This window comes from Clostridium sp. YIM B02555, assembly GCF_022320955.1.
Lineage (GTDB): Bacteria > Bacillota > Clostridia > Clostridiales > Clostridiaceae > Clostridium > Clostridium saccharoperbutylacetonicum.
The window spans coordinates 230,686-288,356 of the sequence record NZ_JAKJJY010000003.1 but is presented as its reverse complement, the minus strand read 5'-3'; the positions used below and the strand labels follow the sequence as shown (position 1 = coordinate 288,356).

General features: G+C 28.5%; 52 protein-coding genes (1 of these 52 running past the window's edge). 7 read left to right on the top strand and 45 right to left on the bottom strand.

Going from position 1 to position 57,671, the window contains the following annotated elements; translation table 11 throughout:
- Positions 1–66 precede the first annotated feature (66 nt).
- The gene (locus tag L3B98_RS06940; protein WP_015392918.1) at positions 67–921 is read right to left on the bottom strand and encodes a D-alanyl-D-alanine carboxypeptidase family protein; all 855 of its coding nucleotides are present in this window, start codon (positions 919–921) and stop codon (positions 67–69) included.
- 141 nt (positions 922–1,062) lie between these two features.
- On the opposite strand from L3B98_RS06940, the gene L3B98_RS06935 reads away from it, so the two are divergent.
- Both L3B98_RS06935 and ytfJ read left to right on the top strand, forming a co-directional pair.
- Complete coding sequence (locus tag L3B98_RS06935) at positions 1,063–1,590, top strand: DUF2953 domain-containing protein (RefSeq protein ID WP_015392917.1); 528 nt, start codon at positions 1,063–1,065, stop codon at positions 1,588–1,590.
- A 23-nt stretch (positions 1,591–1,613) separates the two neighbouring features.
- A complete protein-coding gene (ytfJ, locus tag L3B98_RS06930; RefSeq protein WP_015392916.1) occupies positions 1,614–2,096 on the top strand; it encodes a GerW family sporulation protein in 483 nt (160 codons plus the stop codon).
- A 129-nt stretch (positions 2,097–2,225) separates the two neighbouring features.
- Here ytfJ and scpB read toward each other — a convergent pair whose 3' ends face one another.
- The 19 genes from scpB to L3B98_RS06840 form a co-directional block, all read right to left on the bottom strand.
- Positions 2,226–2,831: an SMC-Scp complex subunit ScpB gene (gene scpB, locus L3B98_RS06925; RefSeq protein WP_015392915.1), complete on the bottom strand. Its 606-nt coding sequence runs from the start codon at positions 2,829–2,831 to the stop codon at positions 2,226–2,228.
- Complete coding sequence (locus L3B98_RS06920; RefSeq protein ID WP_077362943.1) at positions 2,824–3,570, bottom strand: segregation/condensation protein A; 747 nt, start codon at positions 3,568–3,570, stop codon at positions 2,824–2,826. Before L3B98_RS06920 ends, scpB begins: the two co-directional genes overlap by 8 nt.
- 280 nt (positions 3,571–3,850) lie before the next feature.
- Positions 3,851–5,041, bottom strand: coding sequence for a D-alanyl-D-alanine carboxypeptidase family protein (locus tag L3B98_RS06915; protein WP_015392913.1), 1,191 nt, complete (start codon positions 5,039–5,041; stop codon positions 3,851–3,853).
- A gap of 131 nt (positions 5,042–5,172) precedes the next feature.
- Positions 5,173–6,375, bottom strand: a complete 1,203-nt coding sequence (locus L3B98_RS06910) for a hypothetical protein (RefSeq protein WP_238916072.1) — start codon at positions 6,373–6,375, stop codon at positions 5,173–5,175.
- On the bottom strand, positions 6,362–6,853 hold the full coding sequence (locus L3B98_RS06905; RefSeq protein ID WP_015392911.1) for a sigma-70 family RNA polymerase sigma factor: 492 nt from the start codon (positions 6,851–6,853) through the stop codon (positions 6,362–6,364). Before L3B98_RS06905 ends, L3B98_RS06910 begins: the two co-directional genes overlap by 14 nt.
- Positions 6,854–6,974: 121 nt before the next feature.
- Positions 6,975–8,132: a copper amine oxidase N-terminal domain-containing protein gene (locus L3B98_RS06900; RefSeq protein WP_238916071.1), complete on the bottom strand. Its 1,158-nt coding sequence runs from the start codon at positions 8,130–8,132 to the stop codon at positions 6,975–6,977.
- A 175-nt stretch (positions 8,133–8,307) separates the two neighbouring features.
- The gene (locus L3B98_RS06895; RefSeq protein WP_238916070.1) at positions 8,308–8,547 is read right to left on the bottom strand and encodes a hypothetical protein; all 240 of its coding nucleotides are present in this window, start codon (positions 8,545–8,547) and stop codon (positions 8,308–8,310) included.
- Positions 8,548–8,733: 186 nt separating this feature from the next.
- Positions 8,734–8,856: a hypothetical protein gene (locus L3B98_RS28860; protein WP_017810620.1), complete on the bottom strand. Its 123-nt coding sequence runs from the start codon at positions 8,854–8,856 to the stop codon at positions 8,734–8,736.
- A 55-nt stretch (positions 8,857–8,911) separates the two neighbouring features.
- A complete protein-coding gene (locus L3B98_RS06890; protein WP_238916069.1) occupies positions 8,912–9,931 on the bottom strand; it encodes a LysM peptidoglycan-binding domain-containing protein in 1,020 nt (339 codons plus the stop codon).
- Positions 9,932–9,937: 6 nt separating this feature from the next.
- Complete coding sequence (locus L3B98_RS06885) at positions 9,938–10,723, bottom strand: RING finger protein (protein WP_238916068.1); 786 nt, start codon at positions 10,721–10,723, stop codon at positions 9,938–9,940.
- A gap of 31 nt (positions 10,724–10,754) precedes the next feature.
- Positions 10,755–11,561, bottom strand: coding sequence for an RING finger protein (locus tag L3B98_RS06880; RefSeq protein ID WP_238916067.1), 807 nt, complete (start codon positions 11,559–11,561; stop codon positions 10,755–10,757).
- Between the two features lie 18 nt (positions 11,562–11,579).
- Complete coding sequence (locus L3B98_RS06875) at positions 11,580–12,404, bottom strand: trypsin-like peptidase domain-containing protein (protein ID WP_077362931.1); 825 nt, start codon at positions 12,402–12,404, stop codon at positions 11,580–11,582.
- 18 nt (positions 12,405–12,422) lie between these two features.
- Positions 12,423–14,168, bottom strand: coding sequence for an FHA domain-containing protein (locus L3B98_RS06870; RefSeq protein ID WP_077362929.1), 1,746 nt, complete (start codon positions 14,166–14,168; stop codon positions 12,423–12,425).
- On the bottom strand, positions 14,168–15,343 hold the full coding sequence (locus L3B98_RS06865) for a ThiF family adenylyltransferase (protein WP_077362927.1): 1,176 nt from the start codon (positions 15,341–15,343) through the stop codon (positions 14,168–14,170). Before L3B98_RS06865 ends, L3B98_RS06870 begins: the two co-directional genes overlap by 1 nt.
- Positions 15,344–15,345: 2 nt before the next feature.
- A complete protein-coding gene (locus L3B98_RS06860; protein ID WP_015392902.1) occupies positions 15,346–15,618 on the bottom strand; it encodes an EsaB/YukD family protein in 273 nt (90 codons plus the stop codon).
- 313 nt (positions 15,619–15,931) lie between these two features.
- On the bottom strand, positions 15,932–17,236 hold the full coding sequence (locus L3B98_RS06855; RefSeq protein WP_238916066.1) for a TolC family protein: 1,305 nt from the start codon (positions 17,234–17,236) through the stop codon (positions 15,932–15,934).
- Positions 17,237–17,387: 151 nt separating this feature from the next.
- Entirely contained in the window at positions 17,388–18,605 is a 1,218-nt protein-coding gene (locus L3B98_RS06850) for an ABC transporter permease (RefSeq protein ID WP_238916065.1), read from the bottom strand.
- On the bottom strand, positions 18,580–19,803 hold the full coding sequence (locus tag L3B98_RS06845; RefSeq protein WP_238916064.1) for an ABC transporter permease: 1,224 nt from the start codon (positions 19,801–19,803) through the stop codon (positions 18,580–18,582). The genes L3B98_RS06850 and L3B98_RS06845 overlap by 26 nt, the downstream gene beginning before the upstream one ends.
- Positions 19,784–20,833, bottom strand: a complete 1,050-nt coding sequence (locus L3B98_RS06840) for an efflux RND transporter periplasmic adaptor subunit (RefSeq protein ID WP_238916063.1) — start codon at positions 20,831–20,833, stop codon at positions 19,784–19,786. Before L3B98_RS06840 ends, L3B98_RS06845 begins: the two co-directional genes overlap by 20 nt.
- Before the next feature lie 264 nt (positions 20,834–21,097).
- Here L3B98_RS06840 and L3B98_RS06835 point away from each other — a divergent pair, with 264 nt between their 5' ends.
- Complete coding sequence (locus tag L3B98_RS06835) at positions 21,098–21,649, top strand: TetR/AcrR family transcriptional regulator (RefSeq protein ID WP_238916062.1); 552 nt, start codon at positions 21,098–21,100, stop codon at positions 21,647–21,649.
- Positions 21,650–21,820: 171 nt separating this feature from the next.
- Here the strand turns inward: L3B98_RS06835 and L3B98_RS06830 are convergent, their stop codons facing one another.
- The 3 genes from L3B98_RS06830 to L3B98_RS06820 form a co-directional block, all read right to left on the bottom strand.
- Positions 21,821–23,818 carry a methyl-accepting chemotaxis protein gene (locus L3B98_RS06830; protein WP_238916061.1) on the bottom strand — a complete coding sequence of 666 codons (1,998 nt, stop codon included), beginning with the start codon at positions 23,816–23,818 and terminating at the stop codon, positions 21,821–21,823.
- Positions 23,819–24,097: 279 nt separating this feature from the next.
- Positions 24,098–26,281, bottom strand: coding sequence for a DNA topoisomerase III (locus tag L3B98_RS06825; RefSeq protein ID WP_238916060.1), 2,184 nt, complete (start codon positions 26,279–26,281; stop codon positions 24,098–24,100).
- A gap of 176 nt (positions 26,282–26,457) precedes the next feature.
- Positions 26,458–26,901, bottom strand: coding sequence for a DUF5673 domain-containing protein (locus L3B98_RS06820; protein WP_238916059.1), 444 nt, complete (start codon positions 26,899–26,901; stop codon positions 26,458–26,460).
- A gap of 167 nt (positions 26,902–27,068) precedes the next feature.
- Here L3B98_RS06820 and L3B98_RS06815 point away from each other — a divergent pair, with 167 nt between their 5' ends.
- Positions 27,069–27,224, top strand: a complete 156-nt coding sequence (locus tag L3B98_RS06815; protein WP_173696395.1) for a hypothetical protein — start codon at positions 27,069–27,071, stop codon at positions 27,222–27,224.
- 142 nt (positions 27,225–27,366) lie between these two features.
- Here L3B98_RS06815 and L3B98_RS06810 read toward each other — a convergent pair whose 3' ends face one another.
- On the bottom strand, positions 27,367–27,615 hold the full coding sequence (locus L3B98_RS06810) for a hypothetical protein (protein ID WP_238916058.1): 249 nt from the start codon (positions 27,613–27,615) through the stop codon (positions 27,367–27,369).
- A gap of 432 nt (positions 27,616–28,047) precedes the next feature.
- The gene (gene glyA, locus L3B98_RS06805) at positions 28,048–29,283 is read right to left on the bottom strand and encodes a serine hydroxymethyltransferase (protein ID WP_238916057.1); all 1,236 of its coding nucleotides are present in this window, start codon (positions 29,281–29,283) and stop codon (positions 28,048–28,050) included.
- Positions 29,284–29,535: 252 nt separating this feature from the next.
- Here glyA and L3B98_RS06800 point away from each other — a divergent pair, with 252 nt between their 5' ends.
- Positions 29,536–30,315: a threonine/serine exporter family protein gene (locus L3B98_RS06800; protein ID WP_238916056.1), complete on the top strand. Its 780-nt coding sequence runs from the start codon at positions 29,536–29,538 to the stop codon at positions 30,313–30,315.
- 25 nt (positions 30,316–30,340) lie between these two features.
- Positions 30,341–30,796, top strand: a complete 456-nt coding sequence (locus L3B98_RS06795; protein ID WP_015392889.1) for a threonine/serine exporter family protein — start codon at positions 30,341–30,343, stop codon at positions 30,794–30,796.
- A gap of 47 nt (positions 30,797–30,843) precedes the next feature.
- Here L3B98_RS06795 and L3B98_RS06790 read toward each other — a convergent pair whose 3' ends face one another.
- On the bottom strand, positions 30,844–31,503 hold the full coding sequence (locus tag L3B98_RS06790) for a DUF6483 family protein (protein ID WP_238916055.1): 660 nt from the start codon (positions 31,501–31,503) through the stop codon (positions 30,844–30,846).
- Between the two features lie 319 nt (positions 31,504–31,822).
- Here L3B98_RS06790 and L3B98_RS06785 point away from each other — a divergent pair, with 319 nt between their 5' ends.
- Positions 31,823–32,314: a DUF4489 domain-containing protein gene (locus L3B98_RS06785; protein ID WP_015392887.1), complete on the top strand. Its 492-nt coding sequence runs from the start codon at positions 31,823–31,825 to the stop codon at positions 32,312–32,314.
- Between the two features lie 83 nt (positions 32,315–32,397).
- Here the strand turns inward: L3B98_RS06785 and gshAB are convergent, their stop codons facing one another.
- The 19 genes from gshAB to L3B98_RS06690 all read right to left on the bottom strand — a co-directional run.
- Positions 32,398–34,710, bottom strand: coding sequence for a bifunctional glutamate--cysteine ligase GshA/glutathione synthetase GshB (gshAB, locus tag L3B98_RS06780; protein ID WP_238916054.1), 2,313 nt, complete (start codon positions 34,708–34,710; stop codon positions 32,398–32,400).
- 135 nt (positions 34,711–34,845) lie between these two features.
- Entirely contained in the window at positions 34,846–36,159 is a 1,314-nt protein-coding gene (locus tag L3B98_RS06775; RefSeq protein ID WP_238916053.1) for an MATE family efflux transporter, read from the bottom strand.
- Positions 36,160–36,186: 27 nt separating this feature from the next.
- On the bottom strand, positions 36,187–36,519 hold the full coding sequence (locus L3B98_RS06770; protein WP_015392884.1) for a metalloregulator ArsR/SmtB family transcription factor: 333 nt from the start codon (positions 36,517–36,519) through the stop codon (positions 36,187–36,189).
- A gap of 365 nt (positions 36,520–36,884) precedes the next feature.
- Positions 36,885–38,348, bottom strand: coding sequence for an oligosaccharide flippase family protein (locus L3B98_RS06765; RefSeq protein WP_238916052.1), 1,464 nt, complete (start codon positions 38,346–38,348; stop codon positions 36,885–36,887).
- 564 nt (positions 38,349–38,912) lie between these two features.
- Entirely contained in the window at positions 38,913–39,803 is an 891-nt protein-coding gene (locus L3B98_RS06760) for a hypothetical protein (protein ID WP_238916051.1), read from the bottom strand.
- Between the two features lie 598 nt (positions 39,804–40,401).
- Complete coding sequence (locus L3B98_RS06755; RefSeq protein ID WP_238916050.1) at positions 40,402–41,604, bottom strand: hypothetical protein; 1,203 nt, start codon at positions 41,602–41,604, stop codon at positions 40,402–40,404.
- 202 nt (positions 41,605–41,806) lie between these two features.
- A complete protein-coding gene (locus L3B98_RS06750) occupies positions 41,807–43,309 on the bottom strand; it encodes a histidine kinase dimerization/phospho-acceptor domain-containing protein (RefSeq protein WP_238916049.1) in 1,503 nt (500 codons plus the stop codon).
- 2 nt (positions 43,310–43,311) lie between these two features.
- Positions 43,312–43,992, bottom strand: a complete 681-nt coding sequence (locus L3B98_RS06745) for a response regulator transcription factor (protein ID WP_238916048.1) — start codon at positions 43,990–43,992, stop codon at positions 43,312–43,314.
- A 201-nt stretch (positions 43,993–44,193) separates the two neighbouring features.
- Positions 44,194–44,664, bottom strand: a complete 471-nt coding sequence (locus tag L3B98_RS06740; RefSeq protein WP_238916047.1) for a hypothetical protein — start codon at positions 44,662–44,664, stop codon at positions 44,194–44,196.
- Positions 44,665–44,669: 5 nt separating this feature from the next.
- The gene (locus tag L3B98_RS06735) at positions 44,670–45,974 is read right to left on the bottom strand and encodes a metallopeptidase TldD-related protein (RefSeq protein WP_238916046.1); all 1,305 of its coding nucleotides are present in this window, start codon (positions 45,972–45,974) and stop codon (positions 44,670–44,672) included.
- Positions 45,974–47,389, bottom strand: a complete 1,416-nt coding sequence (locus tag L3B98_RS06730) for a TldD/PmbA family protein (RefSeq protein ID WP_238916045.1) — start codon at positions 47,387–47,389, stop codon at positions 45,974–45,976. Before L3B98_RS06730 ends, L3B98_RS06735 begins: the two co-directional genes overlap by 1 nt.
- Positions 47,390–47,606: 217 nt before the next feature.
- Positions 47,607–48,323 (bottom strand): SDR family oxidoreductase, encoded by a 717-nt coding sequence (locus L3B98_RS06725; RefSeq protein WP_238916044.1) that lies wholly within the window; start codon positions 48,321–48,323, stop codon positions 47,607–47,609.
- Positions 48,324–48,544: 221 nt separating this feature from the next.
- Positions 48,545–48,982 carry a hypothetical protein gene (locus L3B98_RS06720; protein WP_238916043.1) on the bottom strand — a complete coding sequence of 146 codons (438 nt, stop codon included), beginning with the start codon at positions 48,980–48,982 and terminating at the stop codon, positions 48,545–48,547.
- Between the two features lie 94 nt (positions 48,983–49,076).
- A complete protein-coding gene (locus L3B98_RS06715; protein ID WP_238916042.1) occupies positions 49,077–50,732 on the bottom strand; it encodes a hypothetical protein in 1,656 nt (551 codons plus the stop codon).
- Between the two features lie 122 nt (positions 50,733–50,854).
- Positions 50,855–53,107: a glycosyltransferase family 39 protein gene (locus tag L3B98_RS06710; RefSeq protein WP_238916041.1), complete on the bottom strand. Its 2,253-nt coding sequence runs from the start codon at positions 53,105–53,107 to the stop codon at positions 50,855–50,857.
- A gap of 15 nt (positions 53,108–53,122) precedes the next feature.
- On the bottom strand, positions 53,123–54,109 hold the full coding sequence (locus L3B98_RS06705; RefSeq protein ID WP_238916040.1) for a glycosyltransferase family 2 protein: 987 nt from the start codon (positions 54,107–54,109) through the stop codon (positions 53,123–53,125).
- A 306-nt stretch (positions 54,110–54,415) separates the two neighbouring features.
- Positions 54,416–55,579: an ABC transporter substrate-binding protein gene (locus L3B98_RS06700; RefSeq protein ID WP_238916039.1), complete on the bottom strand. Its 1,164-nt coding sequence runs from the start codon at positions 55,577–55,579 to the stop codon at positions 54,416–54,418.
- Between the two features lie 225 nt (positions 55,580–55,804).
- Positions 55,805–56,776 carry a type II CAAX endopeptidase family protein gene (locus tag L3B98_RS06695; RefSeq protein WP_238916038.1) on the bottom strand — a complete coding sequence of 324 codons (972 nt, stop codon included), beginning with the start codon at positions 56,774–56,776 and terminating at the stop codon, positions 55,805–55,807.
- Between the two features lie 265 nt (positions 56,777–57,041).
- Positions 57,042–57,671, bottom strand: the 3' portion of a protein-coding gene (locus tag L3B98_RS06690; RefSeq protein ID WP_238916037.1) for a polysaccharide deacetylase family protein. Its footprint extends 108 nt past the window's final position; only the last 630 of its 738 coding nucleotides appear in the window; its start codon lies beyond the right edge, outside the window; the stop codon is at positions 57,042–57,044.

Sequence of the window (57,671 nt, the reverse complement as noted above, 5' to 3'; positions counted from 1 at the left end):
ATAATAAGAGTAAAAGAACTATCATAGAATAAGACTATCTTTTACTCTTAAATTTATAATATATAATTATACTAATTCTTTAACAGTATTACTTCCAAAGGCTACTTTTTCTAACACATGATTGTAGATTTTATCTGTAACTTTCCATCTATCAGGGCAATTTAACACAACTATAATAATATCTTTTCCATTGTTATTAACTGATGATACTAAGCATTTCCCAGCTTGACCTGTATACCCTGTCTTAACTCCATTAGCCCCTGGAATCATCCAAAGAATTTTGTTTATATTATTATAATCTCTTGTAAAATTATATTTTTCTTTAGAAATTTGTTTAGTACCTACTATTTCTCTAAACAAATCATAATCCATTCCCTTTGATGTAAGCATCGCCAAATCATAAGCAGTAGAATAATGATTACTACTGTCCAATCCATGTGGAGATTCGAAGTGCGAATCTAATATTCCTATTCCCCTTGCATAATGGTTCATTATTTCTGAAAATCCCTCAATGGAACCTCCCAATTCTTCAGCAATAGCAATAGCCGCATCATTGCCTGATTTAAACATAAGACCAAATATTAGTTCTTTTAATACAATTTCCTCTCCAGCCTTATAACCAACTCTTGATCCTCTAATACTTGCTGCTTTCTTGCTTATAGTAACTTTTTTATCCAAATTTCCTTGTTCAATAGCAATAAGTGACGTAAGAATTTTTGTTGTGCTTGCCATTGGAACTAACTCATATGCATTTTGTTCAAATAAAATAGTGCCAGTTTCTTTATCTAAAGCTATTGCTGACCTTGCATTTACCTTAAAATTAGTACCAGTTATGTTTTCTGCATATACATTTAGGCTTAATGACTGAATAAAAATAAGGCTGAATAATATAATAGCAATACTCTTAATACCTTTCTGCATATTTATCACCTTCTAAATTTACTCTTTGAGTTTAGTTTACCTTGAAAAAAATTTTTTAAACCTAATTTAAATATTTTTTAGGGTTTATTTTTGGATATTGTAGTCAATAATTATATAATAGTATGAGTTTGGAGGAATTTTATGAACTTATTTCTTATTGTACTAGTTATATTATTTATATTATTTTTACCTATTCCTATTAAATTTAGTATTTACTATTCTTCGGATGATTATTATATAAAATTCTACAATATTACTTTAACTTCAAAAAAAAAAGATAAATTTAAAGAAAATATTAACTTAGATAAAAAAGAAGAGGACCTTTTCAAAATATTTTATAAATATCTTGATTTAAAATCTTTTATATTTGATTTATATCATTCAAAGTTCAAACCATATTTAAGAATAAAATTAATTTTAGATTATTCTTTTAACGATGCAGCTAAAACAGCTATTTCTTATGGAGTACTATGTCAAATACCATCACTAGTATTCATTCTCTCAAGTATACCTTTTAAAATAAGAAAATTTAATTTTAAAATCAACCCAATTTTTGAGGATAAATTTTTACTAAAATTTGAAACTTCAAGTATAATTTTCTTATCTCTTGCCAACATTATATACATAACAATATTATTGTTAAAATATATAACTAGCCAAGGGAGGTGACCCCTTAATTTAGGGGATTTATTATGTCAAATGAACAACATGTCGAAAACTTAATGAAAAGTACTATGGAAAATCTTAAAGATATGATTGATGTTAATACCGTAATTGGTAAAGCCATTGAAACAAAAGATGGAACTTATATTGTTCCAGTATCAAGATTGAGTTTTGGCTTTGCATCTGGTGGTAGTGAATTTTCCAATGAAAAGCAAAACCTTAGCAGCACAGTATTTCCTTTTGGTGGCGGATCTGGTGCAGGAGTTTCAGTTAAACCTGTTGCATTTTTAGTTGTAAAGCCAGATGGAGTAAGAATGCTTCCTGTAGATCAAGATACAACTTATGACAGAATTGTAGATACCGTTCCTCAAATACTAGATATAATAAAAAGTCTTGTAAAAGATATGTGTAAAAAGAATAAAAATGATAATAATGGTAATACTACAAATGTTGATAGTAATGTTAAGCATGATACCAATGAATGTTATTGCGATGACAGCAGTAATATTTAGGCATACAAAATATGCCTCGAGTCACTCCTAATTTTTTAATTCAAAAGAGAAATAGTTATTTGATTTACTCAAATTTTCTATTTCTCTTTCAATTTATAAAAATCTGGTTTTATTTATTAATAATATTGTTTAGACTTGTTCCTTTGTTTCTTCTATATCTTCCTCAGAATCGTCTTGTCCAAACAAATCTAGAGAAGGAAGTTCCTTTAAGTCTTTTAATTCAAATTGTCTTAAAAATTCATCTGTTGTTCCATACAATATTGGCCTACCTGGCACTTCTAGCCTTCCAACTTCTTTTATAAGATCTTTTTCCATGAGTCTTTGTAATGCACTTTCAGACTTAACTCCTCTGATTTCATCGATATCAATCCTTGTTATTGGCTGCTTATATGCTATTATAGCCAAACTTTCTATTGAAGCCTGAGATAATGATTGTCTCTTATTTTTCTTTAGAAGTTTTTGTATAAAATCTGCATTTTCAGATTTTGTAACTAATTGGTAACTTCCTTTTATACAAATTAATTTTATTCCTCTACTTTTATTTACTTCATATTCCTCTATCATTTCTTGAATAATAATTTCTATAAGTTTAGATTTTTCTTCAAGGTGATTAACCAAATCCTGAAGACTTAACGGTTCTCCACTTGCGAAAAGTAACGCTTCTATAGCTGATTTTAAAGCATTCTTTTTTAAATCATCTAAAAATGGAATTTGAATACCTTTTTCTTTACTCACTATCCATTCTCCTCTCAACTAAAATATTCATAAAATTATCACTTTGATAAACTTTAACCATTCTTTGCTTAATCATTTCAAGCAAAGCTAAAAAAGTTACAACACATTCTAATTTACATTCACACTCTCTTGTAAGCTCATCAAAATTGCTTATTTTTTCATTCATTAATCTTGCCTTAATAAACTCAAGTTTATCTTCTATTTTGTATTTATCTACGTATATCTTTTTTTGAATTACATTATTTTTATTTTGCTTATTGTTATAAATCTCTAACAAATTATTATAAATATTATATAATTCAATAAGGCTTGTATCTTTTAACAAATCAACTCGTACAATATTATCTTTTCGCTCTTCAATTATTTCAGGTTTCTTACCATATACATCTCCGGCACTTACATATCTTTCTCTAAAGAATGCAGAAACTCCTTTGATTTTCTTATATTCAATAAGTTTTTCTAATAATTTCTTTTCGTCATCCTCTTCATCTTCATCTTCTTTTTTGGCTTTAGGTAATAGATATTTTGACTTTATTTCAATTAATGTAGCTGCTACTACAATAAATTCAGAAGTTATTTCTAAATCCATTTCCTTCATCTCATTAAGATAATTTAAATATTGATTTGTTATTTCATATATTTTAACATTGTATATATCCATTTGATTTTTTCTAATTAAATGTAATAATAAATCAAAAGGGCCTTCAAAATCATTTATTTTAATTTTTGGAAGTTCCATTATACTTCTTTACCTCCATAATAAATTTAGTAAATATAATAAATTGTATAATTTTAAACACTCTAATATATAATAACAATTAATATGCTTCAAGACAAGAAAGATTAAAAATCCCTTAAAAACAATAAATATGAACTGTCTTAAACTAAACCATTATACAATACATTAAGAAAAAATTAAATTCTTTACTCAAATATTATATACTTTTATTAAAGACAGTCCATAAAACATTATCCATATTAAATTCTATTTTACTGAAAGAGAATATTATACGCTTAACTTAAACACCTTTTTCAAAAAGATTCTTGATGTTGTATTTAATATTATCAAATATATTACCTTTCTTAATATCCCTATCACAATATACTTCTATTTCTCCAACTTTATCATTACCTAAATATACTTCATATTTCCCAACTATATCTCCGACTTTATATTCTTTCTTTAATTCATCGATAACGATTTTCTTTTCAAGTTCTTTACTTTCCCCCTTAGGTAATATAACAGTTAAATCATTTTTAGCTTTTGCCATAAAATATTTATCAGTTTGTTCATCCATAAAAATTTTATCTACATCTTCATCTTTTGAAATAAGCTTTTTACCTTCATATTTTGAGAATCCATGATTAAGTAATACTCCGGCATCACGATTTCTAATTTTATATGTAGGTGCTCCCATAATTACTGATAACATCCTTACACCATTTCTTGTTGCTGTTGCACTGATACAGTATTTTGCTTCATCTGTAAAACCTGTCTTTAATCCATCACAGCCTTCAAAAAATCTTACTAGTTTATTATGATTAACAAGTTCAATAGGTGATTTTCTTCCTTCAGATATTGTCTCCATATAAGTTCCTGTATATTTTAAGACTTTTGGATGTTTCAATAATTCCTTAGACATTATAGCAATGTCCTTTGCAGTTGATAAATGCCCATCTGCTGGAAGACCATTACAGTTTTTAAAAGTTGTGTTTTTCATTCCAAGCTCTTGAGCTCTTGTATTCATCATATTGACAAAATCCGCTTCTGTACCTCCTAGATATTCTGCAAGCGCAACTGCTGCATCATTTCCTGATGCAATTGCTACACCTTTTAATAATTCCTCTACAGTTCTAATTTCTCCAGTATCCAAAAGCATTGTACTTCCACCCATTTTTTTAGCATTTTCACTACAAGTTACTTTATCCTCTATAGTTATTTTGCCACTATCTACAGCCTCCATGGTTAACAGCATAGTCATAATTTTTGTTACAGAAGCTGGTGCAAATTTTTCATCTGCATTTTTTTCATAAATTATTTTTCCGCTCATAGGCTCCATTAATAAAGCTGATCTTGCTTCAATATTCGTTCCTTCAGCCTTACTATTATCTTCTGGTTGTGCTGCATAAACTAGCTGCATTGGTATTAATAAAATGGTAAGAATAGATATCAATATGCAAGATAAAAATCTTTCAATTTTATTTTTCATTTCCCTGCCTCCTTTCAAAGATTAGTGTTACCATAATAAGAAATAATATTACAAGCAACCCTAAATTCCTCAAAATAAAGACAGGAAATTTACTCTACATTTAATTCAAAATTCCAATTTTGTATTTGATACTACTTATTTAAACTACTTTTTACCATATTTTCTATTTCATTTTCATTAATGTCATTGGTTGAAGAAATTGAATAGGATATGCCCTCCTTTTTCCAAGTAGCTAAATTATATAGTTTATCTTTATTGCCATTTAAATTTACGTCTATTCCATTAATTTTAGTAGTCTTCTTAATTGTATATTCATTATAATCTCCACTGATATTTTCACTGCCCTTACCAGCTCTAAAAGTAATAAAATCTTGTCCATTGCTATATCCCACTTGTATTGTAGTATCTGCAATAACACTAATATTATCTTTATTAAATCCTTTAGGTAATGTATCAATTGGTTTTATTTGAAGCTTTGCTGCTGCTTCAGCCTCTTCTATTGTCTTATATTCTTTTGAAGAAAAGGTAGAAATCATAAACTTAGGAGCAGAATCTGATTCATCATCACTTTCTCTCTTCATATTTTTTTCCTTATTTTCATTGTCAGCTGCTTCCTTTGAACTATCTTCCAAACTTTCATTATTAGCTTCTTTACCATTTTCATTAGTTTGTGGGGCTGAGCTCGTAACTACTGGCTCATTAGCCTTTTCTGTTGGAGCAGCTTCATTAGTTTGTGGCTCTTTATTTGTATTTGGTGCTATACTAGAATTAACTTGTGAGACATTTGGATTTTTATCTTTCTTCTCTATTGGTACTTGATTTTCTTTTTTATCTAAATTATTATTATTGCTATTTTCATTTTTAACTGTAGTACCTTTTTTATCATCAGCATTTCTGCTAATATCAGTCTTTAAATTTTCATGTTTTCCAGAACCAGCATTATCACTTGTACTATCCAAACCACTATCATATGTATGATTTTTATTATCATCTGTATCACGTACTTTACTATTATTTATAGTTTTATTCTCTTCATTGTTACTAGAAATTTTATTTTCCTCATTATTACTAATCTCTTGATTTTGTTTTATATTGCTAGTTTCAGGTTTAAATAATTCAGGATGGCTTTTAACAACACTTAGACATATTACTACTGTAAAACAAGCTGCTGCCAGCTGCATGTTCCTTTTAAACTTTATAGGTTTTACAACTGTTGGTATTATACCTTTGGCTTCTATATTATTATTGAGGACATTATTGAGTATTCTTTGTTTCATATCTTCGCTCATAACGATTTTATCTAATTCTTGTTTATACTTCTTACTCAAAATCATACTCCTCCTTTAACTCACTTCTTAAAATATTTCTTCCTCTGCTTAGCAATGAACGTACTGTTGCCTCTTTTTTGTCTATTATAGTTGCAATTTCCACTGTTGTATAATCTTCATAATAATATAAATAAATAATTTCTCTATATTTTAGTGGAAGCTGCATAACCTTATTGAGTACATTACTATCTTTGTACTCATCATAATATGGCATCTCCGTTAACTCTACATGCTTTTTAAACCATGCAGATTTTAATTTATTTTTGCAGATATTTCTTGCAACACAAATAAGCCAATTCTTCTTGTATTCATCGCTTTCGAGCTTTTCTATATTTTTAAGTAGCTGTACAAATACCTCTTGTACCACATCTTCTGCATCATAAATATTCTTCATGTATGAATATGCAAGTCTCAGCAGCATATTTCCATAATGATCTAAATCTTGTGAGATAATTTCATCCGTACGCAATGAAACCACATTCATTATAAAACTCATCCTTCCATCTTGTCGCACAAGAAACTATTAAAAATTAATCTAGGCCCAAATTAATTTTAATTAGTATTCTTGTCCACCCCTAAATTGTATTTATAAACCTTAACCAATACTAAAAAGTACTCTTTATTACATTAATAATATCATCTTTTTTCATTCCTTTGTTAACCAAAATAGAATATGACATCTCATTAACTTTCCAAGTTGCAAGTTTTACACTCTCATCATTTCCACTTAATTTAATATCTTTATTATTTACCTTAACTATATCATTGTTCTTATACTCAGTATAATCTCCACTGATATTTTCAATTCCTTGTCCCATTCTAAACAAAATTTCGTTATCACCATTACTATAGCAAATTTGGAAGGTTTGTTTTGAAATAGTACTAATATATTTCACATTATATTTTTCAGGTATTGTTTTTGGTGTTAAAATTTTAAACTTTAAAACTTTTTGAGCATCTTCTATAGTTTTAAATTCCTCTATTGGATTTGCTATCCCATCTATCGCTAATTTTTGAATCTGTTTTCCAAAATCCCATTTTCCGTCTTTATCCACTTTATATCCATCTGGTGTAGTAGTATTAACTGCCATTTCTCCATTATCATATACATAATACCAATTACTATTTGTTTTTATCCATCCCTTTTTAGTTGTTCCATCATTATTCATATAATACCATTTATTATTTATTAATTTCCAGCCTATAACGATATTTCCGTTATCAACATAAATATTTTGTCCATCTTTTGTAGTACACCAAAAGCTTCCTATCGCCTTTTCATCTCTAAGTAATGAATTATATACTTTGATTGAAACATATACTTCATTATCAATTATTATAGGTGATGCTCCTGTCCCAATTGCTTTACCACAAACCACATCTTTTCCTTTTCCAATCAAGTTTGAATAGTAATAAGTATCCTCTCCAATGGTAATGGATGCATTTATTCTATCTTTATCTAATAATACAACGTTATTATCTTTATCAATATTAACATTAAAACCTAAAGCTTCAGCAGTAACTTTTAGAGGCACTAAAACTTTACCATCCTTAATAACAACGCTTAGTTTTCCTAGGTCTATATTTTTACCTTCTATAATAATGTCATTAGCTTTATTCATGCCTTCATTAGTTGAAATCAAGATTGGATCACTCATAATATGCATTGTATCACTATCTAATTGATTATCAGCTGCAAATACCGGAATTGCTCCTCCAATAATTGTACTAACACATAATAAACTAATCATCGCTTTTTTCATAAATTTATCTCTCCTTCTAAGTTATATAACCTTTTTCTTTATTTTTCTATTTATAATACAATTGAGCTCAGAAAAGTGTTGCAATAAATTCTAAAAAATAATTAATCATTATACTAAATTAAACTGATTATTTTATTGAACAAAAAAAGAACTCTATTTCTAGAGTTCAATTTTTTTACATCATTAAATCTATTTCTTTTACATCGTTATCGCTTGATTCAGGTTTGGATGCAGGTTTAGATATACCTGCCTTTTCATATTCTCCATCTGCAACAAAATGTATCTTTTGCAAAATCTCTTTTGCTTCTGGATCATCCTGAAGCGCTTGTTGTAAATCTTCAAATGTAAAACTTTCTCTTGTTTCAATAAGTTTCCCTAATACCTCACGTTGTCTTTTACTAAACATTTTATACATGTTTAATACTTTCCTAATATTTATTTCTTCCATTAACGCCTACCCCTTTCATATATATAATTATACATAAAATGCTAAATTCCTTCTAATCATTACAAATTAATATATAATTAACTATTAAATTCTACGTTCTCACAGCTATTAAATTTAAACAACTCAGCTTTTCCTAATATTTTTAATTTAATCTTACTCTTCTAAAAATACAAAAATCCCTAATATAATTTTTTTAACATCTTTTTTCCAACTAACTTTTGCAATACCACCCCCTAAATGATCATCAATTATATCTGAATGCCTAGAATGTTTCAAGTCTTTTGGTATTCCATCAGTTGCCTCAAAAAATTCTCTTCAATAACGAATTCTCCTAACTTAATGGTAAATACAATTTTTCTCCAACATAAATTTTATCTTCATTTGTTATTCCGTTTATTTTTAATACCAAAGCTTTATTTTTATCATAATCAAGATTATGCTTTTTACAGATTTCATTTAATGTATCTCCAGCTTGTATTGTATAAGGCTTTAATTTTAAAATATCTTTATCTACTTCGTCTGTTTTTTTATTTTCCTTTGGTGTATTTTCAGCTTGTTGTAATTTTTCTATTAATTCCTTGCTTTCTTGTAGCTTTTTTGTTAATTCATCTTTTTCAGTTGTTAGCTGATTATTAGCTATAAGCAGTTCATTTTGTTTTTCTTCATAATTAATTTTTTCAGTGCCTTCAAATGTTGTAAATACCAATACACTAGCTAATATAAAAAAAGTTATTAAAGAAAATAAACTCAATTTTCCTTTACTCTTATTTGACTTATCAATCTTTATTTCAAGCTTTTTACCAATATCATCAAAGATATAAAAGCCATTTGTTTTTTCAACTTTATCATTTTTCCATTGAAAAAAACCTCTTGTTCCTGCTATTGGATCAACCACATACGCAATTTGCCAAGGAAGATTAAAAAAATTCTCTTGAATAAAGATATCATAATTCGATAAAAATATTCCGTAACTAGGGTGAGTATGCTGCCAGCCTAAGATTTTTTTATCTGGATATAAATTTTCATGCTCATTATGAATATAATTCCAAGTTTCATGTGTAAATGTTAAGGTTGAAGCAGTAGCATCAGTATACTTTGCTTCAATGAAATCTGAAATTATAACATTTTTTTTATTATTGACTTCTGCATAATTACCTATTAAAATTCCACCACGTTCATGTGTTGTATCTGCTTTTGAAAATTTTTCAATTTCATTATATACATCTTGTTTAATATAAATTTTTACATCATTAACATCCGTTTCTCCAATCGTGATAAAATTATCAGGCAACTTAATCGTTTCATTAGAATCATTAACCTTTTCCTCTTCTACAATTTCAATTTCTTTCATTTAGATTCACCCCCTAAACATAATTTTGATAAATACATTGACAATTAAAAAAATCATTAATGCTAATCCACTAGTTCCGCCTTTATTCATCAAATAATTTTCCCTTTCACAAACATCAATATAATCTGCTTTTTTGATATGTTTTTCAATATGACATTTGTATATATAATTAGCAAAAAAACCTGATAGTAAAAAAGGTACAACAAAAATGAAAAGTTCAAATGATGAATATACTAAAGGATCTTTATTTCTATTAAATCCAGCTGGTAATAACATAAGCATAATTATGTTTAGAAGCATTGAATATAAAAAAAATGCTATATAATATAAAATTTGAGTTATATACATTTTTCTATATGCATACCAGTAGGCTCCAAAAAATGCACTTGCCCAATTCCAACTCATTTTACTTTTTCTATTATTCAATTCTTCAAACTTTGGTAAAAAATACTCCTGATTCTTTCCAATAAGTGTATATATCTCTTCATCTATATTTCTGCCGCTATTTAAATTATTTGAGATATTATCATATTGCTGCTGATCTTTATAATTCATATTACCTATAGCAGTATTAATACCTTTTCCATCTTCATAAATTTCTCCACATTTTTCAGCTAAAGTATCATTAGCTTCCGTAATGATTCCTGTACAGCCAAAAGTTGTACATCCTTGATTTTGTGTCCAGCATTCTTTATGATGAGGCATTTCACATTCACTACAACTAATAACCTCATCATTTTCTTTAAATTCATCCTTGCAATATGGACATATTTTCCCTATATAATTCAACATTATTCCCTCCCATTTATTAATAAAACCAACACTACAAACCTGCAATCACATTAAGCATAATTACTATAATTACTGTAATTACTATAGTTGCCAATACAGCCCAAGTACTAGTTCCTCCTTCTTTGAATAGATAATCTTGCTTCATATAATTATCCATAGCGTTTGCTATTTCAAGATGTTTTTCAACATGACGTTTATACAAGTAATTTCCAAACATCCCAGATAAAATGAAAAAGGTCAATCTTGAGATTCCTGAGAAACCAGGTATTAGTCCAAAAATAAGACTCGATATATAATAAATTATAGAAATCTTATACATTTTTCTATATGGATACCAATACATACCAAAAAATGCACTAGCCCAGTTCCAACTCAATTTTTTATTAAAATAATCAAGGTTATCAAATTTCGTTACATAGTAAATTTGTTTTTCTCCAATAAATTTACGCATATCTTCTTTTTCATCTACTTTATTCTGTGAGCCGTAATTTATGTTAAATGAATTTTGTTGTGTTGTATTACTCGAAGTCTGCTGATTTCCATAAGAATATCCAAACTGCGATGAATCTTCAAATCCATTGTCTAAAAGATTTCCTCCACAGTAGCTACAAAATCTTTGTCCATCAATATATGCTGTTCCACATCTCTTACAAACTGCTTCTCCGCTATAGTTATCAACTCCCATAATAGTTCCTGTACAGCCAAAGGTTGTGCACCCTTGATTTTCAACCCAGCACTCCTTGTGATGGGGCATTTCACAGATACTGCAAAGGACAATTTCATCATCTTCTTTAAACTCACCTTTACAGTAAGGGCATATTTTCCCTGTAAAATCCATCTTCATCTCCCCCTGTTTTTATTCATAAATATCTATTTCAAAATCATATTTACTTTTTTGCTTTTTCTTAATTTGTAATTTTATTATTACCAGCGTTGCTATAACTAGTAATATAGCCAGAACCATAATAATAATCTTTAGCTTTTCATTTTCTGCTAAGACTTTTTTATAATTAGTTTCTATATCATTTTGTTTTAAATTATTATCTTCTTCTTGATCATTATTAGCATTGCTGCTTTCAGGTACAGTATTATTAACAAAGTTATTAATAGTTGAAGTTCCTATTGCAAAGCCAATTCCTTCTGCATCTAATAATTTCATAGTATTTATTCCAATAACTTCTCCATTTTCATTAATAAGAGGTCCACCACTATTCCCTGAATTTATTGAAGCATCGATTTGAATATATTCATGATTCTTTACTTTCCTATTCTTCGCTGAAACTATTCCCTTAGTCATCGTATATGGAATATCTTCAGGTGCTCCAATTGCATATACCTCTTTGCCTATTGCAATATTATCTTCAGAAACAAGTTTAAGAGGTGTTAAAGCTTCCTCCACTTGAATTAAAGCTAAATCAATATTTTTATCAATTTTCGAAACCTTACCAACACAACTTTTCCCGTTGTATAACTTTACTGTAACTGTGTTGAACCCGTTAACCACATGTGCATTAGTAATGATTGTATTTTTATCAATTGCAAAGCCGCTTCCCATTCCCTTATCTGTATAAATTACTGTAACTGAATTATAAAGATTTTCGGGGACAAAATTCATAGCAGCAACAGGTCTGCTCATTAAAAGTATACAAATAAAAACTATAACTACATTTTTAATTCTCACGCCATTCTCCTTTTAAAATTATTTTGTATTGAACACAAGAACTGAATTTCCAATTGAAATTGCATCTCCTTTTTTTAATACATGCCTTGTTATCCTCATACCATTTACAATGGTTCCTGATGGTGAACCTTTATCTATAATTACATATTTATTTCCTTCTTGAACTATATCGCAATGTTTTGGAGCAACTAATTTGTCTTTAAATAAAGCAATAGTATTTTTCCCACTATTTCCAATGCTTGTTATTCCTTGAAATACAAGATATTCTTTTCCTTCAAACTCGCCACGCACTACCTTTAACCATGCAGTTTTCGCAAATTGCTCTAACATACCTATGCCAAGACCAATCAACGCTCCCATGATTGTAATGCCTATACCTCTTGCTACTATTCCTCCATCAAATTCACCAATATTAAAACCTTCTGCTATGAAATTGAATAGAAAACCACCAATAAATCCACCAATAATCCCACCTAATAAGCAATTAATTATTCTTATTTTTTCAGCTCTAATCAACCCAACTGATACTCCAACTCCTGTTCCTAAAACAGCCCATCCAATAGCTCTAGCAAAGCCTCCATAAATCTCTGAAGCATTTCTATTATCATGCAATAGTAAAGTATATGATAATTGTCCTAAAAAGCCACCTACTAATCCAATAAGAAGAGAAACTACAAGTCCTATAAATCCATATTTAAGAGCCTTTTTCTTTGATCCATAATATAATCCTTCACCAGCTCCCATGAAAGCACCAATTGTCCCTCCAATAATTGAAGAAAATAAGCAAGAATCAATTATAACAGCTGTTCCTCTTATTGAATAATATTGTTCTCTGGTAATTTTCCCTAAAGCAAAATCTCTTGCAAGGCCATGGATAGTATATCCCTTGAATGCAAGTATTTTTTCATAACTAATAGGAGCAAGTTCTGATAATATCCATCCAATTATTCCACCGATTAATCCATATAAAATTCCTTTAAAAAATATCGTTTTAAAATTAATTCTTTTCTCTTTAGTAACTACAGGCTGACTATTTTGCAGTCTGGCTGCTGCTGGAACAAATTCAATCCCTTCAAGTTCTTCTTCTGTAATATCAAAGTCATTTTCTTGTGCTTCTTCTAATAGTGTTGTAGCTATTTCTAATCCATTTTCAATTATTTCACTATCTTCATTATTTTCAATTATTACCTTTTCTTCTGCTTGCAATGATTCTACGACATTAAAACTTTCTTCTTCCTCTATTGCTTCATCATCACTTAGTATATCTATATCAAAATTTGAAGCTTGAGTTTCAGAAATTTCTTCACCTGTCCATAAATCTATATTTCCAACTGGAAACAAATGCTTATTTTCGATTGCCCATTTTGCTGCATCTGCAGAAAGTGGACTAAATGAATTCCATGATTTATATTGAATCATATCCCCAATATTTATCACAATATCTGATAAGGCTTCACCAGCTCCCCATATGTCACCAATACAAATTTGTCCATCTTTAAAATTAGGATGCCATATAGGAGTTTCAATAGTACAAATAGGCTTATATCTTGGATATTCTGAATGTAAAGTAATCATGATAACATGCTTGTTTAAAGTTTCAATTTTTCCTTCTCCATTTAAATAAATCCCATTTATATAATATGTAACCTTATATTTTTCAGCTGGTTCAATTCCAATAGGCTCAACAATTATATTTTTATGTCCATCAAAATTCTTTTTTATTTCTTCATAATCTGCTGTAATTCTTCTTAACCTTGCATTCATTAAAATAGACCTCCTAGAACTTCATTTTTATCACTTGTTAATTCATAATGAATATAGTTTAATCTACTTCTTGCACTAATAATATGAAACAACGGAATTCCTATATCAAATAACTTTTTATCTAAAAATTCTTCATTTCCAGAAATAGAATGGATCGTCTCAAATCTCATGGTCTTTCCGCACTTTTCACAAATAATATCTCTATTTTTCAGCTTATTTACCACATTAAATATTTCTTTTGAATTTCCACAAACACAAGCTGCAGTAGTTGCAATATCTCTATCGAATTCCAAAATTGCTTCCTCACCTAAATCTTCCTTTGCCTGCTTTAACATTTCACTAATGGAAGTATTTCTTGCAGACCAAGGCATTTCCTTAATAACTTCAAAGGTATCATGGCTCATACAGTCATCTTTTCTTTGATATTCAACTACAAAGGAATCATGAGTCAAGCCATTAAAAACATAACCTTTTCCTGCAAGTGTTGGTAAGTTTCTATCATTATGTAACAACTTAAGCATTTCTTGAACTTGAATTCCAGCTATAACAGAAGAGGAAGTTGGAGTTGTTGGAATTTTGCCCTCAAGCATTTGTTCATGTGTAAGCAAGGCACAAGATTTTCTCTTATTAATTAACTTCCAATCAGTTTCTGTCATAGTACATTCATAACATGGACCTGGTGGAACAAAAACTCTAGCAAATCCATTTAGCACTTCAATTGCTCCATCAATCCAGGGTTTATTTACCTTATAACAAGCTTGGTTAATTGAAAGGCGTGCTTCTCTATTATCAAGACCTCCCAAAATAATATCCATTTTTCTAAATACTCCAAGCCCTATGTCTGTAACTACATTAACTTTTAATGGAATAGCCGTAACATCTGGATTTATCTCCATAGCTTTTTCCACTGCTGCATCTGCTTTATATTTATCTATATCACTCATACGATATAAGATTGACCGTGTTAAATTAGTTTGTTCAATCTTATCCATATCAACTATTAATATTTTTCCAATCCCTAGCAAAGCTAAGTTTTTAATAAGTTCATTTCCAATTGCTCCTGCACCAACGACCATTATAGTTGAATTATGTAAAAGTTCTTGATTCCACCAAGGTATAAGTTCAAATCGTGAATACCTATTTTCATTAATATCTAAATTTAATATATCTTCCATAGTTATGCACCTGCAGTTATTTCTGGTTGTAATCTTAAAACATCACCATCTTTTATATTGGCATCTGTAAGTGTCTGAGTTTCTAAGAGCTGCCTTCCTGAAACCTTATGAATAAATTTATAACTAATTGGATTTCCATCAGGCCCTATTGAAGGAAGTTTGATTTTCTCTACAAGTTTAACCATTATAATTCCTATTTTAATATCGTCAGGTAATCCTACCTTTCTCTCCTTATTTCCTGTTGTGTCAACAATTACTACATTAATTTTTCCCATAATTTAATCATATCCTCTCAAAAGTTTTTAATAACTCATTCATATTTAAAAGAGATAATATTCTTTTTAGAATAATTATCTCTTTTAAAATAATCTTATTATTATCATATTTTCTATTATTCATTATATAATCAAAATGCTCTTTTGAATATTATACTAAAGTATACCTTGTAATTAAATTGTAATTCTTCTAGTTATAATATACTATGGTTATTACCACCATAACTCAATTAAATATCTTAAGAAAAATCAAACCAAACTATAAAGTTAGGATTTATAGTTTGGTTTGATTTTATTTATCACCTATATTATTTTACTTAGTATTTAAGATCCAAGGTTTTTGAATAGATTCCTTCAAAATATTATAAGTATTAATCAATTGTCTTAATGAAGTATCTAAATCTTTACTTTTTAATACTGCAGCTTTGTAGTTATTTTCAGTCATCATACCTATATCTACTTGCGATTTTGCATACGTAAGCTTAGTATTTGCTGAATTTATTTGTTCTTTTACTGTATTTATTTTATTTTCTAAATCAAGCAAGGTTGAATAACATTCTTTTAATACATTCTTAAGATTCTTTCTGGAATCATCTAATTTAACCTTAGATTCTTCCAAGTTATATTGGCCATCTAAATAGGAACCATATGCATCTAATTTTTTCAAGAATATCTGCTGATTTTGCATATAACCAATAAGTGCTAAAGCATATCCATTAGAATCAAAGGTAGGTGCTCCTGTAGTTTTATCTACTCCTGCGAATTTAGTTTTATCAGGTATTGAAGGAATGTCATTTTCCAAAATATTTTTTATACCATCATCTTTTAATTCCTTTAGATAATCTTTTGAAATCTTAATCATTTCATCATTATATTTTAAGTAAGTATCAATTTTATCATCGAAGTATCCTTCTTCTGAACCTTCAATTCTAAATACATCATATTCAATATTTTCATCTAATGTATAATTTGATAAATTTAAATTTGTTAAAACACCTAGATAATCAACACCATTTTTTAATGAGTCCTCTTTTGCTTTTATATCATCATTTAAAGCTTTTATTTCAATTTCTTTGTCATTTAATTGATTATCTGTAGCCATACCAACTCTTACCTTTGTTCTTACATCAGCTAATTCTTTATTTTTGATTTCCAAATTATCTTTTGCCTTATTTAAATCTATTTGCTTCAAAATAATTGCATTATATTTTCCTGTAATATCATTGGCTATTTGATCTACTAAAAAATCTTTTGATTGCTTAGTCTGCTTTTCTTGAAGCTCAAGCTTATCATAGGGAAAATCATATTTTTTTTGTCCAATACTTTCATAAAAGTCATTTGTTTTATCTTGTAGATCCATCTTGCTTCTATACATACTTATTTCTTTGGACTTTAAAGCTAATTTATCACTATTATCAATAGCAGATTTAATAATAGTATCTAATGTAATAATTGGTTTGCCATCAACAACTTGTCCATAATTTTGAGTTGTTATTGTTTGCTTAACTATAGCTTCAGATGATTTTAATGTTTCTTCCGCAAAAGCTGGAACTATATTTCCGCTTATCACAATTAATCCAACTCCAATAGCAGCGGCCTTTTTATAAATTTTTTTCATTATATTCTCCTCACAATCTTATTCTATTTTTCCACTATATAAGTGCTAATTAAGGTTTTATATCTTACACCAAGAAATCCTGAAAGGATTCTTGACTAATGACAATTGATAATTGAACATTGATAATAGGAATATATATATTTAATACAATTTAACTAATCTCTTCCTCAAAGCCTTCTTCCTCTTCCGCTTCTTTTAGTTCAATAATTCTATCATTTTTACTATTAAATTTATATTTATATAATGCAATCCTTCCAGAGTATAATCCAATACCTATAGGAAACCATATTAACGCATAAAAAATTCCATTTTTAATATATGGTAATATAACATCCCAGCCTATTCCTTTTAAGTTTAGACACTTAAGCTGTAATCCTACATTCATAAATGGCCACAAATATTTAATAATTCTAACTAGGCCTTCAGGCATCATATATTCAGGAAAGGCAATACCACTTGTCAAAAATGTTACTATATTAATCATTGAAAAGAATTGAACAAAATAAATAATATTATTGATAAAAGCAGCAAAGAAAAATCCCATTGCTGTAATATTAATCAAAAATATAAACATTAATGCAGCATATTCTAAAATATCTCCTCTAAGAGGTAATCCAAAATATTTATCTAAAATACATAAGCCAATAAAACTTGATATTATACTCACGCAAATCATCATTAAAATTCTTGCACAAATAAGAATAATATTTTTTAAGCCATCCTTAGACTTTATGTTAATTAAATTTAACTTCCTTCTATTTTTTATTAATTCAGGAACTAAAAAAGTCATTAAAAAAGTACCCTGTATAAGGTATGGTATAAGTGGATATATTAAATATTTCATATAACTAAGCTGAGTGTCATAAAGTACACGTTCAACATAAGAAAAACTTGTTATAGTCTTTTTTGCAGTATCTGGAAGCATATTTTTACCTTCAAAAACTCTCATTTGAATTCCAGCATTAACTGTTCCTATAACGCTACTACCATAAGCATATATATTATTTCCAACAACCATATTTGTTTCATCTATCAATAATGCAATGCTTGGAGATTTCATACTCACAACATCTTTATTAAAATTTTTAGGAATAACTATTCCTCCACTAACCTTTTTTTCCTTAATTGCTTTTTCAAGGTCAACTTGTGAATCAGCATAATAAGTAATGTTTAGCCCAGGACTATTATTAAGCTGCTGTATCACTGTTCTTGATAAAGATGAGTTGTCCAAGTTTACTATTCCAAATGGAATATTTTCTACATAAATTTCACTAAAAATAAAGCATACAAAAACAACCGTTATAATATGAATTAAACTAAGTGAAATAATATTCTTTTTATCTCTACCTATGAGCCTTAGCAATCTCATACTTACGCCTCCTCTTCACAATCTTCTTGGCGATTTTATATTTTAAAAGATTCCTTTTTATTAAAACTTTTTTAATTGCTAATATAATTAACATAACAATCCATGTTATAACTAAGTACTTAATAAGATCATATACTTCTGGAAGAATATCATTAAAGTTTAATCCCAAAAGTGATAAATCTCTCATAGAACCTCCATAATATAAAAATGGAATAAATTTAGCTAATTTTTTAAATATATCAGGCATAGCCATTAATGGAAAAGTATAGCCTGTAATTAGAGTTGTACCTGAAATTATCAAACCAGAATTTTTAACGGCAGATAACTTATCTTTTAATATCAATTTAAATAAAACGCCTAAATTTATAGTGACAATGCTAAATAATATAGTTAATGTTATTCCTCCAACTATAGAGCCTTTATAAGGTATTTCAAAATATTTGATTTGTATAATTAAGGAGAATAATATAGAAATTGCCCCTATAATTCCAAAACCAATGCTTTTTGATAATAACGAAATCGGATTTTCTTTTTCTTTCACTATTAAAACTCCAAGAATTATTATTCCAATTTGAGCTATTCCTATTAACATTCCTTGAAGTATAAAGTTTGCTGTACTTCGCGTTGGATTGCCCAAGAATATAGGATTTGATTGCATTGGAATAACATTATTTTTAGCTACCGCTGGCATTATTCCTGTTTTACCTTCTCCTACCTTTATTAAATAGCTTGCTTTAATTGTACCAAGAATTTCTGCTGCTCTAGTTTTTGCAGAACTAACAGCTGACATTTGAGCCCCATCATATATAATCATTATTTTAGGTGCTTTTCCATCAATCAAATCCTTAGAAAATTCTTTTGGTATTATTATTCCAACAACTACATTTCCTCTTTCAATTAAATTTTTTACATCATCATCACTTTGACTATAATTTGTCACATTAAAGATTTCATTTGTATTTACTTGCTTTACAAAACTTTCACTTAATGTTGAATTATCATGATCAACTATTATAGTTGGAATATTCCTCACTGAATGAGCACTATATGTATATCCTAGAATATAACTCGAAATTGATGGGATTATTAAAAGCATTAATACAGATAAAATAATTTCTTTATGTTTTGAAAATATATTTTTAAGTTTAACTGCTAACTCCTTCATAGCTACTATCACATCACTTTCCAAAATCAACAAAAGCTGTCATTCCTGCACGAAGTGGCTTATCCATATCTTCAAGTTCTACCTTTACACCGTAAGATAATATATCAAATTCTCCATTATCATTAGTTGCTCTCTTAACAGCAAAATCTGCATTTTTATTAATTTTTACAACTTTTCCTTTAAACTCTTCATCCTTATATGCAGGAATCTTAACTGATACTTCTTGATTTAAATTTACTTTAGACAAATCTGTTTCTTTGACATTGCACAATATAGATGGTTCATTAGTTTTTGTAACTACTGCAAGCTGCATTCCCGTTGATACTAGTTCTCCTGCTTCAACATTTAATTGAGTAATAACGCCATCTTCTGGTGCTACAACTGTAGCATTATTAATATTTACATTTACTTCCTTTAATGCTCCCTCTGCTTGCTTTATTTGACCTTCTACAGCTTGTACAGAGCCATTAGACTGTTCAACTAATGCTTGCGCAGCTTTTATATCTTCTGGTCTAGCTCCTTTTTGAGCTATATTATATTTATCACTAGCTAATTTCAATTGAGTTTCAGCATTATCTAAATCTGATTTAGGTATAGATTTTTCATCATATAGAACCTTTAATCTATCATATGTTACTTTAGCAAGATCATAGCCTGCTTTAGCTTGATCGATTTCTTCAGGCCGTGCACCGTTTTGAGCTAATTCAAGCTTTGCACTAGCAGCATCTCTAGCTGCCTTTGCTGCATTTAGTTGACCATTTGCTGCCTCTATTTGCGCTTCAACTTGAGTTTGCTTAGCTCCAAGGGTATCACTGTTTATAATAAATAGAACATCTCCCTTTTTTACAGTTTCTCCTTCTTTGACTTTTACTTCCTTAATTTCACCTGGAATTTGTGTATTTATATTTATATCTGCCATATCTACATTAGATTGTATTGTTAGATTCTCTTTACTTTCCTTTACTAACTTGTCTCCTGTAAGAGTTGACTTTGAAGTGCATCCAGTAAATCCACTAATTAAAATTACTAAAACTATAAATACTACTGCGTTTCTTATTTTCATAACATCCTCCTCTAATACTCATGTTAGCTTTTTAGGATAACTAACTTAAATATTTTTCTTCCATAAATTAAAATTAATCTAAATTAATAAGTTTTTATTCTATATAAAGATGCTTATTGACATAATGCCAATTATTTACTACCATCTATATATAGACACTAGTCTATTATAAGAACTTATGTGCAGTCCTTCAATAATCAATTTTGGCACATAAGACTGTTAATAGACAAATATATCAAAATTGTCTATTAAAGGAGAATCATAATGAAAGATAGACGTATAAGAAAAACACAACAAGCTATTCAATGTGCTTTTGCTAAATTATTATCTGAAAAAGACATCAAAGATATTACTATAAAAGAATTATGTGATAAGGCTGACATTAACAAAAGTACCTTCTATTTGCATTACAAAGATATTTATGATTGTGCTGATGCATTTTTGAACAATATTGTAGATAAGACCATTTCTATCATGGAACCATATGATTTTGCTGAATTAGTTAATCATCTTCCTGAAATAATAGAAAAAATCCTATTTATGTTTAATGAAAATAAAGAACTCTCCATACATTTTTTTAGTACTCCACGATATTCATCATCATTATACAAAACAAAAAAACTTACTGTTGAGCGTCTGTTAGAAAAAACTGCTGACAGTACAATGCAAACTGTACTTGCTAAATCCATAGCATCCTTTGTCATCTGTGGCATCTTTGGAATACTTGAACAAATTGATTTCGATGATATTACACCTGAAATAACTTCAGTTATAACGGATAAAATTCAAAATGGATTTGTTCATTCTGAACATTAATCCCATTAGAAAAAGCAAACCCCACTATAATTTTTGATTTTATAGTGAGGTTTGCTTTTTCTACCACTTATATTATATTATTTTACTTAAAATCTCCAACTAAAATATTGAAGTAATTTTTTCCGCAGGTTAGACTTCAGGGGGTTTGCACCTGTAGCTAATCCCTTTAAATTATACTGTGAATCTATCTATTTCTTTCTTCAATTTTTCAGCTAAATGTTGCAAATCTTCTGTATGCTGACTAAATCTGTCCATTGTAGCAGATACTTCTTCTGCTGATGCAGTTACTTCCTCTGTTGATGAAGCTGTTTCCTCAGAAATAGCTGAGCTATTTTCTATTTGAGTAACGAAAACCTGCTTTTGAACTTGCATATCATCTATTGAAATTTTAACCTCTCCAACTTTTTCTGTTAAGTTTGTGATAGATAATAGTATTTCAGTAAATATTGATTCGGTTCTTATTACAGCTTCATTTTGTTCAGAATTAATTTTCTTATTGTTATCCATAGCCTCTACAGCTATCTCTGCCTTGGACTCAATAGTACCTATTATAGACTTAATTTGTTCTGTAGAATTTTGTGATTCTTCTGCAAGTTTTCTGATTTCTTCAGCTACTACGGCAAAGCCCTTACCTGCTTCTCCTGCACGTGCCGCTTCAATAGATGCGTTTAGTGCCAAAAGATTTGTTTGCTCTGTTATTTCCGTTATAGCATTAGAAATTGAACTAATCATCTGTACACTTTCATTCACACTTGAAACTATATCCGATACTTTTGTTGTCGCCTCCATTGTTTCGTTATTTTTATTAATCAATACATTTACAGTATTTATTCCTTGTTTACTTAACCTTTTAGTTTCTTCTGATACATTACTCATATCTTCAGTCGTGTCTGCAATTTTATCTAATTTTTTAGATAGTTCCTCAATACCAGTTGCAGTTTCTTGAGAATTTTCAGCTAAACTGACAGCTCCTTGAGATATTTCTGAAACAGCAAATGAAACCTGCGCCATTGAAGCTGTTGTTTCTTCTGCCATACTTGAAAGATTTGCAGTAGTCTCAAATACTGTATTGGAAGTTAGCTTTGCACTTTCTAATAGTTTACCTATATTTTTAATCATAGAATTATAGTCATTTGCAAGTTGACCAAGTTCATCCTTTGATTTAACCTCTACAACTCCTGATAAATTTCCCTCCGAAGCTTTGGAAAATACTTCTTTTAAATTTTGAATATTAGTCGCGATACCCTTACTCAATATCAATGATAAAATTATTGCCATTATTGCCATTATAATTGTTATTATAGCAGTATTTAATAGTATTGCTCTCGTATCATTTGACAATTCACTTTCTTGCAACCCAGCTATTAGCTTCCACCCTGTCATTTCATTAGTTTCATACACACCAAATTTGGGTACTCCATAATAATCATAAGTAATAAATCCATCTTTACCAGACTTAACTTCATTCCAATAAGATAATTTTGTAACTGTATCTCCACCAATTAAGCTTTTATCAGCATGAGCTATCATTACTCCATCTGTGTCAGTAATAAATACAACTCCTGAATTTCCTACTTTTTTTTCTGCTATACGATCCGAAAGTGTACTTAATGTACAATCCATTCCAACAACACCTACAATTTTACCATCCTTTATAACTGCTTGTGCAATACCCAGAACAGTATTTCCTGTAGCTGCATCTTTATAAGGCTTAGTTATTACAGGTTTTCCTTTTGCCTTTATTGCTTCTTGATACCAAGATCTTTGGGTTGCATCATATCCCTCTGGCATCTTTGTTTCTGGATATATTGAAAACTTACCAGATTCACTTCCATAATATGTATCAAAAATATCTTTATTACTTTCTTTTAGGTTTTTTAATAAATTAGGTATGTAATCAAAATTATTTCCATAATCAACGTTCACTAGGTTATAATCATTTGATAACATTGTAATTCTCTCTGTAAATCCAGCAAAATAGTTGTTTAATCCGCTATTCACCTCAGAAAGCGTCTGTTCACTTGTAATATCTAATTTTTTGCTAAGTATTGATTTTGATTGATTATAGGAAATTACTCCCGCTATAATCAATGGTATCACACAAATCAGAACTAAACTAATAACTAATCTTATTCGAATACTATGTAAATTCAATTTTTTTTGCGACATTTTTTCTCCCCCTTATCTTCCATCTAAAGCCAAAACTGATAATCCCAACATGAAGCTCCTTATTTCAATTTTTATCATTTTTTACAAAAGCAACAAGAATTATCTACGTTATTGTCAAATATATATTAATAATATCATAATAACCCACAAATTTCATTGCCTTTATTCATTAATATGCGATAAACTTCTTAATAAAACATTATTCCTTATAAATTCAAGTTATATATAATAACACTTAAAGGTAGAACAATCATTGTATTGTTCTACCTTTAGTATTTGTTATTTATTAAAATCTTTCAAAAGATCAGCAAATGGATTATTTAAATCGGCCTCTGCTTCTTTTTTCATTTTTTTCATAATATTATTAACTTCTCTTTTATCAGTCTTTCCAGCTTTGTCAAATCTCTTTTCAAATACACTAGCCTTTTCTCTGAAATTACAGTTAGTACCAGGGCAAACATAAATTTTTCCTTCCCCTTGGCCTCTTAATTCTAATTTCTTTTTGCACTCTGGACATCTTGCATTTGTTACTCTAGCTACATTTTCCCTATAGCCACATTCTCTGTCTTGGCAGACATTCATTGTTCCATTTTTACCTTTTACCTCTAATAAATACTTACCACAATTAGGACATTTCTTTCCAGTTTTGTTGTCATGAACAAACTTACTACTTGCTCCTTTAACATCTTCTACTAGCGCAACTGAATAATTTTTCATTTCTTTGACAAATATATGTGCATCTCTTTTTCCTTTAGCTATTTCATCTAATTGGCTTTCCCATTTAGCTGTTAAAATTGGTGATTTCAAGTCTGCTGGTACTAGCTCAATTAATTGCTTTCCTTTTGATGTAGGTAATATTTCCTTACCTTTCTTTTCTATAACAAAAGAATTAAATAACTTCTCAATAATATCTGCTCTTGTAGCTACTGTACCAAGTCCACCTGTTTCTCCTAAAGTTTTAGCTGCTTCTTTAGAAACATTGATATATTTATGTGGACTTTCCATAGCTGATAAAAGCGTTGCTTCTGTAAATCTAGCTGGTGGCTTTGTTTCACCTTTTTTTACATTGACACTTTCTATCTTAATGCTGTCACCTTTATTCAGTAAAGGTAATACTTGCTCTTTTAAATCTTCTTCTTCGTTATCTTCTTCTAATTTATCATAAAGCTTTTTCCAGCCTTTTGCCTTAATAACTTTTCCTTTAGCTATAAGCTTTTCTCCTTGAACCTCTGCTTCTATTGTCGTTTGAACATATTCAAAAGGTGGAAGCATAACACTTAAAAATCTTTTAACTACTAAATCATAAATTTTTCTTTCTTCAGAAGATAAAAGGGATAAATTAGGTCTTTCTTCTGTTGGAATTATGGCATGGTGATCACTTACTTTTGAATTATCAACGAAGCCTTTATGACCATTTATTTTTCCTTTAAGTAACTCTTCTGCTGCTATCCTATATTCTCCTGTAGATACTGCCTTTAATCTTTCAGGAATAGTAGCAACAATATCTGTAGTAATATATCTTGAATCTGTTCTTGGATAAGTTAATATTTTATAATTTTCATAAAGTCTCTGCATTATATTTAAAGTTTGCTTTGCAGAATATCCCCATATTTTATTTGCATCTCTTTGCAATTCTGTTAAATCATAAAGGGCTGGAGAAAACTTTTTCTTATTTGCTTCATTTATATTTACAATTTTTCCTTCTGAATTTTTAAGTTTTGAAGCTATCTTATTTGCAGTTTCTTCATCAAAAATTCTAGAATTATTATCTTTATTTACCCATAACAAGTTAAAGGCTTTAGTCTTTCCATCTAAAGTATAATAAGTTTTTGGCTTAAAATTTCTTATTTCTTCTTCTCTTAATACAATCATAGCTAAGGTTGGAGATTGAACTCTACCTGCTGACAACTGAGCATTATATTTACAAGTTAAGGCCCTTGTTACATTAAGTCCTACAAGCCAATCTGCTTCTGCTCTACATACAGCCGCATGATAAAGATTTTCATATTCTTTACCTGGCTTAAGATTTCTAAAGCCATCTAAAATAGCTTTTTCAGTTTGTGATGAAATCCATAATCTTTTAAGTGGCTTTTTAACACCAACTTTTTCTAGAATCCAACGTGCTACAAGCTCTCCTTCTCTTCCAGCATCTGTTGCAATTACTATTTCACTAACATCATCTCTTAATAATAACTTTTTAACTTCATTATATTGCTTTCCAGTTTTCTTTAATACTGTAAGCTTCATATGTTTAGGTAGCATTGGAAGTGTTTCCATTTTCCATTCTTTATACTTATTATCGTAGCCCTCAGGATCCATAAGGCCTACTAAATGTCCCATTGCCCAAGTTACTATATATTTGTTTCCCTCTATATGTGAACCTTTATTTTGATTACATTTTAAAACCTTAGCTAAATCTCTACCAACACTTGGCTTTTCAGCTAATACCAAAGTTTTACTCATTTATTATTCTTCCTCTCTCAAGCAATTAAAAAGTATAAACTTTTTTTCATGCTATTAACGTCTTTTTTCTTATAGTCAATTACCATTTTTCCATAAGATGTATCAATTATATCATAAAATAGTCAATAAAAAAATCGCAGGCGACTGTGGAGCCTGAGATTTTTTTACGCATTAAATTATTTTTTTACATATCTTAACTTATTTATACTTAATAGATATTTTTTAACATCAGCCTTATCTTCTTGCTTAAATATTATTCGTCTTGCTCCCATATTTGTTTTAAATGAAAGTATACATTTTTCTCCTTGATCATCTAGTGAATAGCTCTCAACCTTATCCCATGGAGTTACATAGGAATTAAATAGAAACCCTTTTTCAGTTATTCCAGTTTTATTACCCACAAAGGCTAAAGGCAATATTGCTACACACACAATAATATCTTGCATTCTATAATTTGAATTCATAAGAGTTATTCCAACAAATATTACAATCATTAATGGAATTGCTATCTTAAATTTTTTTGTTCCACTGTATATAATCTTGTTTTTTATATCCTTTACAATAAGAACAATATCCATGATCACTATAAAAGCTATAATCAGTATTGATGATATTTCCATAATTAATTCTCCCAATCTTTTTAAATTTTTTGCATTTTTTTATAAAGCATCTTATTATATCATATTCTTCATAAATTTTCTTTAATAAAAATATAATATAAACAAGGATTTAAATATTATTATTTTAGACATAATATATATGTACTATTACAAAGGAGATGATTTTTATGCAAAACAATAACCGAAGAGATTTTTCAAAAAGTAATGGTTTAAGAAATGGAAATAAAGATCAAGGACAATATGCAAAAAGTAGCTTCGATACAACTATTGAAGAACCAAGCCTTAATAAAAGTGGAGCAGAAGCGAAAAAGAGAGGTTTTTAATTGATTTAATTTAGCTTTCTCCCTAAATTTTATTTATATCAAAAAAGAGTCTTCTTATAGATGTAACTTCTATAAGAAACTCTTTTTATTCTTAATAAGTATTTTTTATATACAAATGGTTAGCTTTCCAAAGTTACCCTTGCTAAAAATGAATATTATATTCTTCTAATATAGATAATATTTTTGCAACAGCATTTCTTGCATCTTTTGGTAATTTATCCATTGCTTCTTGTCTTTTAGCTTCTGTGCTAAGTTGTGCTATTTGAACTACTTTTTGTTGAAGACCGGGAATTTTATTTAATTCTATAATTGCTTGATTAAATTTATTAGCAAAATTCGGATCCTGTTGCATTCTTTGTTGAACTGCGATAATTAGTTGATAAGGATTCATTCATAAACCTCCGTAAAACCAATTTACTTCAATTCTATAGTATTCAAGAAATCTTTAAATGTTACTTTAATTCTATAAATACTAAGCTGAATAAAGTTCCTTAGATACGAAATTAATGAATAAGCAATTATCAATCATTTATACTATATAGCCATATACTCCATCGGTCTATAAACTTTTATGCTTTCCTAGATATAAAAAAATCGCAGGCGACTGTGGAGCCGGAGATTTTTTTTACGCATCTGCCTTTTCGAACGCATGTGAGAAAAATCTGGCAGGCGAATATGATTTATTTTTTATTCTTTTAAAATATTAAACCTAGTTGATTAGTCTGTTTCAAGAGTTATCCACAGATTGTCCAACAATATAATTTCCTAAAGAATAAAAAAGCGAAGCTTCATCACAATACAATGAAACCTCACTTTTACTATGTTACTTATATATAGGATATTTATCACATAATGCTTCTACTCTAACCTTAAGTGATGATAAATCTCCTGCTCTATTATCAATTGCTTCAGCTATAATTTCTGCAATTTCTGCCATATCTTCTTTTACAAAACCTCTTGTTGTAACTGCTGCTGTTCCAATTCTTATTCCAGAAGTTACAAATGGACTTCTTGTTTCATTAGGTACTGTATTTTTATTTACAGTTATCCCAACTGAATCTAATAAAATTTCTGCTTCTTTACCTGTTATGTCCTTGTTATTTAAATCAACTAAGAAAACATGATTATCAGTTCCACCTGATACAATCTTGAAGCCTTTTGCAATTAATTTATTTGCAAGTTCTTTACAGTTTGCAACTATATTTTCTCCATAAGCCTTAAAACTTGGATCTAAAGCTTCTTTAAAGCATACAGCTTTTGCTGCTATAATATGTTCTAATGGACCACCTTGTATTCCTGGGAATATGTTTTTATTTAAAACTTGTGCATATTTTTCTTTACAAAGTATTAATCCACCTCTTGGACCTCTTAAAGTCTTATGTGTTGTTGTCGTAACAAAATCACAATATGGCACTGGTGATGGATGAACTCCTGCTGCAACAAGTCCAGCAATATGAGCCATATCTACCATTAATAAAGCACCAACTTCATCTGCAATTTCTTTGAACTTTGCAAAATCTATTATTCTTCCATAAGCGCTAGCACCTGCAACGATAAGCTTTGGTTTAGCTTCTTTTGCAATTCTTCTTACTTCTTCATAATCAATAACTTCAGTTTCTTTATCTACTCCATAAGAAACGAAGTTAAATAATTTTCCTGAAAAATTAACTGGTGAACCATGAGTTAAATGACCACCATGACTTAAATCCATTCCTAAAACAGTATCACCTGGTTCTAAAACAGCAAAATATACAGCCATATTTGCTTGTGAACCTGAATGTGGCTGAACGTTAGCATGCTCTGCACCAAATAATTTTTTAGCCCTATCTATGGCTATTTGTTCAATTTCATCAACTACATGACAGCCTCCATAATATCTTTTACCAGGATATCCTTCAGCATATTTATTCGTTAAATAAGAGCCCATAGCTTCCATAACAGCTGGACTTACAATATTTTCAGATGCTATTAATTCAATTCCTTTTTGCTGTCTTTCTAATTCCTTTTCCATTAAGTCATAAATTTCTTTGTCTTCTTTTTGAATATTTTCAAAATTCATCTAATAATCACCCCAATATTTTTTTATATTCAAATTATATGATTTCTTAGTAAATTAATCAACTATTTTTTTGATATTTTATATATTCTTGTTAATACTTCTTCAAAAATCAATACAATTTGTAAACATATTTTAATATAAAAATGTTTTTTTATATTATACTAAAAACAATAATATTACAGATTTTTTTCTATAACTATCATGTATTATATGCTATAATTCACTTAAAATATAATGTATTGGAGTAAGACTATGGATCTTAATAAATTACTTAAAGTTACCACACTTGCTGGTAAGATCATGCTGGAAAGTGGTGCAGAAACTTATAGAGTAGAAGAAACCATGACCAGAATATGTCTTGGCTTTGGTGCGGATTCTGCTGATTGCTTTGTCATACCAACTGGAATAATTGTTACAGTTGCTTATAAAGAAGAAGTTGCAACTCTCGTTAAAAGAATTACTTCTAGAGGTGTTGACTTAAATAAAATAGATAAAATAAATGATCTATCAAGAAAAATTCAAACTGTGAAAATGGATATGTGCAAATTTAATGATGAACTTATAGCTATATCTGAGGGTGATAGATATTCATTTTTAATCACTTTACTTTGGTCCTCAATTACAGCTGGATGTTTTGCAATTGTATTTGGAGGAGATATAAAAGATTTTGGTGGTGCTTGTATAATTGGTGCTCTTATAAAAATAGTATCAATTATATTTCAAAAGCTTAATATAAATGAATTCTTTGTTAATTCAGTCTGTGGAGGAATATGTGCTTTTTTTGCTGCACTGTTTTTTAAATCAGGAATATGCTCAAACTTGGATAAAACTATTATAGGTTCAATCATGCTGCTTGTGCCCGGACTTGCAATTACAAATGCAATTAGAGATACTATTGCTGGTGATTTTTTATCAGGTATTACAAAAGCTTCTGAAGCCTTTTTAATTGCCGTGTCAATTGCAGTTGGAACTGGTGCTGTCTTAATCTTATTCATAAATAAATTTGGCTTATTCCCTGTAGTTTTCCATTAATACAATCTAGAAAAGGGTGAATTTTATGATTGAACAAGTTTTTGTTGCCTTAGTGGCATCTTTTGGCTTTGGAATAATTTTTAATATAAGAGGAAAATATTTAATTTTTGCTGCCATAGGTGGTGGATTAAGTTGGTTTTCCTATTTATCTTTAACCCAAAATGGAGTTGGTGATATTATGGCACAATTTATTTCAGCAATTATTATTAGTATGTACTCTGAGATTTTTGCAAGATATTTAAAAACTCCAGTAACAACCTTAGTTGTATGTGCGCTTATTCCACTAGTTCCTGGTGCTGGTATGTACTATACCATGTATGAAACTATATTAGGAAACATAAGTGCTGCTGCTACTCTTGGATTAAACACAATATCAATCGCTGGAGCTTTAGCCTTAGGTGTTATCTTTGTATCTACAATTACAAAGCAGGTTACAAACTTAAAAATAGTAAAAGAGAAACTTTTAGATAAACATTTTTAATATGGATATCCAACTTTGTACTATAAGTATTGTTGGATACCCATATTTTAATTTCCTAATCTTTTTTCTAGTTCTAAAATCCCATCTTCTACTTCCTCAAAAGGTAAATTACCTTCCCTCAACTTATCATGATCCATTTGTTTAAGCCTATTATAAAACTTAATTCCTTCTAAAATTATACTCCCATCGTTATTAGTTTTTCTAAGCATATAATATAAGGTATCTTCTGCTTTATCTAATCTATCAGCAGCTTCATAAATCTTTAAGACCTTTCTATCCATCTCTATAGAAAATTCGTATTTACTTAATTCATCAGCTACTAATACAGCATCATTAATAAATTTGATTCCTACTTCATCATCTTCCATATAAGCATTGTAAAATCCTTCTATAGATTTACTATAATATTGAATTTTCGATGTTTCATTATTTTCCTTAGATACTAAATCTCCTTGTAACTTCATAAGACATCCAAAGGCTATAAACTTTTCAGCATTATAATGCATATCCTTACTTATAAGCCCTTCTAATGTATTAAAAGAAAAAACATCTACAGTGCCTATATCAATTCCCACCAAAGATTTTAGACATTTATTAACTCTTTCTTTGGCTTCCTCTAAATTACCATTAATTATGTCCATATCAACTTCTTCAGTTACCAATTTCAAAGTATTTTCTACTTCTTTCATATAATCATTTTTTATCATTTTGTAATCACCTCATGTTTAAAATTAATTTTATAATACTTTAAATAAGTTTCCTTGTAAATATTATATCAATTACTAACATTTATAATCGTAAAATTTCTAAATCCAGTTTCTTTAGACTTCACCTTTTTTAAGCATCTTCATACAATATACTATGGCAAAATATCTAAGATTAAATATATATTGCAAAAAAATTGTTCAAAACTTTATGATTACCAAAGGGAATCCAACCCTAATTAATAATTGAGTGTTGAACATTGATAATTCAATATATATTTAAAAAACTTTAATTAACTTATGATAATATGGAGGGTATCTTATGAGAAATTTATGTGGAACTGAAAGTGACTATTGTGAAATTTATAATAATGCTCCTGAACCAGGAAGAGCTTTATTAAATGTTAGCACTGGTGGAGCTGGACCTTTGGCAGTAATTTCAACACCATTATCTAGACCTATCCCTGTTGTTAGCGTTTCTATCGATACTAGTAATATGTGTAATCCAAAGGTTTTATTAACTTTTACAAGCTTAATTTCCCTACCAGCAGATATTCTAGTAAATTTAAATTTCGTAATAGTAAAAGCTGTTCGTGATGGATGTCCACAAGCAGTAGGTGGAACTCACACTTTCGCAAAAGCAGTACGAGTACTTGAATCAGAATCTTTCTCTTTCCAATACTGTGATTGCAATCCTGCTTACGGAAATACCACATATACAGTTCAAATTGAACCAAGCAGCTTAATTTCTGTAACAGCTGGATTAACAATAACAAATGCAACTTTATCAGCTTTAGCTGTTGAAACTTTATAATTTATATTATATTATAAGGAGCTCCTTTAAAAGAGCTTCTTTAACTGCTAATAGGCAAGTTGAAATTTCAACCTGCCTCTTATTTAAATCAGTTCTAATACTTTTAATACTTCAACTCCAATTTTTCTTTCAGTACCTTTATAAGGATAACAATGAATATGAATTGCTGGATTAAAGTTAAGTTCTATTATTGCATAACCAGTATTTTTATCTTTATAATCTTCAAGCATCATATCAACACCACAGATTCTTGCATTTGCTGCTTGAGCAGCTTTAACCGCAATAGTCTTAAACTTGTCAGAAATATCATCAGTATAATCTATGCTATCTCCTCCTGTGCTAATGTTAGAGTTTTCTCTTAAATAAACCACTTCATCTTTTTCTGGGACATACTTAAAATCTTTATTTTGCTGCTTCAAAAATAATTCAGCACTCTCATCTAAGATTATTTTTTCGAGTGGCGTTACATAATGATAACCTCTAAGAGGATCTTGATTTTTTATTTCTACTAATTCTTTTATTGAACTAACTCCATCACCTTTTACATTTGCTGGTACCCTATGAAGTATTCCAGCAACTTTATCATCAATAACTAAAAATCTATATTCTTTTCCCTTTATAAACTCTTCAACAAGCACAGTATTATCATGTTCAAAGGCTAATTCAAAGGCCTTCCTTAAACTATCTTCATCTGCTCCATCTTTAAAAATACTTATTCCAATTCCAAAATTTGTTGATTTAGGCTTTATTACTATTGGCTTATTCACATAATCAGTAATTATAGCTAATGCTTCCTTCAAAGAATTTACTTCCATACCAGCAGGAACTTTAATATTATTATCTCTTAATACTTTTTTAGTAACACTTTTATTTTCCATTATTAAAACAGTTATATAACTATCCTTTGATGTTTTAGTTGCCTGCTTTACATATTCAACTTTATTGTTCTTATTGAGGGAAATAAAATTTTCAGTTTTATCTAAAACCTCAACTTTTATTCCTCTTTTAATAGCTTCCTTCATTAATATTTGAGTAGACAATTCCAGTTCTTCATAACCTTCTAATTTAAATCTATTATTATATGACTCTATTTTATGTTGTTTAGCAATATTTATATGAGCATTAATATACCCATCTTTTTTGACCTTTTCTTCAATTTTATAAGCATAAGTCAATTTATGATCTTTTATTCTATCAATCATTAAATCAACAATTTCCTCTTTTCCAAGGTTAAGTTCATTATTCATATTTTTAATATAATCTAATATTTCTAAGCCCCATTCTTCTTTTGAAATAGGATTACCATCTTTCTTTAATGTTACATTATTTTGCCCATACCTAGAAATTATGTTTTGGTTTTCTACTCCTTCTTTTTGCCATTCTTCATAATTACTTTCCTCTTTCACAAGCAAGAACAAATTAAATATTTGAAGGAAATATAAATCCTCTAGGCTTACTCCACCTCTTTCAAAAGGATTAATATCAATACTTCTATATTCTAAATATTGAATACCACCCCCTAAAAGTGAATTAAAAAAGTCGTTTGGATTACTTGGCTTAGGTCTTATTGAACTATATAGTTCTTTATAACTGTCTATAAGCTTATCATTAATGAAACCTTTCAAACTTTCAATATATTTTTCAACTGAATCATAATTAGGAAATAAATCTATTTTATTCTTATATCCACATTCACTATTTCTATAAGACAAAGCTCCTTCGTTAGTAAAACTATCTTCAGCTATTTTTTTAGTAGAGCCTAAGCATTTACCAACATAGCTTTTGTCGACAACTCCACTAGCACCTAAAAGATATATTATAAGCCATCTATATCTAAGATAATTTCTTGTTACCTTTAAATAAATACTATTTTTAAACTCTCGATAAGTTATATTATTATTTTCAGCAATTTCAGCTTTATATAATTTATTAATTATGTTTTCACTAAAGGAAAAATTATAATGTATACCACATATTAGTTGTCTTTTGCCTCCATACTTGCTTATTAGACTTTCCCTGTATTTCTGTGCTGATCTGCCTTTATCGTTATCACCATATTCAGAAATTTTAATCTTACTATCCTCAGGTACTATACTTGGCATAGATTGAGGCCACAAATATTCATCACCAATTTCCATTGCAGCAATATCATATAAGGCATTTGCAAAATTATAAGTTTCTTTTACATCTTTAAAAGGTGGAGTAATAACTTCAATTTGACTTTCAGCAAAATCAGTTGTTATATAAGGATTTGTCACCTTATCTCCAAACACTTGAGGATGCTTATTTTGAGATAACCCTCCTCTTTCATCAACTCTCAAACCTTCTCTTTCTATTCCATAATTACCACTTAATAATTCATAATTTGTGAATAATCTTTTAAATTTATTTAACATGTTGTCCCCCCATACTAATTCCTATATATAAGTTCCGAATAATATTGCATAGCTAAATTCAAGAAATCCAGAAAGGCTTTCTTGGTTAATTAACAATTATAATTAATATTTAAACATTGACAATAGAACATATACTTATTTATTCTTTCTTTTAAATTCAATAATGTAAAGTAAATAAGCTATACTTCCCTTTAAAATACTTGAAAGAGAAATACTTATCCAAACTCCACTTAAACCAAAAGGTTTAATTAAAATTAAAGCCATTGGAATCCTTAGTGCAGTAAATACAATACTTATTATTGATGAAATTTTAGGTTTCCCTATTCCAGTAAATAATCCATTTGATATAGTTTCTACTGTACTAAAAATTTGTGAATATGCAACAGCTTGTAAGTATGCTTGAGCTATATAAATAGTTTGTTCATCTTTAACAAATAGTTTTATAAATGGTATGCTAAAAAACATAAAAAGAACTGCCGTTAATAATGAATACATTATTCCTATTTTTATAGCTGTATTATAACCATCTTTAATTCTTTCTATTTTTTTTGCACCAAAGTTTTGTCCTGTATAAGCTGCTATTGCACCATGTAATCCGCCAACAACCATATAAGTAATTGATTCAATTTGAAGTCCTATCTTTTGTGCTGCTATAGCTTCAGCTCCAAATATTGCAATTATTCTCGCTAAAAATATATTTATTACCGTAAACAGAACTCTCTGCATTGCCATTGGCAGTCCTAAAATTGATATTTCCTTAATCTTTTCTACATCAATTTTCACTTTAAAATCGTATTTAATAATTCCATAAGTTCTAGCCATATAGACTATAAACATTACTATATTTGCTGACATTGTAGCAAGTGATGCTCCTAAAACACCTAATTTGAATACATATATAAATAGTGGGTCTAATATAATATTTACAATAATACCAATAACATTAATGTTAAAGGCCAATTTATTATTTCCAAAACTACCTAATATTCTTGCATAAAGCATATTATAAAATGCAAAGAAAATTGTAGGACCACTTATGGCTAAAAACAAATATGCATCTTTTTCAACTTCAGCATTGTTAATCTGTAAAAAACCAATAAGATTTCTTCCTGCCAAAATTAGTATTATCCCAAAAATAATACCCATTATAGTATTTATTATAATTCCTGCATTAATATATCCTTTAACTTCATTTTCTTCTTTTCTTCCTATTGAATGAGCTGTTTTTATTCCTGTCCCAATAACTACCATAGAATTAATAGAATACCCAAGACCTACAAAAAAGCTTGCACTTCCCACACTAGCTACTGCATTACTGCCCAATCCACCAACCCAAAGCATATCAATTAAGTTATAGGCAAACTGCAGAAGAGAACTTCCCATCAACGGAACTGATAATGCTGTTAAAACTTTTAATGGTTTTCCATTTGTTAAATCTACTTGTTTCATTCTTTCTCCATTGAATTATCTATATTGTTATTTATTATCCTCAGATTTATGACATTTATTATCTTTTTCTTCACACTCATCATTTTCTGTAATTAAATTCATAAAAAATAATACCAGCCTATTTGCATTATTTAAATTTAGTTTGTATAAATTCCAAATACCATCTTTTCTAGCTTCTACTAATCCACAATCAATTAAAACCTTCATATGGTGAGATAATGTAGGCTGAGTGAAATTAAAATTTTCTAATATATGACATGCACACATTTCACCACAAGAAAGCAAATCAATTATCCTTAATCTATTTGTATCACTTAAAGCCTTTAATATTTTTGCATTTTTTTCATATTTATTTTCCACAATTTGCTCCTTTCATAACAAAAATGGATGTTATTTGTACACTTTTAGTATAGATAATTATCTATATGTAGTCAATATTTTTATTGTTTTAACATAATATTTACATTAGATATAAACATGCATCTATTTATACCGATTCAAAACCTTAAACATCACTGGAATACTGCTTTTTATGAATTCTATAAAAAAACAAGATTAATTTCAATCAAAAACCGAATTAATCTTGTTTACATTTATTACTTAATTGTAAATTCATTTTCCAAAATTTCTTTTATATAATTATTTATTTTTTTATTTCCTTAAAATAAACATATTTTCTCTAATTTATTAATTCTCATTTTCTAACTGTTCTGTATAATTCATTCTTAAATCTTTAGCTTAATCTTTTCTAAAACAGTATCTAATAAATCATAAAACACTTTGTCCTTTGTTACTAATAATATTATTAAGTAAATCATACCACATACAACTACATCAATTGTACAAGATAAAATTACGCTTGATACATTTTCATTTATAAAATAAGTTATTGGAATAAAAATTAAAGAATAATATAAATATTTAAAATTTGCCAATGAAAATAATTTTATATCCAGCTTTATTTCTTTTTTTACCAATCTATATTCCATAGCTATAACCGCTAAATTTGCAATCAACGTCATTGTAATTACTCTCGTTGTTGTAAGGGTATTAGTAACCACTAGAAGTAAATTTAAAATTAAGTTTATTATTCCACCAATCAATACCAACTTTGCATCTTTCTTTTCTTTTCCAAAAATATATATAATTTGGTCTGCTATAATACGATCGATTCCAATTGTTAACATATAAATTGAAAATACCATTAATATTGGCACTGCTGGTAAATATATATCTGTGCCTCCACCAAATAATAAAATAACCTGCTTAGATACACAAAGTAACCCTATAGATGCTGGAAACAATAATAAGAAATATATTTTAACTACTTTATTTAACAAATTTAAATATACTTCTTTTGAATGATTTGCTAAATAATTAGAAAGCCTAGCCATAGAAACTTGAATTATAGTAAACATTAATATGTCTATTAAGGACATTATTTTTTGTGCTGTTCCATAATATCCTGCCTCTACATAACCCATTACAGAATTGATTATATATTTATCAAACCAAGTATATAGTATATATGTATTTGCAAGGATTACAACCGAAAACATTGGTTTTATATGTTTTATAATTTGTATATTTGAAAAATCAAATTTTATTTTCCTTTTTATATATATGTAGCTTGCTATATTGTTAATAAAGTTTATTGCTGAAGTTAGGTATATGTAAAATAAAAAATCTGTTTGGGTTTTTACAAAAATTATTGTTAGAACATTATATATAATTTTGACTATCATTGTTTTTATTGCAATAAAATCATAATTTTCTAAGGCTTCATTTATCCATTCAACATTAAATAAATTAAATACTATATTTAGCCCCATTACCATACAAGTATAAAAATAAGCTTTTTCACTTTCATGCATTATCAAAAAAATCATATATAATATTGATGTTATCGCCGTCGTGGTTGTTGTAATCAAGAATAAACTAGTAATAGTTTGGCCAAGCTTTTCTTTATCATCTCTAACTCTACTAACTTCCCTTAATCCATATTGAGATACTCCAAAAGTGGCAAAAATCATGAAAACAGCCGTTAGCGTTTCCCCCATTGTTAAATATCCATTTAAGGCAGTTCCAATTGCAGGTAGCACTTTAGTCATTGCTATTATAGGGAAAATTATATTACTTACATTTAATACTGCCTTAAAAACAGCATTTTTTGAAATAGATTTAGACATACATTATCTCCTATGTTGCTTATTATTAATTTAAAGCCCCGTTCTAGTTAAATTTAAAAAATACACTAACAAATTCCAATCATACAAATTATACTTAAATCAACAAACAAAAGTATAATAAGGAGATTATTGATACATTAGAGTTCATTTCATTATAATACCAAAAAATTTGATAATTTAAAATACTTTTTCATAGTAGTGTTTTTTATTTGACGATATTTACAACATAATAATATCTAATTCTATAAAGAATAGAATAAATATTTTGAACTCTAAACATATTTTTCTAATCTGACAATGTTTAAAGCTGATGATACTAGAATCATTGATAGTATTTCTATTCCTGTCTCCACATTTGCAAGATCTTACTTAAATATATTACTCAAAAATATATTAACTTGGAGTTATTGCACTTCAATCAAAAATAATATTTCTAGTTAAAACTTCATCTCTTAAAATAACTTCATAAGTTTAAATAATATAAAATAGCAAGCAAAAAGATCTTTATATTTTATTTCATATGTAAGAATGTTTAAAATAAATGTTGTTAATTAAACTTAAAAATTATAATAATACACTAATACTTTGAGTATTAAACATAGATATATTCATTATTTTTAGGAAGTTGTTTCCAAGAGATAATTTCTTGAATATTTCCATATAATTCATCTCTTTTTTTGTTAGAAATAATATAAAAAGCGAAAGATATTTTTCTAAATATTTTGAAGCAACACCATGATATTTTTTCAACCATTTTCCTAGAATAAATTGGAATGACCATATTATTTTATCATTCTGAACTTCTTTTGTACGCTTTTTATTATGTGCTTTTGCTACTAAAGAAATATATCGATCACCATATGGAACTATATAAGCTTTCTCATCAATTAAATAATAAATTTTTTTATTAAAGCTAGGTAAATGCCAATGGCATCTTGAAATTGGTTTAACTATAATAGAATTTCCACCGCTTTTTGCAGCTACAACCCAAATATTATGGCGTACTGTTATAGTCATGTTTCTGCTTCCTTTAAAATTCTCAGGAATTAATTTTTTAGCAATATGTACATCTCCGCTTAAATTTGATGGAACACTCTCATAGTTAATTCCCTGCAATACTTTATGTCTCCAATAAAAAGCTGTAACTAAGCTTATTTCCAATTTTTCTGAACAGAATCTTAAGGATTTTCTTTCAAGCACATATTCAGTAAATTTGATCCATTTACTAGAGTCCTTTTTTGAATAACTCCATAAGGACTTTGTTATATTAGAAAAGGTTTTGCCACATTCTTTACACTTATATCTTTGAATTCCTTTAAATGATCCATATTTGATGTAGTGTTTTGACTCACAAGTAGGACATTTTTCAATAATTCTATTTAAATAGATATCCTTTTTTATCAATGCAGTAATATGAGAATTTAATAAATTAAAATTTGCATCAGTTTTTATCAAGAAAATTACCTCAATTCATTGTTAAAATATAAATTAAATATTCAAATCCTCTTAATAATTGCCTAAATATTAAGTTTCTAAACATTACCAACATTTATTTTAAACAGATGTATATGTGATGTTTTTTTACATATACATTAGATACTTAGATGTGAATGACAAAATATTAATTAATATTTTTCTGCTAGTTCAAAATTTAATTTTTTATGGATATTATATTGTGTAAATGTTAATATGAAAGAAATATTTCAGAGTCTAAACTTTTTTAATTATAAAACTCCTGTTGAAAAGTATTAATTCACTACGCTTATTTGCCTTTAAAATTAATGAATTAATAATGATGACTTATGAATAATTTTAGTTATAATTACTTTGATTTTATGCTTTCCTTAAGACAATAATAAAGAACCATATACACCTATTGTCCATTGTATATATGATTCTATTATCTATATGTTGTTAAAATAATCATTATAGTCAAAAAATATTCAAAAGAAATCATCATTTTTTGATCATGTTGAATATTACTTATTGGTAATTTCATATATACATTTACAATTTAATCTAATTGTTCAAAATTAATAAATTCCTTTACGATTTAATCTAAGGGTTTAGACTTAATAAATTCCTTTACAATTTCATCAGAATTATCTGTATTAACATAAAAAGTAACAGTATAGTATACATTATTTTCTTTCCAAAGATAATTAACCTCTGAAACTGCACCATTAACGAAATATTTATAAACTTCATTATTATTAACATTTAGCTTTTCAGCTTTAATTGATTTAATTTCACCTTTAAAAAGCTTGTCATAAAGTTCTGAATTATTTTGTTCAATAAATATAATTGAACCATCCTTATTGGAATAGAAATTGTTTATTTCATAATTTTCTTTGTTATTTTTTTTATCTACGTCGACTGATCTTCTTAAAACTGAACTTGTGATATTTATATCATTGTTAATTTTTACTGGAAACTTTGGATTATAACCTAATAAAGATCTGGCCTTTTCTAGATCCTCCTTATCATAAATATTTAATAATATATTTTCTTCAATCTTTTTTTTATTTTCTTCATAATTTACATTCTTTATGTTTTCAGGTGCTTTAATAGATTTTGCTATTTTTATTATATTCTCTTGCGATAAGTTTACTTCTTGAGTACATGCTTCTTCACTTATAGATGATGAATTATATTCTAAACTATACCATATGTTTTCATCTCTCCATACAAAATATTCACTATTTTTTTCACTTAATTTAGAATATATGTTACCAATTAGTCTAGGAGACAATGTTGTTGTCAAAGTAACCTTTAATCCCTTTATATCCTCTATTTTTAAAGGTTCTTTTTTAACTTCAACTTTAGAATTATCTATAGCTTTTATTTTATCCCTCTCTATTTTTTGTAGGATTTCAACAGGATCTCTTTCAGATATTACAAATGAAAACTTTCCTTCTTTATTTTGAAAAAATGCTTCTAATACATTATCCTTTTCTGAAAGCTTCCTAATTTGAATATATCCTGCACTATTTCCACCTGGAAGAAAGTCTGGTAACTTAAATTTGAAATCTACAATCTTCTGTACTTTTTTTAAATCATTGTAACATTTTACTGGAGAATCAATAATAAAATTATTTCCACCCTCATTGCGCGAAGTTGCAGTTATTACCTTATTAACTTCTATACTTTTTGCAATTACACTATTATTCATGAATACTGCTGTTGTTGCTAGTACACTTGCTAATAGAATATTTATTGATGATTTATAGGAACCCTTTTTAAGTTTTTTTATCATTTTATTCCTCCTTTTGATTTCCATACTTATCATCCCTAAACTGATATTTTTATATACAATTATCTTTTGTAAAATATTACCATTATTATAGCACACTTTTATAAATAAGTATTACCATTTTCAAATTTAACCTCTTAATTGTAAAAATCCATAAAAAAAATGACTGTCGCAAAGCAACCGTCATTTTTTAACAAAAGTATTATTAAATAATATTGACCTTATCCATTTCAAACCAGAAATTTACTCCATCATTAATATTTTCAACACCACAAGCATTATTATGTAATTCCATAAGTGCCTTCACTATTGATAATCCAAGCCCATAGCCACCATACGCTCTAGTTCTTGCTTTATCAACTTTATAAAAGCTCTTCCATATTTTTTCTAAAGCTTCCTCAGGAATGTATTTACCTGTATTAAATATATTTATCCTTACCTTATCATTAATAATCTCTTCACCAATTTTAATTATCTTCTTTTCATCGATATGGTTAATAGCATTATTAATATAGTTTGTAATTACTTGTTCTACTCTTGTCATATCTCCATATACAATGATACTTTCACTTGAATTGAACTGCAATTCTATATTTTTTTCTGCAAAAATTGCTTTATATTTATTTAAAACATAAGCTATTAATGAAATCAAATCAAATTCAGTTTTTTCTATATGAAAAGCTCCTGATTCTAATTGAGATAAATTCAATAAATCTTTAACTAACTTGTTCATCTTATTTGTTTCATTCATAATAACATCACAATAAAACTTTCTATCTTCTTCACTTTCATTAACATTACAAGCAAGCCCCTCCGCATAACCTTGTATTAAAGATAGTGGAGTTCTAAGTTCATGAGAAACACTTGAAACAAATTCTTTCCTCATTTCATCTATTTTTCTTTCTTTTTCTATATCTTCTTCAAGCTTTTTATTTTTTACATTTAACTCTGTAATTGCTCTATTTAGCTCACATGATAGATAATTAATACTTTGACCAAGCTGACCTATTTCATCTTTGCCACTAATATTACATTTTTGACTAAAATCAAATTTAGCCATCTTTCTAGCAATTTTATTCACTTCAACGATTGGTTTAGTGAATCTTTTTGAAAACCAAAATGCCAATATACTTCCCAATATTGTAATTATCGAGCCAATTATAAGTATAAATCTATTTGCTACATCTACACTTTCTTTAATTGAAACCAAGGCAACTCTTAAATTAAGTCTATCTCCATTACTTAAATCTGTTGAAAGTGTCAAAAAATCTATTCTTAGTTGATAATCCCTTCTTGTTTCAAATTTATAACCATCCTCATTATCTTCGTTAAGCTTATCTTTTTCAAAACCATTTAATGGAGGTGGCTGTTGCACATTATCTTTGCTATTATTTTTAGAATTATCTGATGGATTTTTGTCTATTGGTCCTCTTCTTGAAGATTTATAAATCATTTTACCATCTTTATCAAAGATATCAATATTACTTCCTGTAATATTTGCTGTTCTATCTAATTCATCTTGAATTTCATTAGGATCTCCATTATAAATACTAATTATATTTTTTGCATTCTCTTTAAGTAAATCTTTTTTATTTTGTATATAATACTGTTGAAGATATAAATTGTTTAACATCCATAAAACACAAACAAAAAAGGCTAATAAAAAAGTTACTGATATAAAAAGTTTTGATCTAATTGACTTACTCATCTTTATTCCTCAAATCTATAACCATAACCGCGTACTGTTTGAATAAATTCGCTCTTTTCACCAAGTTTTATTCTTAATCTATTTATATGTGTATCTACTGTTCTTAAATCTCCATAATAATCATAGCCCCATACTTTATCTAAAATTTGTTCTCTGCTTAAGGCTTTTCCGTAATTTTCAGATAAGTAAGCTAACAACTCATATTCTTTTGGACTTAAATCAACTATAGATCCATCAATAGTAACTTGATGAGCATTATGATCAACAATTAATCCATTATACTTTTTAACATCAGTATCTGTTTCCGTTGCTGTTACAGCTCTTCTAAGAACTGCATTTACCCTTGCTATTAAGATATTAGGACTAAAAGGCTTTGAAATATATTCATCTGCGCCAATATCTAAACCAAAAACTTCGTCAAATTCTTCACCTCTAGCTGTAAGCATTATGATTGGAACTTTAGACTTCTTTCTTATTTCTCTGCATACTGTAAATCCATCATATTCTGGAAGCATTACATCAAGAATAATTAAATCTATATTTCCCTCACTCCAAAATAAATCCATGGCCTTTTTACCATCTTCAGCTTCAACAGTTATATAACCTTGTTTTTTCAAAAAATCTGTAACAAGTTTTCTTATTAACGGTTCATCATCAACTACTAAAATTTTATTTTCTTTCATGCTATCACTCCAATTATCAATGTTCAATTATCAATCTATGAAGAAATCCTTTTGTGATTTCTTGAATTGAAATGTATGATCATAAATAGAACTTACATGTTTTAATTATAATATATTATTGTTACAATATGGTCACAAATGAAAAAATAAAGCTTGCAAAGTCAAATTATATAACTGACCCTGCAAGCTTTGATTATATCTTTAATTTGAAATTAATTCTTTTAATTTCTTTACTTCTTGAAGCTCTTTGATTTTAAAATATTTTGATTTAAGAGTTCCTTCTCTATCCCAAACAATATAACCTGTATTATATAATGAGATTTGTAACTCTGAAATTTTTTCAGCTCCATCTTTAGATATAAATCCGTTCTTGTTAGAAAGAATTATATCATATACATCCTTATGATTTATTGAAATATTGTCACTACATTCTTCCAAGTTTAATTTGCTTAGTTGTGATAGAAACTCTTGAATCTTGGCTTTATCTTGAATTTCTCTATCTTCTTCAAGATCGTATTCGTAAATTCTAATTCTTGTTATGGAATCCTTATTTATATCCTTTAATAAAAAACTATCTGCGGTGTCAGTTTTAGGATAAAGAACAAAGATAATTGAAGATATACTTAACAACAAAAAAATTATTATAAATACAATTTTTCTTGATATTTTCATACAGTTTATTCAATTCCAGCAACTGTTACGTTTAATAGCTTAACTGCCTTAGGACCCATAAAACTATTATCTTGTTCAATTTCTTTAGATAAATACATATGCTTATGTAATTCATTTATATTACCAGAGATAGAACCGCTAGTTACAGGATTTGTGTTTTTGCCATCAAAATATCGTGCTAATCTTATTTCTCCACAAAAATCACCAGTCACATCATTCATAGTAAAATCTGAAAATACTGCAACTTCAATATGTGGCTCTTTTCTTAATTCATCAACACTTTGGCTTCCACCACTTATTACTATGTTACTAATATTTCCTGTAGGCTCTACTTGTAAATAATGTGCATATCTATTGTTAGAAATATATCTCTTTAACTCACCATTTTCTATTATTGCTGCTGGTTCTAATGGGAAACCATCTTCATCAAAGCTTCCTGAATGTGTTGAATTCTTTAAGAATGGATCTACAGTCATTGTTATAAGATCGCCTTGAGCTTCTTCTCCTTGAATCTTATCGCCAATTTTCCATGTTGATTCATTTTTATAAACTGAAATTGCATTACTTTTTGTATAGTAAAAACTAAATAATTCTTTTACGGCTTCACCAGTAAATAATACAGTCGCCTTTTCAAGATTAGGAGTACTCTTTGCAATTGCTTTTTCTTTACATATATTAATCATATCTTCTACTTCACGAGCTATTTCGTCTGAATCTAATTCTGAAAAATTAAGACATCTATACAATTCAACTTCCTCGCCAGTTTCCTTCCAAGTAGCCACCAACTCAACCATACATTCGTAGTTAATTGCTTCAACATCTACACCTTCTGAATTTACTACATGGGTGTATACTTTATTTAAAAAGATTTCACAAGAATTTATTCCACCTTTTTCATAGTTGTCCTTTTTATAAGTTGCTTTTGTAACTTCATTGATCCAATAAGGTAGAGTTTCTGTTGAAAATTTACCTGCTTCAACTGTTTTATATTTTGTAGAAGGCTTTACCAATGGGTAATAAGGATTTTTAGCAAATTGTGCTGCAAATAATGCATCATTTATTGCCTTTTCCATTTCTTCCTTACTCATTGTTGGATGAATATTAGTAGATGCTACTCCCCTATATTTTTCACCATTTTCTTCTATATCCTTATAAACTGTTATCTTAAAATGTTGAACATCTTTAGCTCTATCCATATCAACATTCTTCTTAATAAAGAAAAGTTCATTTGCTTCAACTTTATTTTCTATGATTTTATATCCATCAACATCTTTATTTTCAGTAAGAATTTGTTTTATTTTTTCTAACATTAACCTAACCTCACTTTCGCTTTAATGTATGGACCACCGCAGGAAGTTTTTACAAATTCTTTGTAGCCTTTACCACAGTAGCCAGAACCACCTAGTTCAACTGTTTCTGAAACCATTGAAATTGAATTTAATAAATCTGGTACATATCCTGTCATTACTACAGGTGCTATTATATTGCCAGTAAGTTTACCATCTTTAATTTCTCTTCCAAAAGAAGCTATACATTGTATTCCCCAGCTCTTTGGATCTTCCATACCACTATATGAACCTTCAAGAAGATATCCATCTTTAACTGATGCAATCATATCTTCAAGTTTATCATTTCCTGGTGCAAAAAAGGTATTTGTCATTCTTGCATATGCTTTTCTTTCAAAAGATTGTCTCTTACCATTCCCAGTTGGAGTTGTTCCGAGTTTGATTGCTGATAATATATCTGATATCCCAGCTTTTAAAATACCATTTTCTATAACTACAGTGTCTGTTCCTATTGTTCCTTCATCATCAAAAAGATATGAAGACATATGATTAGCAGCTGTTGCTCCATCATGCATAGTTGTAATCTTAGATGCAACTTGCTTTCCTATAAATTCTGCCCCTTTTGCTCTATCTTTAACAAACATATCCATTTCCACTCCATGTCCAAAAGCTTCATGAGCTATTAATCCAGCAACATCTGGAGCACAAATAACTTCATATTCTCCTGGTTGAACATTTTTAGCATCTAATAACTTTATGCTTGTTTCTACAACGTTCTTATATTCTGCTTTAAGTTCATCAAGTATTTCGAAGCCCTTTAAGCCTGAGAAAGGTTTAAAATAATATTTAGTTTTTTCTTCTTTTCTAGCTATAGAGAATATATAACCTTCTCCAAGCATATAAGATTGTTCTAAGTCTTTTTTATTAGACATAAAAAGTTTTGATATATGATAAGTATTGTAAATAGCATCAATATTTACAACTAAATCTGAATGAGCCAAAGCTGCATCTTTTATTTCTGATAAAGTCTTTATAATTACCTCTGAACCAACTTCCTCTGGATCTATTTTCATTTCTCCTATAAAGCTTTCCTTTATCTCTTTTTCTTCAATAAGGTCATATGAATTAACAGAAATATCTTTTGTTACTTTGTTTAGCTTTGTTGAAATTTCTTTTACAATAGCACCTAAAGTATCATCACTTATATTATTAAATGAATACTCTGAATAATTTACACCATTATGTATTCTTACAACAAAACCTCTTTCAACTAAAAATGAATCATTTACTTCTATTCCAGTTTTTGAAACTCTATAACTCTTTCCTTTAATATCAGTTCCTAGTACTGAAACATATTTATATTCTTCAGATAACATGCTAATAAGCTTGCTTACAACAGCTTTGCTATTAGACAAAAACTCTGATTTTACTACTTTCACAAAATCGCCTCCTATTTAATTTGTCACTATTCATTCATTCCTATTATACATATATTTTTACTTTTTTCCTATACTTATATCCATTTATGTAAAATATAATACATTATAGAAATTTTAATATGAAAAAGCCTTTTAGATTTGTTTTACTATTTTATCACTAAAAAACAAAAGTCACAATTAATCTTTGCTACGCAAACTTCAATTATGACTTTTATCATTAACAATAATTTGATTCTACAAAAGGTCTTAAAACAATTTCATCCAAGGCTACATTTTTATCTATATCTAAAGATCTTAATATTGTTTCAGCAGAACTTTCTGCACTTAGATATTCTTCTCTAGCTTGAGCTCTAAAAGCAGTATTTATTCCTCCTGGATATACAGAACAAACCCTTACATTATTCTTTCTTGCTTCTTTTCTAAACACTTTAGTTAAACTATCCAATGCACCTTTTGATGCTGTATAGGCTGCGATTCCTTCATTAGAAAATAAGCAGCAAGTTGAAAGAATATTCACAACTAGTCCTTCTTTTTTCTCCTTCATATATTTATAGGCTTCTTTTATAAACATAAGTGGTGCCATCATATTTACTTTCAGCATCCAATCCATGTCTTCTATTTTAATTTCTTCAACAAGGGCTCTAGCCGTATTTGCACCTGCACAATTAATCAAGACATCTATTGTTCCAAATTTATTTGCTGCACTTTGTACAAAAGTGATTATTTTATCTTCCTCTGTAATTTCAAAAATATCATTATATATGTTATCCATAAGGTCAGGATTAATTTCATTTAAAACTTCTTCCATTTTATCTTTTGACCTACCGCAAAAAGCTACTTTTGCTCCTGCTTCTATAAGCTTCAAAACCAAGCTTCTACCAAGGCCAGAAGTTCCTCCTGTTACAATAACACATTTGTTTTGCCAAAAATTCATAATTGTACCTCCTTCAACTAGTCAAAAACCAATGTCTAAATTACTTACATCGCTATGTAAACTATATCATATATTTATTAAATATATAAGTTCTAATTAATTAAACTCCTAAATATTTTAATTTATTTAAGAAGTAATGGGTGATAAATAAAAAAATCCATGTATTATAATAATGATAATACACAGATTTTTAAGTTCAGGTATATATATTCACTAAAAGCTTATGGAATTTGATATTTTTCCATACTTATGTTTTGGCAATACTCTGCTGTAAAATTTGGTATATCCCAATTAATTTCATTTGAATGAAATACGCCTTCATTATGATGATCTTTTTCTGAGTACTGCTTTCCAGCTTGAGTTATTGTCACAGGTATTAAACTGCCATACTTTATAGCTATTGGTCCTTGTGTAATTTGTCCATTCATTTGTTTAAATTCTCTATCCTTAGGTACATAAATTCCATCACATTGCCAATTTCCTGGGGTAGTTTTTCCTGGATGAAGAACATACCATGAGTTTTCATAGTTTCCTCCTTCTGTTTCTCTTATAGGACCAAATACAATCAGAGTTTCAGAAGTAGAATTTGTTATTATAGCATTATGATCTTTATTTTCCAATTTTTTCTTGGCTGAAATAGTCATAGTTGCACTGCTCATATTTCTCCTCCTTTGTTTTTAATAGTACGTTATTAATATACCCAGGATTTTATAAGTTACTCTCTTCTAAAAATTGATTTCAATTTTATATTTTTTATATTGCTTCACTTTCAATTCTTTTATATTTAAGCGAAAATTTCTCAACCACATTATCCAAAAGGACTTTTAACAAATATGCAACAAGCACAATATTTAATATAGACGTAATTCCCATAAGATTATTAAATATTGAAGCTTTTAAATTAAATAGGATTGTTGAAATATTAATATAGCTCGTAATACTAAAGCCAATAGCCAATATCATAAATCGTTTATCCTTTAAATATATGTAAGATAAAACCGCTAAGGCCACTGCTGGAAATAAATATCTTTCATGCATTCCAACGGAAAAAGTAAAGACACCTGCAATTTGCAGCAAAGCTATTGCTGAAACATATTTTCTGTTATTTCCTTTAATATAAACAAACCATCCAATTAAAGTTGTTATAACAATAAACAACATTCCTAAGGTATGATAATTAACTATAAACAAATTTGTATTATAACTTTTATAGTTCCCGCCAATTAAGCCAAAAAAATTAAAAGCATTTACAGAAGCATAGGGATATTCTGATATTGTTTTTGTATACAAACTTACAATCCATAATGAATTTTGTTGATTTATCGAAAATGGAATAATAATAACTAATATAGTTACCAAGGCTGCCAAGGCTGAAAATATAAAATTCTTTATCTTCCTTTGCCTTACTAACTCAAAAAATAAAATTGGAAGAAATATAATTCCTTGTGGTTTCATAAGTATAGAAGCTGCAAACATTGAAGAAGAAAAAGCATATTTCTTTTCATGTAATAAATAAATTGCAATAAAAATTAATAGAGTAAAAAAGGAATCTACTTGTCCCCAAAACGTTGAATCTATAAAAACTGCAGGATTAAAAATATAAAATGCAGCTAAAAAAATGCTGATAACAGAATTCAAATAATTCTTTGCAAGTTTATATATAATAAAGGCGGTAATAACATCTGCAGCTATAGCTGGTATTTTAAGTAGCAATACATAATACGAATTAAGCATTGTGGTATTAGCAATTTTCCCCACTAATCCTAAAACATAAATATATAGAGGTGGATAATCTGCCTGTCTTGCGCTTGAATAAAAAGTTGAAAGACCATTAGCGGCAGTCATAGCCCAGTTTTTAAATAAATTAATATCGCCACTATATCCATCCATAAGTGTTGAAGCTGAAATTCTTAATAAAAATCCTACTAATAATAAGGTCATTATCAATATTTTTTCATTCTTAAGATCAAATTCTAATTTTTTACGTCTAAATAAATAATAAAGTCCGAAGCATAATATTAAAAATAATATACTATAAATACTGAGACCAAATAGATATTTTGTATTTCCAGCACCTTTTTGCATATTGTCGCCAAACTTCCCAGGCTGCATACGTCTTTCTCCATTTTTCTCTTGCTCATTACTTTTACCTTCTCTAGGCTGTCCATTTTCATTTTGCATTGTCATATTTCCATTTGAATTTGCTCTTTCCTTTGAAGGAGGCATGTTCTCAGGTTTATTTATATCATTAGTATTATTAAACCCTTGTATATTAAATTGTACATTTTGTCCCATAGTATTGCTGCTACTATAATGTTGAATTGAATATACACAGGTAAATAAAGATAATAATACTATAAATACTAAGCTTATTTTAAATATTTGCTTTTTTAAATTACCTATATCCATCCTTTTAATTTCCTTTCCTCTCCAATATATTTAAATAAGAGGCAAACCTTTATAATTTATAGCTTCTTAATATAGCCACTATAATAAACTTGCCTCTTATTTTTATTTTTAAATCTAACTGATTATAAAGTAGCCGCTACATCTTTAAGATCATATAATTGTTCAGAGTTCATTCCTCCAAAACCTTGTTTCTTTGAATTTATATCTTTATTTGTATAATTCTCTTCCATGTTATTGTTGGTTACAGTATCCTTATACTCGCTTTCTAAAACTACCTTACCATTTTCAGTTACCCAATTCATAATCTCATTACTTCCACCAGGTCCTCTACCTCCTGATAATACGTATCTTACTTCTCCATTTTTAACTAATTCCTTAAATTGTTCCAAGGTCATTGTCTTATCAGAGCCAGAAAATCCCCCTAAAGCCATTACAGATTCACCTGTTTGTATTATAATGTTATCAGCGCTTTGCGAAGAAGAAACAACTAGTAAATATTTTTCTGTTGTCTTATTACTCTTTAAAAAATTAATTAATTTTGAATTATCCATTCCATTGCTCATGCCAAATGGTGTTCCATTAAGGCTTACTTTACTTCCATTTGAAAGAAGCTCTAACCCTGCACTTGGGATGCTGCTATTTACACTATGAGTTATTGCTGCACTTGACCCTATAAATGGTGTAACTAAAATACTTATTGTTCCAACTCCAACTAGTATTCTTGATAAATATATTTTTTTATTAGTTACTAAATTATTATTATCATTCTTTTTCAGAATAATTAGTACTGCTAATAGGACAGATATTACAAAACATAATATAACTGCTATTATGATTATACTTCTAATAATAGTTGATAAGTTACTTGAAAAATAATTCAGCATCATTAAATGAGTTGCACCTGTTACAGCAAAAGCTATTGGTAATATTGCCGATTTCCAACTACGCTCTTTATAAAGTTCCCACATGGTTGTTATTCCAATTCCAGCTAAGGCTGCAGCTGGTGGAGCCATCATGGTTAAGTAATACGGATGAAATAATCCAGTTGTAAAACTAAAATATATAAATTCAGGTACTAACCAAGTTATCCATAATACAAGGGATATTTTTCTTTTATTATCTAACTTGAAATTTAATTTTTCCTTTATTAAACCTGCTATAAAACCTAATACTGCAAGTGGTAAAAACCATATTATTTGATCTGATAAGCTGCTCTTAACAAATAATCTTGTAATGCCTGCTTTCACTTCTGAGCCAAAAGTTCCTCGAGTTCCGCCTTGCCCTCCTGGTCCACCACCTTGATTTCCTCCATCTGGCATACCTCCACTTGGTGGCTGCATATTACCTCCATTACTTTGACCTCCATTTGGTGGAATTCCTTGATTATTACCATTTTCAGATCCACCTGGACCATTACCATTCATTCTCCCAACTGTCATATCATCTTGGTCATTAACATTTCTTTCTCTTTCAACCATTTGATCATTACTATTCTTTATATTTTCAGTATAAGCTTTTGAAGCCTCAGCATTTTTATCTTCAACATCCTTATTTGTACTCTTAGCAAATTTACCATTTAGCAAGCTTTTTAAACCAAGTCTTTCCAAACCATTGTGGCCAATTATGAGCTCTAATTCACTATTATTAGTACTGCTACCCACATAAGGTCTGTTTTGTGCTGGTGTTAAATCTACAATTACAGCCCAAGATAAAGATACAGCAACTAAAATAATTGACCCAATAATAAGTTGCCCTATTTTCTTCTTAAAAGAGATTTTTGAAGAAAGGAGATAAGTTATATATATAGCAGGACCAATCATATATGCTTCTAACATTTTTATATTAAAACCAATCCCTACAAGTACTAAACTTAAATAAAGGTATTTTGCTTTTCCTGCCTCAGCTGCCTTAGTAAGCACTATGCATGCAAAAAGTAAAGTTACAACCAATAAGTTATCTATGGTATTATTTCTGCTTGCAGCCACAAATACAGGAGTCACTGTAAGACACAAAGCTGAAATTAACCCAGCTGTTATTCCAAAAGATTTTTTAACTAAATAATATAATAAATAAACTGAAATAACTCCAGCTAATGCCTGTGGCAAAAGTATACTCCAGCCACTAAAGCCAAATATTTTAGCTGATATAGCTTGAAGCCAAAAACCCATTGCCGGTTTATCTATTGTTACAAAGCCTGCTGGATCAAAGGAAACAAAAAAGAAATTTTTAAGATTCATTGTCATACTTTTTACGCCAGCCGCATAATATCCGTTTCCATATCCCTCTATAGCTATATTTGCAAAATTTAGTATTGCTGATAATATTAAAATCATAGAAATACAAATTTTTTCTTTTGTTAATTTTAGCCCTTTCATCTTAAACTCCCCCATCTACAGAATTTTATGTTCTAAGTCAATTACTTTATATTTTTTACTTGTATTGTTATAATTTTTTGTACTATCAATTATATAAATAGGTCTTCCTTTACTTTCATCAAAAATTCTTCCAATATATTGACCCATTATTCCAATACATCCTAAGGTTACACCAAACATCATCATATTTATTGATATCATTAGTGTGAAATTTACAAAGCCACTCTTATTAAATAAGTCTTTTATTATATCAGTAAACATCAAAATTATTCCTGCAATAAAAGCTAAAATACCAAAATGTCCTGCTATTATAAGTGGCTTATAAGATAATGAGGTTATACCATCAAAGGCTAATTTAAGCATCTTTTTAAAAGGATACTTAGTTTCTCCTGCAAATCTTTCCTGTCTTACAAATTCCACATAAGTTTGCTTATATCCAACCCAGCTTACAAGTCCTCTTACATATCTATTTTTCTCTGGAAGCGCTATTAATGCATCGCAAACTTTTCTATCAATAAGTCTAAAGTCACCTGTATCTACAGGAATATCTACACTAGTCATGCTTTTAAGCACTCTATAATACATTTTAGCTGTAAATTTCTTAAAGAAAGTTTCTCCTTCTCTTTTGATTCTTTTTCCATAAACTACTTCGTAGCCTTCTTTCCACTTTTTAATCATTTCAAGCATAACTTCAGGAGGATCTTGAAGATCTGCATCAATTACAATAATAGCATCTCCTAATGCCAAATCCATACCTGCAGTAATAGCTGCTTGATGACCAAAATTTCTAGAAAAATTTATAAGCTTCACACTATCATCAGAAGCGCATATTTCCTCAGCCATAACTTTGGTCTTATCCTTACTTCCATCATTTACAAAAACAATTTCATAATTTTCCTTTGTTGAAACCATAACTTCTTTTAATCTTCTATAACTTTCATTTAAAACTAATTCTTCATTATATAAAGGTACTATAATTGAATAAATTATTTTACTATTCATTTTCATCACCTCAAAATTTCTATTTTAATTATTTTGATCTATATTTCCTTTAATCTATATTTGTATTTTAACTGTAAATTGTCACAACTTTGTTACAGTAAAATCACAAATTGTATACACTTTAGTAATTCTTCACCAATAAGTACATATATAAATAATTAAATACATACATAATAAATGATGAATAATTTTGGTTGAAGTTTTACCTTTCATCTTAATTTTTCTTAATTTCATGAACAAAAAAATCTCCAATTAATTTCTTAAAAACTAATTGGAGATTTTTTGCTCATTATACTAATTTAATTTTTATTCTGGCTTTATTGTATCTAGATAAGTGAACTTACCATCTTTAACTATTTTTAAAACTGCATCCTTTACTGCATTATTATTTTCATCTATAGTTATTACTCCAGCTGCACCTGGAAAGTTTTTAGTTTTTGCTATTTCATCCCTAATTTTCACTGAATCAGCTGAATCTGCTCTTTTAATTGCATCTAAAATCACTATATATGCATCATATCCTAATGCTGTAGCCGCTGCTGGTTCCTTATTATATTCTTTCCTGTATTCATCAAGGAAAACCTTTGATTCATTAGTTATAGGTGTTTCACTTGAAAAGAAAGTTGAAAATACTGTTCCCTCTACATCTTCTTTACCTATATCTAAGAACTCTGGTGTTTCCCAAGTATCTCCACCAATTATAGGTGCTGTAATACCAAGTTGTCTTGCCTGCTTAATTAACATAGCTCCTTCAGTAAAATTACCTGGAGCAAAAATAACATCTGGATTACTGCCTTTTATATTTGTAAGTTGGGCAGTAAAATCCTGATCCCCTGTAGTATAATTAGCTTTAGCTACAATTGAATCCTTATCCCCTGTAAGTTTTTTAAACTCATCCGTAAAGAATTTACAAATACCAACTGAATAGTCACTTGATACTTCTTGAAGAATTGCAACTTTTTTAGCTTTTAATTTATTTGCTGCATATTTTGCCATTACAGTTCCTTGGAAAGGATCAATAAAGCAAACTCTAAAATAATAATCATTACCTGCAGTTACTAACGGATTAGTACATGTAACTCCTACTGCTGGTACTTTAGCTTCTTGTACAACATCCCCTGCTGACATAGATAATCCACTTCCATAGCTTCCTATGATAGCATTAACATGTTCCTGCTCAATAAGGTTTGCAGCTGCGCTAGCTGCCTCAACTTTATCAGACTTATTGTCTGCAAAAACCAATTCTACTTTTTTCCCTAGAACCGTTGGATAAATTTTATTAGCAAGTTTAGCTCCCTCTGCTTCAAGCTCTCCCCCTGCTGCATTAGCGCCTGTCATTGGTTCAAAAACACCAATTTTTATGACATCGCTATCTACGTTTACTTTTGTATTAGCCTTTGTCGCACAACTCGTCAAAGTAAACGTAGTTGTCATAACTAATGCCAAAAGCAAAGTTATTCTTTTCCTCATAAGTATGTCCCCCTAGTATAAGATTAATTTATATACATTATAAATAGCTAAAAATTATAATGTACTGCCATTGCTTTTTGTACTTAAAATTAATCATCCACATTAATTAACTACTTAAGTACCATGTTACTACTTAGTTTATTTAACCAATAACAACAATTTTAATATTATCTTATCTGACCATATATGTCAACAATAGAAGGACATTTGTATTCCCACAAGATACTACAGTTTACCGATGCCACTAATTACTTCAAAAATATCAATCAAAAGTACTAGTACTATTAATATAGATGTAAAAAACTTTGTCATAAGACCTTTTTCTAAACTATTATTTAGTAACCCTTCCTTAACTGATTTTCGCTTCTTAATTATTGCTGCTATTAAAATTATTATTGCTATAACTAAAAAAGAAATATCAAATATATTTCCAATATTATCTCCTAATTTAGGGGATAATATTGTTAATGCTTGTACAGAAACATTATTTATTATATGTAATATAATTGTTAATTTAATTGAGTATTCTGTTGCTAGATATCCTAAAATCAACCCTACTCCCATTGCCATGAAAATTTGATAAAAGTTGCCATGCATCATTCCAAATAACAATGCAGAAACCATAATAGCAAATTTCTTTCCATACTTTTCAAGACTTCTAAGTATTGCACCTCTATATATAAACTCTTCAAAAATAGGTGCTACCAAACAAGTATAAATAAGCATTGGAATTGCAAAATCATTCAAAGATTCTAATTGTTCCAAGGCGAAATTAGCACTTAGACCAAATAAATTCAATAGGCTCTCTAATAAACTTGCGAATATTCCCAAAAAACTGTTTAGGGATAATAAAACAACTGCTGAAACTAGTACTGTCTTCAAATTAAACTTCTTATTTTCTACTCTTAAGTCATGCTGAAAGAAAGTTTTCCCTCGATAAATTAAAAATGGAATAAATGCTATAACAACTCCAATTATGCTTAAAGTTCCACTGTATCGACCATCTTTCAATACATCTAACATTCCATCTTGTGATATATTAGGATTCACTAAAATTTTTCCCACAAAGATAATCACAACACAAATAAATATTACTACATTTGCTATAAGCTCATTCATTAATATAGTTAATCCAAGTTTATTAAAATCTCTCTTAATTAACTTCTTCCTCATTTCAGTTTCATCATTATAATCCATTTATGTAACTCCACTTCTATCATTTATTTATAAGTACATTATATTATAAAAATGCTTAGTAAATACTTAAAATATCCTTATAATTTACCAAGTAAAACACGCTTAATTATAAACTGTACCTAATAATTTTACAAGTTACTATTTGAATTAAGTATGCTTACTAAATTATAATATATGAGTTCAAATTATAAATATAAGTATAGATTGGATAAATCACCAAATGCTTTCCTGCCAATTTATAATTGAAGATTGTTAATTACTATATTTATTTTTTTATAGGGAAATAAATTTCAGGAGTTTCCTCTGTTATAGTTTTAAATTGATACCCTTTAGCTTTATAATATTTTATTATTTTAGGTAAAGCCTTATAAGTATTTTTATTCATATCTGTGCAATGAAGCAGCAAAGTAATATTGCCTAGTTTTTCACTTCCCTCAACAGCTTTTTTGTACAATGCATAAGGTGAAAGCTTAGGATTTAGTCCATCAGCATTTTCCATATTCCAATCATATATTTTCAAATTATTACTATGTAATTTATTTAAATAACTTTTACTTAAATGCTTACAACTACCTCCTGGAAATCTAATCACATTAGGTGATATTCCAACCACATTATTAATTTCAATTTGGCATGCAAGCATTTCTTGTATAAATTTATCTTCATTACAATAAATTCTGTTAAATTTATGAGTATAGGTATGTAATCCAATACTATGTCCTTCATTGTAAATTCTTTTTACTACCTCTTCTCTACCTTTTATTTGATTACCAATTAAAAAAAAGGTAGCATTAACTTCATTTTCTTTTAAAATATCTAAAATCTTATCAGTAACCTTATAACTAGGTCCATCATCAAAGGTTAAATAAATTATCTTTTCTTTAGCTTCATTTGT

Coding starts and splice junctions, on each gene's coding strand:
- L3B98_RS06940 (WP_015392918.1), bottom strand. CDS start 921: ATGCAGAAAGGTATTAAGAGTATTGCTATTATATTATTCAGCCTTATT.
- L3B98_RS06935 (WP_015392917.1), top strand. CDS start 1,063: ATGAACTTATTTCTTATTGTACTAGTTATATTATTTATATTATTTTTA.
- ytfJ (WP_015392916.1), top strand. CDS start 1,614: ATGTCAAATGAACAACATGTCGAAAACTTAATGAAAAGTACTATGGAA.
- L3B98_RS06920 (WP_077362943.1), bottom strand. CDS start 3,570: ATGGAACTTCCAAAAATTAAAATAAATGATTTTGAAGGCCCTTTTGAT.
- L3B98_RS06915 (WP_015392913.1), bottom strand. CDS start 5,041: ATGAAAAATAAAATTGAAAGATTTTTATCTTGCATATTGATATCTATT.
- L3B98_RS06910 (WP_238916072.1), bottom strand. CDS start 6,375: ATGATTTTGAGTAAGAAGTATAAACAAGAATTAGATAAAATCGTTATG.
- L3B98_RS06905 (WP_015392911.1), bottom strand. CDS start 6,853: ATGAATGTGGTTTCATTGCGTACGGATGAAATTATCTCACAAGATTTA.
- L3B98_RS06900 (WP_238916071.1), bottom strand. CDS start 8,132: ATGAAAAAAGCGATGATTAGTTTATTATGTGTTAGTACAATTATTGGA.
- L3B98_RS06895 (WP_238916070.1), bottom strand. CDS start 8,547: ATGTATAAAATGTTTAGTAAAAGACAACGTGAGGTATTAGGGAAACTT.
- L3B98_RS06890 (WP_238916069.1), bottom strand. CDS start 9,931: ATGAAAGAAATTGAAATTGTAGAAGAGGAAAAGGTTAATGATTCTAAT.
- L3B98_RS06885 (WP_238916068.1), bottom strand. CDS start 10,723: ATGTTGAATTATATAGGGAAAATATGTCCATATTGCAAGGATGAATTT.
- L3B98_RS06880 (WP_238916067.1), bottom strand. CDS start 11,561: ATGGATTTTACAGGGAAAATATGCCCTTACTGTAAAGGTGAGTTTAAA.
- L3B98_RS06870 (WP_077362929.1), bottom strand. CDS start 14,168: ATGAATGCAAGGTTAAGAAGAATTACAGCAGATTATGAAGAAATAAAA.
- L3B98_RS06865 (WP_077362927.1), bottom strand. CDS start 15,343: ATGGAAGATATATTAAATTTAGATATTAATGAAAATAGGTATTCACGA.
- L3B98_RS06860 (WP_015392902.1), bottom strand. CDS start 15,618: ATGGGAAAAATTAATGTAGTAATTGTTGACACAACAGGAAATAAGGAG.
- L3B98_RS06855 (WP_238916066.1), bottom strand. CDS start 17,236: ATGAAAAAAATTTATAAAAAGGCCGCTGCTATTGGAGTTGGATTAATT.
- L3B98_RS06850 (WP_238916065.1), bottom strand. CDS start 18,605: ATGAGATTGCTAAGGCTCATAGGTAGAGATAAAAAGAATATTATTTCA.
- L3B98_RS06840 (WP_238916063.1), bottom strand. CDS start 20,833: ATGAAAATAAGAAACGCAGTAGTATTTATAGTTTTAGTAATTTTAATT.
- L3B98_RS06835 (WP_238916062.1), top strand. CDS start 21,098: ATGAAAGATAGACGTATAAGAAAAACACAACAAGCTATTCAATGTGCT.
- L3B98_RS06830 (WP_238916061.1), bottom strand. CDS start 23,818: ATGTCGCAAAAAAAATTGAATTTACATAGTATTCGAATAAGATTAGTT.
- L3B98_RS06825 (WP_238916060.1), bottom strand. CDS start 26,281: ATGAGTAAAACTTTGGTATTAGCTGAAAAGCCAAGTGTTGGTAGAGAT.
- L3B98_RS06820 (WP_238916059.1), bottom strand. CDS start 26,901: ATGGAAATATCATCAATACTGATTATAGCTTTTATAGTGATCATGGAT.
- L3B98_RS06815 (WP_173696395.1), top strand. CDS start 27,069: ATGCAAAACAATAACCGAAGAGATTTTTCAAAAAGTAATGGTTTAAGA.
- L3B98_RS06810 (WP_238916058.1), bottom strand. CDS start 27,615: ATGAATCCTTATCAACTAATTATCGCAGTTCAACAAAGAATGCAACAG.
- glyA (WP_238916057.1), bottom strand. CDS start 29,283: ATGAATTTTGAAAATATTCAAAAAGAAGACAAAGAAATTTATGACTTA.
- L3B98_RS06800 (WP_238916056.1), top strand. CDS start 29,536: ATGGATCTTAATAAATTACTTAAAGTTACCACACTTGCTGGTAAGATC.
- L3B98_RS06795 (WP_015392889.1), top strand. CDS start 30,341: ATGATTGAACAAGTTTTTGTTGCCTTAGTGGCATCTTTTGGCTTTGGA.
- L3B98_RS06790 (WP_238916055.1), bottom strand. CDS start 31,503: ATGATAAAAAATGATTATATGAAAGAAGTAGAAAATACTTTGAAATTG.
- L3B98_RS06785 (WP_015392887.1), top strand. CDS start 31,823: ATGAGAAATTTATGTGGAACTGAAAGTGACTATTGTGAAATTTATAAT.
- gshAB (WP_238916054.1), bottom strand. CDS start 34,710: ATGTTAAATAAATTTAAAAGATTATTCACAAATTATGAATTATTAAGT.
- L3B98_RS06775 (WP_238916053.1), bottom strand. CDS start 36,159: ATGAAACAAGTAGATTTAACAAATGGAAAACCATTAAAAGTTTTAACA.
- L3B98_RS06765 (WP_238916052.1), bottom strand. CDS start 38,348: ATGTCTAAATCTATTTCAAAAAATGCTGTTTTTAAGGCAGTATTAAAT.
- L3B98_RS06755 (WP_238916050.1), bottom strand. CDS start 41,604: ATGATAAAAAAACTTAAAAAGGGTTCCTATAAATCATCAATAAATATT.
- L3B98_RS06750 (WP_238916049.1), bottom strand. CDS start 43,309: ATGAGTAAGTCAATTAGATCAAAACTTTTTATATCAGTAACTTTTTTA.
- L3B98_RS06745 (WP_238916048.1), bottom strand. CDS start 43,992: ATGAAAGAAAATAAAATTTTAGTAGTTGATGATGAACCGTTAATAAGA.
- L3B98_RS06740 (WP_238916047.1), bottom strand. CDS start 44,664: ATGAAAATATCAAGAAAAATTGTATTTATAATAATTTTTTTGTTGTTA.
- L3B98_RS06735 (WP_238916046.1), bottom strand. CDS start 45,974: ATGTTAGAAAAAATAAAACAAATTCTTACTGAAAATAAAGATGTTGAT.
- L3B98_RS06725 (WP_238916044.1), bottom strand. CDS start 48,323: ATGAATTTTTGGCAAAACAAATGTGTTATTGTAACAGGAGGAACTTCT.
- L3B98_RS06720 (WP_238916043.1), bottom strand. CDS start 48,982: ATGAGCAGTGCAACTATGACTATTTCAGCCAAGAAAAAATTGGAAAAT.
- L3B98_RS06715 (WP_238916042.1), bottom strand. CDS start 50,732: ATGGATATAGGTAATTTAAAAAAGCAAATATTTAAAATAAGCTTAGTA.
- L3B98_RS06710 (WP_238916041.1), bottom strand. CDS start 53,107: ATGAAAGGGCTAAAATTAACAAAAGAAAAAATTTGTATTTCTATGATT.
- L3B98_RS06705 (WP_238916040.1), bottom strand. CDS start 54,109: ATGAATAGTAAAATAATTTATTCAATTATAGTACCTTTATATAATGAA.
- L3B98_RS06700 (WP_238916039.1), bottom strand. CDS start 55,579: ATGAGGAAAAGAATAACTTTGCTTTTGGCATTAGTTATGACAACTACG.
- L3B98_RS06695 (WP_238916038.1), bottom strand. CDS start 56,776: ATGGATTATAATGATGAAACTGAAATGAGGAAGAAGTTAATTAAGAGA.